This window comes from Nonomuraea sp. LPB2021202275-12-8 (genome assembly GCF_037044575.1).
Classification (GTDB): Bacteria; Actinomycetota; Actinomycetes; order Streptosporangiales; family Streptosporangiaceae; genus Nonomuraea.
In genome coordinates this window covers 55274-111052 of record NZ_JBAHWD010000015.1, presented here as the reverse complement: position 1 = coordinate 111052, position 55779 = coordinate 55274, and the positions used below count along the sequence as shown (strand labels likewise).

Annotated in this window: 58 protein-coding genes (2 of these 58 only partly in view); 41 read left to right on the top strand and 17 right to left on the bottom strand. The window is 71.4% G+C overall.

Going from position 1 to position 55779, the window contains the following annotated elements; all coding sequences use genetic code 11:
* The 3 genes in view from V5E28_RS26295 to V5E28_RS26285 are tightly spaced (each overlapping or abutting the next) and all read left to right on the top strand, a layout consistent with a single transcriptional unit that may run on beyond the window.
* A protein-coding gene (locus V5E28_RS26295) for a (Fe-S)-binding protein (protein ID WP_336210094.1) crosses the window boundary here: on the top strand, positions 1-567 show its 3' portion. It extends 165 nt beyond the left edge of the window; 567 of the gene's 732 nt are visible here — the last part of the coding sequence; the start codon falls outside the window, past its left edge; its stop codon occupies positions 565-567.
* A complete protein-coding gene (locus V5E28_RS26290) occupies positions 564-1955 on the top strand; it encodes a lactate utilization protein B (RefSeq protein WP_336210091.1) in 1392 nt (463 codons plus the stop codon). The genes V5E28_RS26295 and V5E28_RS26290 overlap by 4 nt, the downstream gene beginning before the upstream one ends.
* Positions 1942-2526: a LutC/YkgG family protein gene (locus V5E28_RS26285; protein ID WP_336210090.1), complete on the top strand. Its 585-nt coding sequence runs from the start codon at positions 1942-1944 to the stop codon at positions 2524-2526. Before V5E28_RS26290 ends, V5E28_RS26285 begins: the two co-directional genes overlap by 14 nt.
* On the opposite strand, the gene V5E28_RS26280 is transcribed toward V5E28_RS26285, so the two are convergent.
* Together V5E28_RS26280 and V5E28_RS26275 are read right to left on the bottom strand one after the other, a co-directional pair.
* On the bottom strand, positions 2516-3526 hold the full coding sequence (locus V5E28_RS26280; RefSeq protein WP_336210087.1) for a baeRF2 domain-containing protein: 1011 nt from the start codon (positions 3524-3526) through the stop codon (positions 2516-2518). The two genes, V5E28_RS26285 and V5E28_RS26280, sit on opposite strands and share 11 nt — an antisense overlap.
* A 3-nt stretch (positions 3527-3529) precedes the next feature.
* The gene (locus tag V5E28_RS26275) at positions 3530-3940 is read right to left on the bottom strand and encodes a DUF2795 domain-containing protein (protein ID WP_336210086.1); all 411 of its coding nucleotides are present in this window, start codon (positions 3938-3940) and stop codon (positions 3530-3532) included.
* Between the two features lie 96 nt (positions 3941-4036).
* Here V5E28_RS26275 and V5E28_RS26270 point away from each other — a divergent pair, with 96 nt between their 5' ends.
* The 14 genes from V5E28_RS26270 (at position 4037) to V5E28_RS26205 (ending at position 21164) form a co-directional block, all read left to right on the top strand.
* Positions 4037-5095: a GNAT family N-acetyltransferase gene (locus V5E28_RS26270; RefSeq protein ID WP_442945872.1), complete on the top strand. Its 1059-nt coding sequence runs from the start codon at positions 4037-4039 to the stop codon at positions 5093-5095.
* Positions 5096-5176: 81 nt separating this feature from the next.
* Positions 5177-6352 carry a bifunctional cobalt-precorrin-7 (C(5))-methyltransferase/cobalt-precorrin-6B (C(15))-methyltransferase gene (locus V5E28_RS26265; protein ID WP_336210080.1) on the top strand — a complete coding sequence of 392 codons (1176 nt, stop codon included), beginning with the start codon at positions 5177-5179 and terminating at the stop codon, positions 6350-6352.
* A gap of 66 nt (positions 6353-6418) precedes the next feature.
* On the top strand, positions 6419-7270 hold the full coding sequence (locus V5E28_RS26260) for a sirohydrochlorin chelatase (RefSeq protein WP_336210079.1): 852 nt from the start codon (positions 6419-6421) through the stop codon (positions 7268-7270).
* Positions 7271-7290: 20 nt separating this feature from the next.
* On the top strand, positions 7291-8370 hold the full coding sequence (gene cobT / locus V5E28_RS26255) for a nicotinate-nucleotide--dimethylbenzimidazole phosphoribosyltransferase (protein ID WP_336210077.1): 1080 nt from the start codon (positions 7291-7293) through the stop codon (positions 8368-8370).
* A 36-nt stretch (positions 8371-8406) separates the two neighbouring features.
* Entirely contained in the window at positions 8407-9420 is a 1014-nt protein-coding gene (gene speB / locus V5E28_RS26250; RefSeq protein ID WP_336210074.1) for an agmatinase, read from the top strand.
* 84 nt (positions 9421-9504) lie between these two features.
* Positions 9505-10737, top strand: coding sequence for a uroporphyrinogen-III C-methyltransferase (gene cobA / locus V5E28_RS26245; protein WP_336210071.1), 1233 nt, complete (start codon positions 9505-9507; stop codon positions 10735-10737).
* Between the two features lie 8 nt (positions 10738-10745).
* Positions 10746-12767, top strand: a complete 2022-nt coding sequence (locus V5E28_RS26240) for a dynamin family protein (RefSeq protein ID WP_336210068.1) — start codon at positions 10746-10748, stop codon at positions 12765-12767.
* Entirely contained in the window at positions 12764-14386 is a 1623-nt protein-coding gene (locus V5E28_RS26235; protein WP_336210066.1) for a GTP-binding protein, read from the top strand. Before V5E28_RS26240 ends, V5E28_RS26235 begins: the two co-directional genes overlap by 4 nt.
* Positions 14387-14573: 187 nt before the next feature.
* On the top strand, positions 14574-15191 hold the full coding sequence (locus V5E28_RS26230) for a single-stranded DNA-binding protein (RefSeq protein WP_336210064.1): 618 nt from the start codon (positions 14574-14576) through the stop codon (positions 15189-15191).
* 354 nt (positions 15192-15545) lie between these two features.
* Complete coding sequence (locus tag V5E28_RS26225) at positions 15546-16835, top strand: GGDEF domain-containing protein (protein WP_336210061.1); 1290 nt, start codon at positions 15546-15548, stop codon at positions 16833-16835.
* A gap of 123 nt (positions 16836-16958) precedes the next feature.
* Complete coding sequence (gene ettA / locus V5E28_RS26220) at positions 16959-18623, top strand: energy-dependent translational throttle protein EttA (RefSeq protein ID WP_336210060.1); 1665 nt, start codon at positions 16959-16961, stop codon at positions 18621-18623.
* A 432-nt stretch (positions 18624-19055) separates the two neighbouring features.
* A complete protein-coding gene (locus V5E28_RS26215) occupies positions 19056-19565 on the top strand; it encodes a VOC family protein (protein ID WP_336210058.1) in 510 nt (169 codons plus the stop codon).
* Positions 19566-19623: 58 nt separating this feature from the next.
* Complete coding sequence (locus V5E28_RS26210; RefSeq protein WP_336210053.1) at positions 19624-20040, top strand: Zn-ribbon domain-containing OB-fold protein; 417 nt, start codon at positions 19624-19626, stop codon at positions 20038-20040.
* Positions 20037-21164: a thiolase C-terminal domain-containing protein gene (locus V5E28_RS26205; RefSeq protein ID WP_336210050.1), complete on the top strand. Its 1128-nt coding sequence runs from the start codon at positions 20037-20039 to the stop codon at positions 21162-21164. Before V5E28_RS26210 ends, V5E28_RS26205 begins: the two co-directional genes overlap by 4 nt.
* A 65-nt stretch (positions 21165-21229) precedes the next feature.
* On the opposite strand, the gene V5E28_RS26200 is transcribed toward V5E28_RS26205, so the two are convergent.
* Positions 21230-22384 (bottom strand): acyl-CoA dehydrogenase family protein, encoded by a 1155-nt coding sequence (locus V5E28_RS26200; protein ID WP_336210048.1) that lies wholly within the window; start codon positions 22382-22384, stop codon positions 21230-21232.
* Between the two features lie 105 nt (positions 22385-22489).
* On the opposite strand from V5E28_RS26200, the gene V5E28_RS26195 reads away from it, so the two are divergent.
* Positions 22490-23095 carry a TetR/AcrR family transcriptional regulator gene (locus V5E28_RS26195; protein WP_336210045.1) on the top strand — a complete coding sequence of 202 codons (606 nt, stop codon included), beginning with the start codon at positions 22490-22492 and terminating at the stop codon, positions 23093-23095.
* On the opposite strand, the gene V5E28_RS26190 is transcribed toward V5E28_RS26195, so the two are convergent.
* On the bottom strand, positions 23079-23906 hold the full coding sequence (locus tag V5E28_RS26190) for a MaoC/PaaZ C-terminal domain-containing protein (RefSeq protein ID WP_336210043.1): 828 nt from the start codon (positions 23904-23906) through the stop codon (positions 23079-23081). The two genes, V5E28_RS26195 and V5E28_RS26190, sit on opposite strands and share 17 nt — an antisense overlap.
* Before the next feature lies 1 nt (position 23907).
* Complete coding sequence (locus tag V5E28_RS26185; protein ID WP_336210040.1) at positions 23908-24804, bottom strand: SDR family oxidoreductase; 897 nt, start codon at positions 24802-24804, stop codon at positions 23908-23910.
* 160 nt (positions 24805-24964) lie between these two features.
* On the opposite strand from V5E28_RS26185, the gene V5E28_RS26180 reads away from it, so the two are divergent.
* Together V5E28_RS26180 and V5E28_RS26175 are read left to right on the top strand one after the other, a co-directional pair.
* Positions 24965-25345, top strand: a complete 381-nt coding sequence (locus V5E28_RS26180) for an acyl-CoA thioesterase (RefSeq protein WP_336210038.1) — start codon at positions 24965-24967, stop codon at positions 25343-25345.
* Positions 25346-25381: 36 nt separating this feature from the next.
* The gene (locus tag V5E28_RS26175) at positions 25382-26548 is read left to right on the top strand and encodes an MFS transporter (protein ID WP_336210036.1); all 1167 of its coding nucleotides are present in this window, start codon (positions 25382-25384) and stop codon (positions 26546-26548) included.
* Here V5E28_RS26175 and V5E28_RS26170 read toward each other — a convergent pair.
* From V5E28_RS26170 to V5E28_RS26155, 4 genes are all read right to left on the bottom strand, one after another.
* A complete protein-coding gene (locus V5E28_RS26170; RefSeq protein WP_336210034.1) occupies positions 26541-28052 on the bottom strand; it encodes a glycoside hydrolase family 13 protein in 1512 nt (503 codons plus the stop codon). The genes V5E28_RS26175 and V5E28_RS26170 overlap by 8 nt on opposite strands.
* Positions 28053-28069: 17 nt before the next feature.
* Positions 28070-28450 (bottom strand): globin, encoded by a 381-nt coding sequence (locus V5E28_RS26165; protein ID WP_336210031.1) that lies wholly within the window; start codon positions 28448-28450, stop codon positions 28070-28072.
* A 9-nt stretch (positions 28451-28459) separates the two neighbouring features.
* Positions 28460-29383: a mechanosensitive ion channel family protein gene (locus V5E28_RS26160; RefSeq protein ID WP_336210028.1), complete on the bottom strand. Its 924-nt coding sequence runs from the start codon at positions 29381-29383 to the stop codon at positions 28460-28462.
* Positions 29384-29897: 514 nt separating this feature from the next.
* The gene (locus V5E28_RS26155) at positions 29898-30182 is read right to left on the bottom strand and encodes a hypothetical protein (protein WP_336210025.1); all 285 of its coding nucleotides are present in this window, start codon (positions 30180-30182) and stop codon (positions 29898-29900) included.
* 278 nt (positions 30183-30460) lie between these two features.
* On the opposite strand from V5E28_RS26155, the gene V5E28_RS26150 reads away from it, so the two are divergent.
* From V5E28_RS26150 to V5E28_RS26125, 6 genes are all read left to right on the top strand, one after another.
* Positions 30461-32026 (top strand): XRE family transcriptional regulator, encoded by a 1566-nt coding sequence (locus V5E28_RS26150; protein ID WP_442945868.1) that lies wholly within the window; start codon positions 30461-30463, stop codon positions 32024-32026.
* The gene (locus V5E28_RS26145) at positions 32023-32502 is read left to right on the top strand and encodes a GNAT family N-acetyltransferase (RefSeq protein ID WP_336210021.1); all 480 of its coding nucleotides are present in this window, start codon (positions 32023-32025) and stop codon (positions 32500-32502) included. Before V5E28_RS26150 ends, V5E28_RS26145 begins: the two co-directional genes overlap by 4 nt.
* A 240-nt stretch (positions 32503-32742) precedes the next feature.
* On the top strand, positions 32743-34005 hold the full coding sequence (locus V5E28_RS26140) for a DMT family transporter (RefSeq protein WP_336210020.1): 1263 nt from the start codon (positions 32743-32745) through the stop codon (positions 34003-34005).
* A gap of 341 nt (positions 34006-34346) precedes the next feature.
* Entirely contained in the window at positions 34347-35912 is a 1566-nt protein-coding gene (locus V5E28_RS26135; RefSeq protein ID WP_336210018.1) for a tetratricopeptide repeat protein, read from the top strand.
* Between the two features lie 14 nt (positions 35913-35926).
* Positions 35927-36379: a hypothetical protein gene (locus V5E28_RS26130; RefSeq protein WP_336210017.1), complete on the top strand. Its 453-nt coding sequence runs from the start codon at positions 35927-35929 to the stop codon at positions 36377-36379.
* Between the two features lie 56 nt (positions 36380-36435).
* Positions 36436-37587: a pyridoxal phosphate-dependent aminotransferase gene (locus tag V5E28_RS26125; protein ID WP_336210015.1), complete on the top strand. Its 1152-nt coding sequence runs from the start codon at positions 36436-36438 to the stop codon at positions 37585-37587.
* On the opposite strand, the gene V5E28_RS26120 is transcribed toward V5E28_RS26125, so the two are convergent.
* The gene (locus V5E28_RS26120; protein ID WP_336210012.1) at positions 37588-38523 is read right to left on the bottom strand and encodes a zinc-binding dehydrogenase; all 936 of its coding nucleotides are present in this window, start codon (positions 38521-38523) and stop codon (positions 37588-37590) included. It lies immediately after the preceding gene.
* A gap of 91 nt (positions 38524-38614) precedes the next feature.
* Here V5E28_RS26120 and V5E28_RS26115 point away from each other — a divergent pair, with 91 nt between their 5' ends.
* From V5E28_RS26115 to V5E28_RS26105, 3 genes are read left to right on the top strand one after another with little or no spacing between them, the layout of a single operon-like run.
* Complete coding sequence (locus V5E28_RS26115; RefSeq protein WP_336210011.1) at positions 38615-39247, top strand: TetR/AcrR family transcriptional regulator; 633 nt, start codon at positions 38615-38617, stop codon at positions 39245-39247.
* Positions 39248-39263: 16 nt separating this feature from the next.
* Complete coding sequence (locus V5E28_RS26110) at positions 39264-40043, top strand: hypothetical protein (protein ID WP_336210009.1); 780 nt, start codon at positions 39264-39266, stop codon at positions 40041-40043.
* Positions 40040-40780: an MBL fold metallo-hydrolase gene (locus V5E28_RS26105; RefSeq protein ID WP_336210006.1), complete on the top strand. Its 741-nt coding sequence runs from the start codon at positions 40040-40042 to the stop codon at positions 40778-40780. The genes V5E28_RS26110 and V5E28_RS26105 overlap by 4 nt, the downstream gene beginning before the upstream one ends.
* Before the next feature lie 22 nt (positions 40781-40802).
* Here the strand turns inward: V5E28_RS26105 and V5E28_RS26100 are convergent, their stop codons facing one another.
* Together V5E28_RS26100 and V5E28_RS26095 are read right to left on the bottom strand one after the other, a co-directional pair.
* Positions 40803-41240 (bottom strand): NUDIX hydrolase, encoded by a 438-nt coding sequence (locus V5E28_RS26100; RefSeq protein ID WP_336210004.1) that lies wholly within the window; start codon positions 41238-41240, stop codon positions 40803-40805.
* Positions 41241-41247: 7 nt separating this feature from the next.
* On the bottom strand, positions 41248-41601 hold the full coding sequence (locus V5E28_RS26095) for an ArsR/SmtB family transcription factor (protein WP_336210002.1): 354 nt from the start codon (positions 41599-41601) through the stop codon (positions 41248-41250).
* 33 nt (positions 41602-41634) lie between these two features.
* On the opposite strand from V5E28_RS26095, the gene V5E28_RS26090 reads away from it, so the two are divergent.
* Entirely contained in the window at positions 41635-42522 is an 888-nt protein-coding gene (locus V5E28_RS26090; protein ID WP_336209999.1) for an LLM class F420-dependent oxidoreductase, read from the top strand.
* Positions 42523-42524: 2 nt separating this feature from the next.
* Here the strand turns inward: V5E28_RS26090 and V5E28_RS26085 are convergent, their stop codons facing one another.
* The gene (locus V5E28_RS26085) at positions 42525-43157 is read right to left on the bottom strand and encodes a DUF47 domain-containing protein (protein WP_336209997.1); all 633 of its coding nucleotides are present in this window, start codon (positions 43155-43157) and stop codon (positions 42525-42527) included.
* A gap of 43 nt (positions 43158-43200) precedes the next feature.
* Positions 43201-44145, bottom strand: a complete 945-nt coding sequence (locus tag V5E28_RS26080; protein WP_336209995.1) for an inorganic phosphate transporter — start codon at positions 44143-44145, stop codon at positions 43201-43203.
* Between the two features lie 154 nt (positions 44146-44299).
* Here V5E28_RS26080 and purU point away from each other — a divergent pair, with 154 nt between their 5' ends.
* From purU to V5E28_RS26035, 9 genes are all read left to right on the top strand, one after another.
* The gene (purU, locus tag V5E28_RS26075; RefSeq protein ID WP_336209993.1) at positions 44300-45163 is read left to right on the top strand and encodes a formyltetrahydrofolate deformylase; all 864 of its coding nucleotides are present in this window, start codon (positions 44300-44302) and stop codon (positions 45161-45163) included.
* 49 nt (positions 45164-45212) lie between these two features.
* A complete protein-coding gene (locus V5E28_RS26070; RefSeq protein ID WP_336209991.1) occupies positions 45213-46076 on the top strand; it encodes an SDR family oxidoreductase in 864 nt (287 codons plus the stop codon).
* 70 nt (positions 46077-46146) lie between these two features.
* Complete coding sequence (locus V5E28_RS26065) at positions 46147-46488, top strand: hypothetical protein (RefSeq protein WP_336209990.1); 342 nt, start codon at positions 46147-46149, stop codon at positions 46486-46488.
* 12 nt (positions 46489-46500) lie between these two features.
* Positions 46501-47901 carry a sensor histidine kinase gene (locus tag V5E28_RS26060; RefSeq protein ID WP_336209988.1) on the top strand — a complete coding sequence of 467 codons (1401 nt, stop codon included), beginning with the start codon at positions 46501-46503 and terminating at the stop codon, positions 47899-47901.
* Positions 47898-48560 (top strand): response regulator transcription factor, encoded by a 663-nt coding sequence (locus V5E28_RS26055; protein ID WP_336209987.1) that lies wholly within the window; start codon positions 47898-47900, stop codon positions 48558-48560. The genes V5E28_RS26060 and V5E28_RS26055 overlap by 4 nt, the downstream gene beginning before the upstream one ends.
* A gap of 94 nt (positions 48561-48654) precedes the next feature.
* The gene (locus tag V5E28_RS26050) at positions 48655-48969 is read left to right on the top strand and encodes a hypothetical protein (protein WP_336209984.1); all 315 of its coding nucleotides are present in this window, start codon (positions 48655-48657) and stop codon (positions 48967-48969) included.
* Between the two features lie 2 nt (positions 48970-48971).
* Complete coding sequence (locus tag V5E28_RS26045; protein WP_336209981.1) at positions 48972-49556, top strand: class F sortase; 585 nt, start codon at positions 48972-48974, stop codon at positions 49554-49556.
* A 178-nt stretch (positions 49557-49734) separates the two neighbouring features.
* Entirely contained in the window at positions 49735-50286 is a 552-nt protein-coding gene (locus V5E28_RS26040) for a DUF4956 domain-containing protein (protein ID WP_336210251.1), read from the top strand.
* Entirely contained in the window at positions 50283-51098 is an 816-nt protein-coding gene (locus V5E28_RS26035) for a polyphosphate polymerase domain-containing protein (protein ID WP_336210248.1), read from the top strand. The genes V5E28_RS26040 and V5E28_RS26035 overlap by 4 nt, the downstream gene beginning before the upstream one ends.
* A gap of 258 nt (positions 51099-51356) precedes the next feature.
* Here the strand turns inward: V5E28_RS26035 and V5E28_RS26030 are convergent, their stop codons facing one another.
* From V5E28_RS26030 to V5E28_RS26020, 3 genes are read right to left on the bottom strand one after another with little or no spacing between them, the layout of a single operon-like run.
* Positions 51357-51704 carry a VOC family protein gene (locus V5E28_RS26030; protein WP_336209978.1) on the bottom strand — a complete coding sequence of 116 codons (348 nt, stop codon included), beginning with the start codon at positions 51702-51704 and terminating at the stop codon, positions 51357-51359.
* Between the two features lie 4 nt (positions 51705-51708).
* Complete coding sequence (locus tag V5E28_RS26025; protein ID WP_336209975.1) at positions 51709-52500, bottom strand: helix-turn-helix domain-containing protein; 792 nt, start codon at positions 52498-52500, stop codon at positions 51709-51711.
* A 7-nt stretch (positions 52501-52507) separates the two neighbouring features.
* Positions 52508-54562 (bottom strand): prolyl oligopeptidase family serine peptidase, encoded by a 2055-nt coding sequence (locus tag V5E28_RS26020; RefSeq protein WP_336209972.1) that lies wholly within the window; start codon positions 54560-54562, stop codon positions 52508-52510.
* A gap of 293 nt (positions 54563-54855) precedes the next feature.
* Between V5E28_RS26020 and V5E28_RS26015 the strand changes: the two genes are divergently transcribed.
* Together V5E28_RS26015 and V5E28_RS26010 are read left to right on the top strand one after the other, a co-directional pair.
* The gene (locus V5E28_RS26015; RefSeq protein ID WP_336210246.1) at positions 54856-55362 is read left to right on the top strand and encodes an HNH endonuclease; all 507 of its coding nucleotides are present in this window, start codon (positions 54856-54858) and stop codon (positions 55360-55362) included.
* Between the two features lie 72 nt (positions 55363-55434).
* Positions 55435-55779, top strand: partial view of a GNAT family N-acetyltransferase gene (locus tag V5E28_RS26010; protein WP_336209970.1) — the 5' end (the start) only. It continues 459 nt past the right edge of the window; only the first 345 of its 804 coding nucleotides appear in the window; its start codon is at positions 55435-55437; the stop codon falls past the right edge of the window.

Genomic DNA, 55779 nt, shown 5'->3' with positions numbered 1-55779 from the left:
GTGCGGCTGGCGCGCCACTTCACCGAGGTCTTCGCGGGCTACGACGCGGTGGTGGCCCCCTCCGGGTCGTGCGCCGCCATGGTCCGCGAGCAGTACCCCAAGCTGGTACGGCCGGGCAGCAGGGGAGCGGCGGCCATCGCCGAGGTCGCGCCTCGGGTGTACGAGCTGTCCGAGTTCCTGATCGACGTACTGAAAGTCGACGACGTAGGCGCATATTTCCCACACCGGGTGACATATCACCCGACGTGTCACTCGCTCCGCGGCCTCCGCCTGGGCGACCGGCCCACCAGGCTGCTGAGCAAGGTGCGCGGCCTGGAGCTGGTCCCCCTGCCCGCCGCCGAGGAGTGCTGCGGCTTCGGCGGCACCTTCGCGGTGAAGAATCCCGCGGTCTCCGCCGCCATGGGGGCCGACAAGGCGCACAACGTGCTCGGCACCGGGGCCGAGGTGCTCTGCGCGGCCGACAACTCCTGCCTCATGCACATCGGCGGCACGCTCAACCGGCAGCGGGCCGGCGTGCGGATCATGCATCTGGCGGAGATCCTCGCGACGACGGAGGCGACCCCATGAGCGGGACATTCCTCGGCATGCCTGGAAATTTCCCACAAAATGCTGCGAAGGCCGTACAAAACTCGCAGCTCCGCTACAACCTCCGGAAGGCCACGCACACCATCCGGGGCAAGCGCGCGAGCGTCGTGAGCGAGCTGCCCGACTGGCAGGAGCTCCGCGCGGCCGGCAAGGCGATCAAGGACGAGACCCTCCGCCACCTCGACCGCTACCTGCTCCAGCTGGAGGAGGCCGTGACGGCCGCGGGCGGCACCGTGCACTGGGCCCGTGACGCCGCCGAGGCCAACCGCATCGTCACCGACCTGGTCAAGGCCACCGGCGAGACCGAGGTGGTCAAGGTCAAGTCGATGGCCACCCAGGAGATCGAGCTCAACGAGGCCCTCGCCGAGCAGGGCATCACGGCCTACGAGACCGACCTGGCCGAGCTGATCGTCCAGCTCGGCGACGACTTCCCGAGCCACATCCTGGTCCCCGCGATCCACCGCAACAGGGCCGAGATCCGCGAGATCTTCCTCGACAAGATGGCCGAGACGCCACCCGGCCTGACCGACGAGCCCGCCGCGCTGGCCGAGGCCGCCCGGCTCCACCTGCGCGAACGCTTCCTCAAGAGCAAGGTGGCGATCTCCGGCGCCAACTTCATGATCGCCGAGACCGGCACGCTGGTGGTGCTGGAGTCCGAGGGCAACGGCCGCATGTGCCTGACGCTGCCGCAGACCCTGATCAGCGTGGTGGGCATCGAGAAGCTCCTGCCCGCCTGGCGCGACCTCGAGGTCTTCCTGCAACTGCTGCCGCGCAGCTCGACCGGCGAGCGGATGAACCCCTACACCAGCATGTGGACCGGCGCCGTCGAAGGCCAGGACTTCCACCTGGTGCTGCTCGACAACGGCCGCACCGGCGTGCTCGCCGACGAGGTCGGACGCCAGGCGCTGCGCTGCATCCGCTGCTCCGCCTGCCTGAACGTCTGCCCCGTCTACGAGCGCGCGGGCGGGCACGCCTACGGCTCGGTCTATCCGGGCCCGATCGGCGCCATCCTCACCCCGCAGCTGCGCGGCATGTCGTCGGACCTGGACGCCTCCCTGCCGTACGCCTCCAGCCTGTGCGGGGCCTGCTTCGACGCCTGCCCGGTCGCGATCGACATCCCCGAAGTGCTCGTCCACCTGCGCGCCAAGGCGCCGCACGCACCGGCCGAGCGGGCCGGCATGCGGGTCGCGGGCTGGATACTCAACGACGAGGTACGGCTCGGCAAGGCCCAGCGGCTGGCCATCCGCTTCCGCAAGCTCGTCCCCAAGCGGCTGCCCGGCCCCTTGTCGGCCTGGACCGACACCAGGGACCTGCCCGAGATCCCGGAAGAATCCTTCAGAGACTGGTGGGAGCGTCATGAGCGCCCGTGAGGAGATCCTCGGCAGGATCAGGGCGGCCGTCCGCGGCGCGCCCGAGGTGGACATCCCCCGCGCTTACCGGACCCAGCCGTGGGTGGACGACCTGGTGGGGCTGTTCGCCGAGCGGGTGGACGACTACCGGGCGATCGTGCACGTGCTGCCCGCCGCCGAGGTGCCCGGCAAGATAGCCGAGCTGGTCGGGGGCCGCCGCATGGTCGTGCCCGACGGGCTGCCGCCCGAGTGGGCGGGGCAGGCCGAGCGCGCCGGCGGCTCGCTGGCCGAGCTGGACGCCGCCGACGGCGTCGTCACCGGCTGCGCGGTGGCGATCGCGGAGACCGGCACGATCGTTCTCGACGCGGGCCCCGGCCAGGGCAGCCGGGCGCAGACACTGGTGCCCGACTATCACCTGTGCGTGGTGCGGGCCGGGCAGATCGTGGCGGGCGTCCCCGAGGCCCTCGCCAGGCTCGACCCGGCCCGCCCGCTCACCTGGATCAGCGGACCGTCGGCGACCAGCGACATCGAGCTCAACAGGGTCGAGGGCGTGCACGGTCCGAGGACGCTCGAAGTGGTCGTCAGTATCTGAGCACCGCGGCCACGTCCGACACCTGGCCGGTGAACCAGAGCTCGGCGTCCGTCATGGCCGCCGCCCTGGTCAGCGCGGAGTCCGCGCGCTCCTCGACCGGGTCGTCCACCCCCCAGGCGCGCAACTCCCCGGCATCGGTGGAGACCTGCGTGCCGCGCTCGCCTATCCAGACCGTCCTGGGCATCTCGCCGGGCATGAGCAGCGCGTGCACCCTGCCTTCGCGCAGGGCCTGCGCCACCTGCGCCGGCCCCACCGGGCCGGCCTGCTCGCGGTGCCGGTCGAGCAGCTCGGCCCGCCTGCGGTCGAGCCAGCGGTCGAGCGCCTCCTCCGCGTCGCGCTCGAACCCGCCGTGCTCGCCACGGTGGCCGTGCTCCACCATCAGCACCCGGTCGGCGGACTTGGGGCCGAGGTGCTCGGTGAGCAGCGAGCGCGACTTCGGCTCACCCGCCACCAGGATCAGGTCCGCGTCGATCCGCCGCACCTGCTCGTCGATCTCGTGCGCCACCGCCGCGGCGTTCTTCTCCCAGGTCTCCTCCACGGCGTTCTCGTAGCGCCGCTGCGACCAGCCGCCCTGCGAGGTCTTCCGCAGCGGCCAGTCTTCGGCCTCGACGGTCGTGGTGCGCGGCGAGCCGCCGCCGAACACCGTCACCTCCGCGCCCGCGTGATCGATGATCACACGCAGGTGCGACACGTTCTCGCCGCGCCGCAGCAACATGGGCGTGACGTACGGCAGCGGTGAGACGTTCACGAACGGCGGAGGCGAGTCGGCGAGCGTCTCGGCCAGCACCACGTCCTCCGGCGTGGCGAACACCGCCCGCCCCGGACCGGGCCGGAGCGCCTCCTCCTCCAGCGCGGCCGGCACCCCGGCGCCCGCCCGCTCCAGCTCGTCACGCAGGCTGGTCCACTGCGTCGCCCTGTCTCGCTGGATGAGCGCCCCCATGTAGAGGCTCGTGTAAGGGCCGGGGCGCTCGCAGATCGGCCGGATGAAGTCGAGCCGCACCGGTCACCACCTCCGCTTCTCCACGCCCAGGCCGAGTGCCTGGCCCACCTCGGCCATGTTGATGTAGCGGCCTTCCGGCAGGGACCGGAGGATCTCCGTCACCTCGTCGGGAGCGTCCATCCGCTCCGCGTGCCCCCGCAGATCCCGGGCGCTCGCCGGGAAATCGGCGTCGCTGAGCCACTTGGCCAGATCGCTGCGCAGATCGACCGCTTCGGCGCTGATGCCTTCAGGGGTGCCGGGCTCGTGCCCCGGCGCGTACCGGCGTACCGATGCCTCCTCTCCGGGCGCCGGCATGGGTTCGGTTTCCTTCCATTCCTCCGCGTGCGTCGGCCCCCCACCGCGCACGATGCCCTTGGTCTCGCGTTTCTGTTCCTCATCGAGACGAGGACCGTGCTTCGAGCTTTCGCGTTCCATGGAAAATCACTCCCCTTGAAATCGCCCTACCCCCGCTCTCATGGGCAAACACCGCCACTGTGTAGCCTGCCGAGCGTGTTCGCGTTAGACGTCCGCATCGCCACCGGGCGGCTGGTCCTCAGGCCGTTCGGCACCCAGGACGTGGACCGGATCAGGTCCATCGTGGCGTCGAAGGTCCGGTTCCTGCCGCCGGGGGCGCCCGGCCACGTCTCGGGTGTCAAGCAGTGGCTCGCCCACGGCGTGCACGAGCTGCAGCGCTCCGGGCAGGGCGTGCATCTGGCCATGAACGACGCCGAAGGCCGCATCGTGGGTGCCATCAGCCTTTTCAAGACCTCCTGGGGCGCCGGCACCACCGAGGTCGGTTACGGCGTCCATCCCCTCTACCGGGGACGTGGCTTCGCCACCGAGGCCGTATGCGCGCTGGCGGAGTGGGTGTTCGACACCACCGAGCTGCGCAGGATCGACCTGACGGCCAACCTGGACAATCTCCCGTCCCTGCGCGTGGCACACAAAGCGGGCTTCACCTGGGAAGGCGTGCTGCGCGCGGCCGTACTGGAAGACGACGGGCCGCACGACCTGGTGGTCTTCGGCCTGCTGCGGGACGACGAGCGTACGCCGTCCGACACGCTGCCCCGCGCGGAGCTGCGCACCCCGAGGCTGCTGATCCGGCCGTTCTCGGAGGCGGACGTGCCGGACCTGACGATCACCGGCGCCGACCCGCTCACGCAGGCCAAGACCGGGGTGCCGCGCGGCTACAGCGAGGCGGACGCCAGGGAGTTCATCGTCCTGGCCGAGCGGATGCGGACCCGGGGCCACGGCATCGCCTGGGCCGTGGAGGACCTGGCGACCGGCCGCTTCGCCGCCAATGTGGACCTCAGGGACGTCGACTGGGGCAACAGGAGCTGCGAGGTCGGCTACATGGCCGCGCCCTGGGCCCGCGGCCAGGGCATCACCGCCGAGGCGGTCACCGCCATCGCCCGCTGGCTGTTCGGCGAGCAGGGTTTCCGGCGGCTCAAGCTCCGCGCCGCCGTGACGAACCCGGCCTCGCAGCGCGTGGCGGAGAAGGCGGGTTTCGTCCGCGAAGGGGTGGAACGCAACGCTCTGCGCGGCGAGGATCTCGTCGTCTTCAGCCTCATCCCGTCCGATCTGGCGTGAGGGCACGGGGGACTGGCCCCGGCGACCCCTTGGAGAAACCCAGGTAGAGCCGTCACCCTGGGGGGTGAGGACGGTGAGGCCATGATCACGGTTGTCGGATGGGACGGTTCGGAGCTGTCGGCCAGGGCGATCGACCGGCTGCACGCGGCCAGGCTCGTCGTCGGGCCCGACACCGTCGTCGGGAGGCTCTCCCTGACAGCGTCGACCGTGACCGACGAACGGCTGCTCGAGACCCTCGACGACCACCTCGAACAGGGTGAGGGCCCCGCCGTCGTGGTCGCCGAGGGCGACCCCGGGTTCTTCGGCGTGCTGCGCGTGCTGCGCGCCCACGGGCTCAAGCCCGACGTGCTCCCCGCCACCTCCCTGGTCACCCGCGCCTTCGCCTGCGCCGGGCTCAACTGGGAGGACGCCCTCGTCGTCGCACCGGCGGGCCCCCACCAGCTCAACCGGGTCGTCAACGCCTGCCGGGCGCACCACAAGGTGGCCCTGCTGGTCACCCCCGGCGTCGGCCCCGCCGAGATCGCCAGGGAGCTCGCCCCCACCACGCCGCGCTCGCTCATCGTCTGCGAGGACCTCGGCGGCCCCGACGAGCGCGTCACCCACAGCCGCATGGGCGAGGCCACGACGCGGCCCTGGAAGGACCCCGACGTGGTGCTCGTCGTCGACCCGCTGCACCGGCCCAAGGAGCCGGGCTGGGTGGCGGGCGCGCAGCCCGGGCCGCCAGAGTGGGCGCTGCCGCTGGAATCGCGGCTGCCGCCGGAGGTCAGGGCGTACGTCCTGGCCAAGCTCGGCCCCCGGCTCGGCGACCTGGTGTGGGACGTGGGCGCGGGCAGCGGCGAGATCGCCGTCGAGTGCGCCAGGCTCGGAGCCGCCGTGATGGCCGTCGAGCGCGACGAGGCCGCCTGCGCCCGGCTGCGCGCCAACGTGCTCGAACACGGCGTCAAGGTGGCGCTGACCAGGGGACAGGCGCCACCCGCGCTCGAACCGCTGCCCGACCCCGACGCCGTCTTCGTCGGCGGCGGCGGGACGGATGTGATCGTGGCCTGCGCCGCCCGCCGCCCGCGCTCGCTGGTGTGCGCGCTCAGGGCCGTCGAGCGCGTGCCGGCCGTGCTCGACCGGCTGCGCGAGCACGGCTATCGTGCGCAGGGCAGCCAGATCCTGGCCGCCACCCTGGTCATCGGCCCCGACGGATCACACAGTCTGACGGCTCCCGATCCCGTCTTCGTCGTGCATGCGACTCCCGCGCACACAGCGTGACCTGTCGCCCACCGGCATGCATCGGTTATCCTCGCGTTCTTCCTCTACGCACCGGAGTACCTTCGCATGAAGCCCCCGCTCCTGCTCATCGGGCAGGGCTCGAACGACGACGCCGACTCCGCTGAATTCGGCAGGTTCGTCCATCGGCTCCGCTGCCGACTCGACCAGACCGCCACCGACGTCTCGGGCGGCTATCTCGAGCGCGCCACCCCGCGGCTGAGCGAGTCCGTCGCCTCCCTGGTGGCCAGGGGACACCATCGCCTCGTGGCCCTGCCCCTGAGCCTGAGCCGGGTGGGCGACGACCTGCCCGCGGCCATGGCGCTGGAGCAGCAGCGCCACCCCACCCTGATGTACGACTACGCCCGCCCGCTCGGGCCGGACCCGCGCGTGCTCGCCCTGCTGGCCGAGCGGCTCACCGACGCCGCCGCCGAGATGCCGCTCAGGCCCCGCCCGCTGGAGCTCGTCGGCGCCAGGCCCAGGCTGCGGGCCGTCGACACGCTGCTCGCCGAGGGCCCCCACACGCATGTCGAGCCGGGAGAGACCGCCGTCGTCCTGGTCGGCGAGGGCTCGACGGACGCGGCCGCCAATGCCGAGATCCACCGGGTGTCGCGGCTGTTCTGGGAGACGCACGCCTACGACTTCATGACCGTCGAGACCGCGTTCGTCTCCCTGACCCCGCCCGGCGTGCCCGGCGGGCTGGAGCGCTGCCGCCGCCTCGGCGCCAAGCGTGTCATCGTCGTCCCCTACCTGCTGTTCGCCGGTGGCGCGCTGGAGCGCGTGTGGGCGCAGGCGCTGGCCTACGGCGCGGGCCACCCCGACCTCGACATCCGCTGCGCCGAGGTCATCGGCGACTGCGAGACCCTGGCCGACGTGGTCATCGACCGCTACGAGGAAGCAGCGCTCCAACTGGTCCCGTAAACCGCAACCCGGAGGTTCCCGTGCTCGCCGAGACGCTCGCCGCGATCCGCCCCGCCGACCTTCGCGCGCTCGCCGACGCCCGGGCCCACCAGGACCGCCTCACCAAGCCGCGCGGCTCGCTCGGGGTGCTGGAAGAGATCGCGGTACGGCTCGCGGGCGCCGCGGGCGTCACCCCGCCGCCCATGCCGGCCCCGGCAGCCCTGGCCATCTTCGCCGCCGACCACGGCGTGCACGCCAGAGGCGTCACCCCGTGGCCGCAGGAGGTAACGGTGCAGATGGTGGCCAACTTCCTGGCGGGCGGCGCGGTGGCCAACGCCTTCGCGGCCCAGACCGGAGCCTCGGTGACCGTGGTGGACGTCGGCGTCGCCGCCGACCTGCCCGACGACCCCCGGCTGATCAACCTGAAGATCGCCTACGGCACCGCGGACCTGTCCCAGGGGCCCGCGATGACCGTCGACCAGGCCGTACAGGCTCTCGAAGCGGGGATAACCGTCGCCCGTGACCTGGTCGAAGGGGGCGCCCGCTGCCTGATCACCGGTGACATGGGCATCGCCAACACCACCGCCTCGGCGGCGCTGATCTCGGCCTTCACCGGCAGGGACGCGGCCGAGGTGACGGGCCGGGGGACCGGGATCGACGACGAGACCCACGCCCGCAAGGTGGCGGTGGTCCGCGAGGCGTTGCAGGTCAACGGCCTGTCCCCGGCAGGCTCTGGGACGGTCGCGCCGACCGAGGCGCTGCGCACGCTCGCGGCGGTGGGGGGGTTCGAGCACGCGGCGATCGCCGGCCTCATCCTGGGCGGCGCGGCCGCCCGGGTGCCGGTGATCCTCGACGGGGTCATCGCCGGCGCGGCCGCTCTCGCCGCGGCCGCCCTCGACCCCGCCGCCATCGACCACTGCGTGGCCGGGCACCGCTCGGCCGAGCCCGGCCACTCCGCCGCCCTCGACCATCTCGGCCTGCGCCCGCTGGTGGACCTGGAGCTGCGGCTCGGCGAGGGGAGCGGCGGGCTGCTCGCCCACCCCCTGGTCTGCGCGGCGGTGCGCGTCATGCACGACGTGGCCACGTTCGACTCGGCGGGAGTGACGGAAAAGCCCGTGTGATGATGGGGACACCGCGAGCACTACGTGAGGTGAGCAGTGTCCCGATATGGACCCATGTTCGGCCCGGACATCACGTTCCTCGGTGTCGAACGCTGCGACATCGGTGACCCGGCGGGTTACGAGGGCGCCGACGTCGTGATCATCGGCGCCCCCTTCGACGGTGGCACCTCCAACCGGCCCGGCGCCCGGTTCGGTCCGATGGCCCTGCGCCAGGCCTGCTACCTGCCGCACGACGGTTCCAGGCCCAGCCTGGCCCTGCGGGTCGACGCCCTGCGGGACCTGCGCGTGCTCGACGCGGGTGACGTCGAGTGCTACTCCGGCGACGTCGAGGGCTCCCTGGCCGCCATCGAGGAGGCGGTCCACCGCGTCGCCGCCTCCGGCGCGATCCCGCTGGTGCTCGGCGGCGACCACACGGTCGCGCTGCCCGACGCCCGCGGCACCGCCAGGGCCCACTCGCCCGGCCGTACCTCGATGATCCACTTCGACGCGCACGCCGACACCGGGGACATCGCCTTCGGCCACCTGTACGGCCACGGGCAGCCGATGCGCCGCCTCATCGAGTCAGGAGCCATCCGCGGCGACCGGTTCCTTCAGATCGGACTGCGCGGCTACTGGCCCGGCCCCGAGACGCTGGACTGGATGGCCGCCCAGGAAATGCGCTCCTACGAGATGACCGAGATCGTGGCCCGAGGGCTGGAGGAGTGCCTGACCGAGGCGTTCCGGATCGCGCTCGACGACTGCGACCAGATCTTCCTGTCCGTGGACATCGACGTGTGCGACCCCGGGCACGCGCCCGGCACCGGCACCCCGGAGCCGGGCGGGCTGACGGCCAGGCAACTGCTCGACTCGGTGCGGCGCATCTGCTACGAGCTGCCCGTGGCGGGCATGGAGGTCGTCGAGGTCGCGCCCCCGTACGATCACGCCGACATCACCGCCTTCCTGGGGAACCGCGTTATCCTTGAGGCGCTCTCGGCGATGGCCAGACGCCGCAAGGACGACGGAGGCGGGCCACGCTGGGACCCCAGGCAGCCACTGCTGGACGGCCGTTGACTCGTGCGAAGCAAATGACGCGGTAAGAGCCGGTAGGTTTACCTCCTAGCACTCCAACCTTCGCGAACGGGAGATTCCCCCACTATGGGTCCCTACCTCCTCGGCCTGCGGCTTCACGGCCGCCGGGTGCTAGTCGTAGGCGGCGGACGCGTCGCCCAGCGGCGGGTGCCCGCGCTGCTCGAGGCAGGGGCGGAGGTGACCGTGGTCTCGCCGGGCGTCACCCCCGCTCTCGACGATCTGATAGCCGCCGGCCGGGTCACCTGGCAGGCCCGCCCCTACGAAGTGGGCGACTGCGACGGAGCCTGGCTCGTGCAGGCGTGCACGGACGACAGGTCCGTCAACACCGCGGTCGCCGCCGAGGCCGACGCCAAGCGGATCTGGTGCGTGCGCGCCGACGACAAGGACGCCTCCGCGGCCTGGACCCCCGCCTCCGGGCGGGTCGACGAGATCAGCGTGGCCGTCACCGCGGGCGGCGATCCGCGCAGGGCCGCGGGCATCCGCGACGCCGTGGTCGGCGCGCTGCGCGACGGCACCGTCGACGCCCGGCGCAACCGCACCAAACCCGTCGGCGTGGCCCTGGTCGGCGGCGGCCCCGGCGATCCCGGGCTGATCACCGTGCGCGGGCGGCAGCTTCTCGCGCAGGCCGACGTGGTGGTCGCCGACCGGCTCGCCCCCCGCGGGCTGCTCGACGAGCTCGCCCCCGACGTCGAGCTGATCGACGCCGCCAAGGTCCCCTACGGCAGGTCGCTCTCCCAGGAGGCGATCAACGACGTGCTCGTGGACCGAGCCAGGCAGGGCAAGTTCGTCGTCAGGCTCAAGGGCGGCGACCCGTTCGTGTTCGGCCGTGGCGGCGAAGAGATGATCGCCTGCGCTCGCGCGGGCATCCCCGTGCTGGTCGTGCCCGGCATCACCAGCGCCGTCGCGGTGCCCGCCGCGGCGGGCGTCCCGGTGACGCATCGAGGGGTGAGCCAGGACTTCCACGTCATCTCCGTGCATGTGGCACCGGATGATCCCCGATCCACCGTCGACTGGCCGGGGTTGGCCCGTTCCCGTGGCACCCTGGTGCTCATGATGGCCGTCGAGCGGCTGGCGAAGGTCGCCGAGGCACTCCTTCGAGACGGACGTCCGCCGGAGACTCCCGTAATGGTGGTGCAGGACGGTACCCTTCCGACCCAGCGGGCGGTAGTCGCCTCGCTTGCCACCGTGGCCGACCGCGTGTCCGCGGCTGGGATACGGCCACCGGCGATCGTCGTCGTCGGCGACGTCGTAAGGGTCGGCCAGGAGGTCGAGATGGTTCGAGCGGAGCGCTTGCCGTGAACACGGCCATGGATGACGAGCGTGGGGAGTCGCCGGGGGAGCAGACCCTGAGCTTCCGCGCCCTGACCGACCTGCCCCCGGACGAGGACACCGCGCAGGTGGACGAGACCGGCGACCAGCCTCCGGAGCCCGAGGCCGCGACGGACGAGCCCGAGTCAGAGCCGCCGCCCGAGGAGCCTCAGGCGGAGTCCGCCCCCGAAGAGTCCGAGGCCCCTGAGTCGGCCGAGCCGGAGGCCGCGCCCGAAGAGTCCGAGGCCCCTGAGGCGGCGGCTGAGTCGGCCGTGCCGGAGGCCGCGTCCGAGGAGCCTGAGGCGGAGCCGGCACCTGAGGAGCCTGAGGCGGGGGATGCCGAGCCCGAGGCCGCGGCCGGCGGGGTGCTGGAGGAGGAGCTGCCTCCGGAGGCCGCGGAGGCGCTCATGTCGGCCCTCGGCGCGCTTCGCGAGAGCGTGGCGGGGCTGCGCTTCGGCCTTGACCTGCCCGGCGCCGCCGAAGCCAAGCAGGAGTGCGCCGATCTGCTGGCCCAGCTCGAGGACTACGTGCTGCCGAGAGTGCGGCTGAAGACCGCGCCGGCGCTCATCGTGATCGCCGGCTCGACCGGCGCGGGCAAGTCCACGCTGGTCAACTCGCTCGCCGAGCGCAACGTCTCACGCACCGGCGTCCGGCGGCCCACCACCGGCGTGCCCGTCCTCATCTGCCACCCCGACGACGAGAAGTGGTTCGTCGAGGGGGAGCTGCTCGGCGGGCTGCGGCGGATCGACAAGCCCTCCTCGGCGGCGGGCATGCGCAGCCTCGTGGTGGTCCCCACGGAGAAGCTGCCGCAGGGCGTCGCCCTGCTCGACACCCCCGACATCGACTCGGTCGTCGAGGAGCACCACGAGATCGCGCATCGCATGCTCGACGCCGCCGACCTGTGGATCTTCGTCACCACCGCGGCCCGCTACGCCGACGCCCCCGCCTGGAACCTGCTGCGACTGGCCAAGGAGCGCGGCGCCAGGCTCGCCATCGTGCTGTCGCGGGTGCAGACCAAGGCGCGCGACGTGGTGCTGAAGCACTTCGTCCGGATGCTCACCGAATACGGCATGGGGGAGATCGACCGGTTCGTCATCAGCGAGTCGAAGGTCGCCGACGGCAGGCTGCCCGACAGCGAGGTGACCGACCTCCGGCTCTGGCTCGCCGAGCTCTCCGTGGACGAGGCGCGCCGCGCCCTCGCGGTCAAGGAGACGCTCAACGGTGTGCTCGACAGCTTCCGCACCCGCGTCCCGGCGCTGGCCCGCCACCTGGAGACGCAGGTCGCCGTCAGAGGCGAGCTCCGCAGCGACGTGGACGCCGCCTTCCTCGGCGCGCTGACCGAGATCGACAAGGCGTTCAGGAGCGGGGCGCTGGTCCACGGTGAGGTGCTGGCCCGCTGGCAGGACTTCTCCGGCTCCGGCGACCTCATGCGCTCGCTCCAGCTCCGCAAGCGCGGCGGGGCGGGCAAGCAGGACTCCGAGCGGATCATCGCGTTCCGGGCGGCGTTGCGTGCCGGTCTGGAGTCGGTGATCGTCGCCGCCGCCAACCGCGCCTGCGAGGAGGTCATCGCCCGCTGGCGGCACCGCGCCGAAGCGGGCGCCACCCTGGGCGAGGGGCTGGACCGGCCGTCCGACGAGCTCATGCGGCACGCCAGCCGCGCCATCGCCGCCTGGCAGGAGCACGTAACCGAGCTGGTGCGCACCGAAGGCGTGGCCAAGCGGTCGGTGTCCAAGCTGGTGTCGTTCGACCCCGACTCGCTGTCATTGATCTTCATGGTGGCGATGTTCAGCGGAGGCAGGGCCGAAGGAGTGCCGCACCGGCTGGTCAAGGCGCTCCTCGGCGCCGAGTCGCTGAGAGGCATCGGCGCCAAGGCGCTCAGCGATCTGAGGGCGAGGATCGGGATGCTGTTCGACGAGGAATCCATGCGTTACGTGCAAGCGCTCGACTCCGCCGGGATCCCCGACGAGTCCGCCGCGACCCGCCTCTACCAGGCGACGTACAACCTCGAGGTCGCACGATGACCGTAGTCACCGCCAGGCCGGGGCTCGCCCCGCGGCTGACCGCTCTCACCAAGGTCGTCGAGCTCGGCCCCGGGCGGCTCGACCAGAAACTGCTCTCCGATGCCGAAGGGCTGCTGCTGCTCGCCGGAGACCGGCTCAAGCTGTCGTCCGAGCACACGGTGGTCGCGCTGGCCGGCGGCACCGGCAGCGGCAAGTCGTCGCTCTTCAACGCCATCTCCGGGCTGGAGCTGTCGCCCACCGGCGTGCGCAGGCCCACCACCGCCCGCACGCACGCCTGCGTGTGGGGGCTCGAAGGCGCGGCGCCGCTGCTCGACTGGCTGCAGATCCAGTGGCGTCACCGTTTCGCCCGGGCCAGCGCGCTCGACAAGGGCGAGAGCCAGCTCCACGGGCTGATCCTGCTCGACCTGCCCGACCACGACTCGATCAGGGCGCTCACCGACACTGAGGCCGACCGGCTCATCGGCCTGGCGGACCTGGTGGTGTGGGTGCTCGACCCGCAGAAGTACGCCGACGCCTCCACCCACCGGCGCTACGTCACCGAGCTCGCCGGGCACGACGCGGTCACCGTGTTCGCACTCAACCAGGCCGACCGGCTCTCCGCCGAAGAGCTCGCCGAGCTGGTCATCGACCTCAACGACCTGCTCCGCCGCGAAGGCGTCGAGCACCCCAGCGTGGTGCCCACCTCGGCGGTCAGCGGCCGGGGCGTCGAAAGCCTCAAGAGCGTCATCGCCGGCGCCGTCTCCCGCCGCCGCGCCGCCATCCACAAGCTGGAGGCCGACCTCCACCGGCTGGAGCAGCGCCTGCGGAAGTCCATGCCGGTCGGCGAGGCGCTGAACGCGCCCGCCACGGTCGACGAGGCCCGCAGGATGGGGCTCACCGACGCGCTCTGCGACGCCGTCGGCGTCCCCGCCGTCGGCGAGGCCATGGAGAACGTGTACGCCGAACGGTCCAACCGCTGGGTCGGCTGGCCGTACCCGCGATGGGTCAACAGGTTCCGCCCCGATCCGATCAAGAGCCTGCGCCTCGAAGACGTCGGCGACGAGATCCGCGGCATCGCGACCGGCTCGGTGAGCGCGCAGTCGGCCGAGGTCACCAACGCCGTCCAGGCGCTCGCCGACGGGCTGTCCGTCGGGATGCATCCCGTCTGGCGCACGGCGGTGCATCAGGCGGCCCGCTCCCAGCTGTCGAAACTGCCGCAGACGCTCACCGAGAACCTCACCGAGGTGGCCCCGCGGCTCGACCGGGTGCCCGGATGGTGGCGGGTGCTCAAGGTGTGGCAGTACATCCTGGTGGCGGCGCTGGCCGTCGGCGTGGCCTGGCTGCTGGCCGGGCTGCTGCTGCCCGGCAGCTTGCCCGTGTCGCTGCAGTTGCTGGGTGACACCGCGGCGCTGCCCTGGGTGGGGCTGATGACGGTCTCCGTGCTGGGGCTCGGCGCTCTGTCGGGCATCGCGTCACGCAACTTCGTGGAGCTCGGGGCGTCCCGGGAGCGCGAGCGGCTGGAGCGGGAGATGCGGCGGCGGGTGGCCGGGATCGCCGAGAAGATGGTGGTGGAGCCGGTGGAGCGGGAGCTCGGCCGTCATCACGCCTTCTACACCGCCATGCGAGGGCTGTCGGGCTGAGCCCCGCATGCCGGCCTGAGCACGCACGGCTGTCGTGCGGGCCGTTCGGTCGGGTGTTGTCCACAGGAGTCCGCCCCGCGGGCGACACCATCCACAGAACCCCGTTCGGCGGCCCGCGAGGGCAGGCCGGCGAGGCACCGTATCCCCAGGTCGCGGGCGCCCGGCCCGCCGCATGGGAGGCAACGGGATGAACGACATCTACATCACACTCACCGGCAACGTCGCAGCGGAGCCCCGGCAGCACACCTTCGACGACGGAGCCAAGGTGACCTCGCTCAGGGTGCTCACCTCGCACCGCTACTTCGACAAGAAGACGGGGCAGTGGGTCGACGGGGAGCGGGTCTGCTTCGCGGTCCGCTGCTGGCGCGCCCTGGCCGACAACGTCGCGCACTCGGTCCGGGTCGGGCAGCCCGTCGTGGTCTCGGGCAAGCTGCGCATCCGCGAGTTCGGCCCGGAAGGCGACCGCCGGTTCATGCCGGAGGTGGAGGCCAGCGCCGTCGGCCACGACCTGCGCTGGGGCACGGGCACCTTCGCCAAGCCGGAGCGCGGCGGCGCGGCGGCCGCGGTGAGCAGGGAGATGCGCGAGCGCCTGGACGAGGAGACCCAGGACTGGGCCATGGGCACGGCCCGGGCGGGCGGCCGCAGAGGCGCGCTCGATCCGGTGCCGGACCTGCCGGCCGGAGAGCCCGGGGCGATCGACGGGCCGGTCTCCGAGAGCGCGACGGTCCGCATCCTCGGCGCCGACGACAACGAGAAGGCGAGCGAAGACGCCGAGTGGCCCGCGGAGGAGCGCGCCGCGGCGTAGGGGATCGGCCTCGCGGGCAGGCAGGGTGCCGGCGACGCACGCCTCAGGGCGCAGGCGTCGTCGGCAGAAGGGGAGGAGGGCGGAGGGGGCACCGGCCGGTGACGTGGCGCTCGAGGCGCTCAGGGGAGCGGCCGATGGGGTTGCCCGTCTCGACGGTCAGGGCATCTGTCAGGTCCAGGTTACGCCCCGCACCATGTGTGCTCCTTTCCGAACGGTCCGCTCGCGGAGTGAGCGGTGTCCCCTTTGTCCAACCACATGACGCATGTGGTCGTCCGCCCAACGTATCGTTTCCCATCGCACAACGCACACTCCGCAACTATTGTGTTACACAACGTTAGTCAGGGAGGAGACGGGATGGCGACGACCAGCCACGCCTCGGCCAAACCTCGCAACGGTGTGTCAACACTCGCCGGCCGCTGGCCGTTCCTGGGCCAGCGGCGCTCGCTCGTGGCGTACATCAGCGGCATCGTCCTGCTCGACCTCGCGGCGATCGTGCTGTTCGGGGTCTCCACCGAGGTGCGCTTGTCGGACGTGCTGACGTTCGCCGCCCTGATGAGCTGCGGCGCGGTCTGCATCGAGGCCACCAGGCGGCTCGGCATGCCCGCAGGCGTCTCGCGTGACCTGCTGTCGGCCTGGTGGCTGCCGGTGGCGTTGCTGCTGCCGCCCATCTACGCCCTGTTCGCGCCGATCGTGCTGCAGATGCTGCTGCAGCTGCGCGTCCGCGCGACGGTCCTGCACCGCAGGGTGCTGAGCGCGGCGGCCATCGGCCTGGCCGGCTGCGCGGCCTCCGTGACCTTCCACTGGCTGGTGCCCGCCCCCTGGATGCTGTCACGCGACAGCACGGTCCCGCTCATGTACGCGGTCGCCGCCGCCCTGATCTTCGCGCTCATCAACACGGCGCTCATCGCCATCGCGGCGCACACCGCCAATCCCGACTCTCGCTGGCGAGAGGTGCTGTGGGACAGGGAGAGCATCCTGCTGGACGTCGTGGAGCTGTGCCTCGGCGTCACGGTGGCGATCGGCTGCCATCTCAACCCTGCCCTCCTCGTGCTCGCCCTGCCTCCGGTCGTCCTGCTGCAGCGCAGCCTGCTGCACGCCCAGCTCCAGGCGGCGGCCCGCACCGACCCCAAGACCGGCCTGCTCAACGCCGCCGCCTGGCAGCGGGAGGCCGACACCGAGATCGTCCGCGCCAGGCGCACCGGCGAGACGCTCGCCCTGCTCATCATCGACATCGACCATTTCAAGCGCGTCAACGACGCTCATGGCCACCTCGTCGGCGACCAGGTCCTCATCGGCGTGGCCGGGACGCTCCGCAGCCAGCTCCGCGACTACGACGTGGTGGGCCGCTTCGGCGGCGAGGAGTTCGTCGTCCTGCTGCCCAAGGCGGACCTCCACGAGGCCCGCCGGATCGCCGAGCGCCTGCGCACCCGCATCGGCCGCATGGCCGTCCCCGCCGACGAGGTGCTGATCAACGTCACCGTCTCGGCCGGTGTCGCGCTCATCAATGTGCACGGTGAGGACCTGATCGAGCTCCTGGCCGCGGCCGACCTGGCCCTCTATCGGGCCAAGGAGCTCGGCAGAAACCGCGTCTGCATCCCGGTGGTCCCGTCACCGCCCCGCCTTTCGGGAGAGACCCCGGCCTGAGGCCCAGGCGCCCGAGCCTCAGGCGCCTGAGGCTCGGGCGCTTGAGGCTCGGGCGCCGGCCGCTCACCCGGGGGTCTCGCCGAGCGGCGGAAGCCCGGGTCGAGAGCCCCTAAGCTAGATGACATGCCGGAGTACATCTACACGCTGCAGCGCGTGCGCAAGGCGCATGGCGACAAGGTTGTCCTTGACGACGTCACGCTGTCGTTCCTGCCAGGAGCCAAGATCGGCGTCCTGGGCCCGAACGGCACCGGAAAGTCGACGCTGCTCCGGATGATGGCCGGCCTGGAGCATCCGTCCAATGGCGACGCCAAGCTGATGCCGGGGTTCACCGTGGGCATGCTCCAGCAGGAGCCGCCGCTCAACGAGGAGAAGACCGTCCTCGGCAACGTGCAGGAAGGCGTCGCCGAGACGATGGCGATGCTCCAGCGCTACAACGACATCGCCGAGCAGATGGCCACCGACTACAGCGACGAGTTGCTGGAAGAGATGGGCAAGCTGCAGGAGCAGCTCGAGCACCGCAACGCGTGGGACCTCGACAGCCAGCTCGAGCAGGCGATGGACGCGCTGCGCTGCCCGCCGCCCGACGCCGACGTGACCACGCTGTCCGGTGGCGAGCGCCGTCGCGTCGCGCTGTGCAAGCTGCTGCTGGAGGCCCCCGACCTGCTGCTGCTCGACGAGCCCACCAACCACCTCGACGCCGAGAGCGTGCAGTGGCTGGAGCAGCACCTGGAGAAGTACGCGGGCACCGTCCTGGCCGTCACCCACGACCGCTACTTCCTCGACAACGTCGCGACCTGGATCCTCGAGCTCGACCGCGGCCGCGCCTTCGCCTACGAGGGCAACTACTCCACCTACCTGGAGGCCAAGGCCGCCCGGCTCAGGGTCGAGGGTCAGAAGGACGTCAAGCGCAAGAAGCGGCTCGAGGACGAGCTGGAGTGGGTGCGGTCCAACCCGAAGGCCCGCCAGACCAAGAGCAAGGCCCGCCTCCAGCGCTACGAAGAGATGGCGGCCGAAGCCGACAAGTTCCGCAAGCTGGACTTCGAAGAGATCCAGATCCCGCCGGGCCCGCGCCTGGGCACCACCGTGATCACCGCCGACGGCCTGACCAAGGGCTTCGGCGACCGGCTGCTCATGGAGAACCTGACGCTCGACCTGCCGCGCAACGGCATCGTCGGCGTCATCGGCCCCAACGGCGTCGGCAAGACCACGCTGTTCCGCATGATCACAGGCGGCGAGACACCCGACAGCGGGTCGCTCGTCGTGGGCGACACGGTCAAGATCTCCTACGCCGACCAGAGCCGTGGCGGCATCGAGCCGAACAAGAACGTCTGGGAGGTCGTCTCCGACGGGCTCGACCACATCAAGGTCGGCCACGTGGAGATGCCGTCCCGCGCCTACATCGCCGCGTTCGGCTTCAAGGGGCCCGACCAGCAGAAGAAGGCCGGCGTCCTGTCGGGCGGCGAGCGCAACCGGCTCAACCTGGCGCTCACCCTCAAGCAGGGCGGCAACGTCCTGCTGCTGGACGAGCCCACCAACGACCTCGACACCGAGACGCTGTCGTCGCTGGAGAACGCCCTGCTCGACTTCCCCGGCTGCGCGGTCATCACCTCCCACGACCGGTGGTTCCTCGACCGCATCGCCACCCACATCCTGGCGTGGGAAGAGGGCTCCAACTGGTTCTGGTTCGAGGGCAACTTCGCCGACTACGAGAAGAACAAGATCGAGCGCCTGGGCGCCGACGCCGCCCGTCCCCACCGCGTCACCTACCGGCAGCTCCGCCGCGACTGAGCCGGCAACCTCTCACGATCCCGCCCGGCAGACCTTCACGGTCTGCCGGGCGGTTTCGCGTTTCGGCGTGGGTTGAGCAGGGGGCGTTGGTGCCTGCCTGTGCGTGCGCTGTTCGGAGGGGCAAGCGGTGTACGCCTCGGTGCGCGGCTTGAAGGCTGGGCAGGACGTTACGGGCCCTTCCGTGTGCGCTGCCCGCACGCCAGGCGTACGTTTCGGTGGCTGGTGCTGTGCCGGTCAGAGGGGGGTTTGCCTGGAGGTCCTCAGGTGGGGTGGCGGGCCCTTGGCGTGCCGTGGATGAGTTTGCTCGGGTGGGACCGGCGACGGATCGTAGGTCGCGCACTCGGCTTCGGTGGACGTTCGCGGAGCTGAGGGGTGCGGGCGCGGCCTGGGGTGTCTAGAATTTCATTCTAGGATTAAGTCGAAGGGAGTCCCGTGGATCTGGATCTGGACGGCATCGAGGTCGCCTTCGATCACACGGCCGTGGCCGCGCCCCGCATCAGGGACCTGCTGCCCATCTATCGTGACCTGCTCGGCGGCACGCATCTCGGGGGCGGTGGCGACAACCGGGCCGCCGGTTACCGCACCCTGCAGCTCAGCTATGCCAACGGCAACAAGGTCGAGCTGATGGAGCCGCTGGCTGGCTCCACCTTCTTCGACAGCTTCTTCGAGCTGACCCGCGGCAGGGGTGGCGTCCATCATCTGAACTTCCACGTGAGTGATCTCGACGCGGCCGTGGCCAGGCTGTCGGGGCGCGGCTATCGGCTGCACGGGCTCAACGTGGCCGACGAGCGGTGGCGGGAGGTGTTCCTGCACCCCAAGGAGGCGCATGGCGTGCTGATCCAGCTCGCCCAGCCCGGGCCGCGGGGTGACGAGCCGCGTCCGACGCTGGAGGAGGTGCTCGAAGGACGGGGCAGGCGCGGGAACGGGGTACCCAGCCCTTGAGGTTCGCCAGAACTAAAATCTAGAGTGGAGTTCTAAAAGCAAGCGGTTGGGAGAGCCGATGAAGGCGATACCGAAACCCACTCCGGAGACGCAGCCCTTCTGGGACGGCACGGCGGCGGGGGAGCTCAGGATCCAGCGCTGCCTGGACTGCGAGCGGCACTACTTCTACCCCCGGCCGAGCTGCCCGCACTGCGGCTCGGGCACCGTCGAGTGGGTGCGGGCCAGCGGGAGGGCCACCCTCTACTCGTACGTGATCAACCACCGTCCCGCTCCGGGATTCGAGGGAGAGGGGCCGTACGCGATCGCCGTCGTGGAGTTGGAGGAAGGGGTGCGGATGATGACGAACATCGTGGGCGTCGAGATCGTGCCCGAGAACCTCCCGCTCGACCTCGACCTCCGCGTCGTCTTCGAGCCGCGCGGCGAGATGCACGTCCCGATGTTCGAGCCGGTCGCGGCAGGCGGCGGTGCCCGATGAACATCGTGATCGCCGGCGCCGCCGAGACCGACGAGGTGGGGCGGCTGCCAGGGCACTCGACCCTGGGGCTTCACCTGGAGGCGGCGCGCAACGCGCTCGCGGACGCCGGGATGGGCAAGGACGACATCGACGGCATCGCCACCGTGGGCACGCCCGGCCCCATCCAGGTCGCCCACGCGCTGGGCATCACGCCTTCCTGGCTCGACGGGACGGGGGTCGGCGGATCGTCGTTCCTGTTCCACGTACGGCACGCGGCCGCGGCCATCCGGGCGGGGCTGTGCCGCACGGTGCTGATCACCCATGGGGAGTCGGGCCGCTCCCGGGTGGGGGCCGGACGGTTCGGGCTGTCGGCCGACTCGATGATCGGGCAGTTCGAGCTGCCGTACGGGGTCATGGGGCCGACCACGATGTTCACCCTGACGGCGCTGCGGTACATGAAGGAGACCGGGCTCACCCACGAGCAACTGGCCGAGGTGGCGGTGGCGCAGCGGCGGTGGGCGCACCTGAACCCGCGGGCGATGTACCGGGACCTGATCACCGTGGACGACGTGCTGGCCTCACGGCTCGTCGCCTACCCCTTCCACCTGCTGGAGTGCTGCCTGGTGACGGACGGGGGCGGCGCGCTGATCGTCACCTCGCAGGAGAGGTCGCGACGCGATCCGGTGCACCTGCTCGGCTCGGGCGAGGCCATGGACTCGCCGATGATCTCCCAGATGGAGGACTTCACCACGTCCAAGGGGTTCCGGCTGTCGGGGGAGGCCGCGTTCGCCGAGGCGGGGATCTCGCACGAGGACGTGGACCATGTGATGGTGTACGACGCGTTCGCGCACGTGCCGATCTACGGGCTGGAGGATCTCGGGTTCGTCAAGCGCGGCGAGGCGGGCGCGTTCATCGCCGAGGGGCACACCTCGCCCGGCGGCAGCCTCCCGCTGAACACGAACGGCGGCGGCCTGTCGTACACGCATACCGGGATGTACGGGATGTTCGCCATCCAGGAGGCCGTCCGGCAACTGCGCGGCGAGGCGGCGGCCCAGGTGCCGGACGTGGAGGTCAGCGTGGTGCTGGGCAACGGCGGCATGTTCTCCTCGGCCGCCACTCTGGTGCTGTCCAACCGGTTGCCGTGATCAGATGACGGGGCGGCCGGCGCCGGCCGCCCCGTTCGCGAACCTCAGGCGTCCCGGGAACGGGATCACTCGCCGATGGTGCCGAGACGCGCGTGCCCCTTGATCAGGTTTCGGGCGATCGTGCGCCGCTGGATCTCGTCGGTGCCCTCGAAGATGCGCAGCAGCCGCAGCTCCCGATACCACCGCTCGATCGGCAGCTCCTTGGTGTAGCCCATGCCGCCGTGGATCTGCAGCACCCGGTCCACGACCTGGTTGGCCATGACGGCGCCGTTCAGCTTGGCGATGGAGGAGGCGTGCCGCGCGTCCATGCCCTGCTGCACCTGCCAGGCCGCGTACAACGTCAGCCACTTGGCGGCCTCGATCTCCACCTGGGAGTCGGCGATCATCCACTGGATCGCCTGATACTCCGAGATCGCCTGTCCCATCGACTTGCGGATCTTGGCGTAGTCGACGGCCATGCCCAGCATGCGCTCGGCCGCTCCGATGGCCCTGGCGGGGATCATGTAGCGGCCCTGGCCGATCCACTGCATGGCCAGCTCGAAGCCCTTGCCGAGCTCACCGAGGATGTTCTCCTCGGGCACCCGGACGTCCTGGAAGACCAGCGACGCCGGCCCCCACTGGCCCATGGTGGGGATCGGCTCGGACTTCCAGCCCATGTCGCGGTCCACCAGGAAGCAGGTCACGCCGTACGGCTCGGTGACGGCGAAGACCATGACGAAGTCGGCCTCGCTGCCGCCGGTGATGAACGTCTTCTCGCCGCTGATGAGCCACTCGGAGCCGTCGCGTACGGCGCGGGTGCGGATGTTGCGCGCGTCGGAGCCCGCGCCCGGCTCGGTGATCGCGAAGCAGGAGCGGCGCTCGCCCTCGATGGTCGGGATCAGATAGCGGCGCTTCTGCTCCTCGGTGCCGGCGTAAAGGATGTTGTCGGCGCTGCCGCCGAAGGCGAACGGGACGAATGTCCTGCCCAGCTCCATGGCGATGATCGCCGACATGATCGGGCCCAGTGCGGCCCCGCCGTACTCCTCGGGGGTGTTGATGCCCCAGAAGCCCATCCTCCTGGCCTTCGCCCGCAGGTCGCGCGCGATCTCGGGGTCGAGCCCCGGGCGGCCGTCGCGCTCGTTGCGCAGCACCTCGGGCTCCAGCGGCATGACCTCCTTCTCGACGAAGGCGCGGACGGTGTCCCTGATCTGCCGTTCCTCGGTGCTGAGCGAGAAGTCCACAGCCGCCTCCAGTTTCTAGAACAAGCCTCTAGGATGAGGTTCCAGTGCCAGCGGTCTCGCTGTCAAGAATATGATTCTAGAATTTGTTCGGGCTACGATGTTCCCATGGCACGCAAGTCCTCGTGGGAGTGGAGCCGGACGGCGCAGACCCGTCAGAGCATGCTCCAGGCGGCGCGGGAGGTGTTCGGCGAGCACGGTTTCGCCGAGGCCAACGTCGCCGACGTGGTGGCCCGCGCCGGGTCCAGCGTCGGCAGCCTCTACCACCATTTCGGCGGCAAGACCGAGCTGTTCCTCGCGCTGTACGAGGACCACCAGGCCGCCCATGAGGAGGCGTCGGCCTCCAGCGTGGCCCGGGCCAAGCAGTCGGGGGTCGGCGACCCGGTCGAGCTGCTCATCGCCGGAGCCCGCGCCTACCTCGACGGCGCGTGGGAGCGGCGCGACCTGGTCAGGCTGTTCATCGACGGAGACGGGCCGCCCGGCTTCGAGCTGATCCGCCGCACCCGGGGCAGGGAGTGGGTGCGCCAGAACGCCGTGCTGCTCGGCGCGGGCGGCGACCCGCTCGACCGGTTCACCGTCGCGGTGCTGACCAGCATCATCGGTGAGGCCGCCCGCGAGGTCGCCACCAGCGACACCGAGGAAGAGGCGCGGGAGGTCGCCGAGGCGGCGATGACGCTGATCCGCCGCCTCGACCCGCTCACCGTGCGGGACTGATCTGCGCCCTGCCCCGGTCGATGACCACGGTCCCGTCGTCCTTGGCGGTCCTGAAGAGCACGGCCGAGCCGTCCACCCAGATCGAGACCGTCAGCGGCTCGCCGGGGAGGACCGGGCTGCTGAACCTGCCCGACATCGACCGGAAGCGGGCCGGATCCGAGCCCGCCACCGCGTGCAGCAACGCCCGCCCGGTGACCCCGTAGGTGCACAGGCCGTGCAGGATCGGGCGGGCGAACCCGGCGCGCGCGGCGAACTCCGGGTCGGAGTGCAGCGGGTTGTAGTCGCCGGAGAGCCGGTAGACGAGAGCCTGCTCCGGCCTGGTCGGGTAGGTCACCTTGTGGTCGGGCGCCCGGTCGGGCGCCGCCCATTCCTCACGCGGTCCCCGGTCGCCGCCGAAGCCGCCCTCGCCCCTGATGAAGACGGCGCTGCGGCTGGTGATGACGGGCTCGCCCGACCCGGGGTCGACGGCCCGGGCCTCTGTGGTGACCAGCGCGCCGGAGCCCTTGTCGTAGATCCCGGTCACCTTCGACGTGGTCCGCACGCCGCCCGCGGGCGGCAGCTCGCGGTGCAGCTCGAAGGCCTGCTCGGCGTGGACCAGCATGGCCGGGTCGAAGTCGCCGATCCGCCGCCCCGGCGCCTGGGCCGCCAGCACCGCGAAGGTGGGCAGCACCCGCTGGCCCTTCTCCGTGGCGAACTCCAGCTCGTCCAGGCTCGCGCCGACGCCGAGCGCGTAGAGCATGGTGTCCTTGGCGCTCCAGGTCCGCTCGTGGGGCGGGCTCTCGACACCGATGATCGTGTGGTCGAGCGGCATGTCAGCCCTCCCGTCCGGGGATCTTGCCGTTGGTCAGCGCGTTGGGCGCGGCCTTGTCGACCAGGGCGGGGATGACAGAGCCGAGCTCCGTGGGGTCCCACCGGCCGCCCTTGTCCACGCCCGGGCCCGCGTGCCAGCCCTCGGCCACGCTGATCACCCCGGCCCGGACGTTGAACACCCGTCCGGTGATCGCCCGCGCCTCCGCGCTGGCCAGCCAGACCACCAGCGGCGCGATGTCGTCGGGGTCGGCGGCGGCGCCGCTGGGGATGAGGCCCTCGGTCATGCGGGTGAGCGCGGCGGGGGCGATCGCGTTCACGGTGATGCCGTATCTTTCCAGCTCCTTGGCCGCGATGACGGTCAGCCCCGCGATGCCGGCCTTGGCCGCGCCGTAGTTGCCCTGACCCGGATTGCCGTAGATGCCGGAGGACGAGGTGGTGTTGATGATGCGGGCGTCCACCGGCTCGCCCGCCTTGGCCCTGCCGCGCCAGTAGGCCGCCGCGTGCCGCAGCGGGGCGAACGTGCCGCGCAGGTGCACCCGGATGACCGCGTCCCACTCCTCGGCCGTCATGTTGACCAGCATCCGGTCGCGCAGGATGCCGGCGTTGTTGACCAGCACGTGCAGGTCGCCGAAGCGGTCGACGGCCGCCTTGACCAGCCTGGCCGCGCCGTCGAAGTCGGAGACGTCCTCGCCGTTGACGATCGCCTCCCCGCCCAGCGCCTCGATCTCCTCGACGACCTCAGCCGCGGCCTCCGACGAACCGGTGCCGTCGACCGCCGCGCCGAGGTCGTTGACCACCACCTTCGCGCCCTGCTTGGCGAACTCGAGCGCGTGGCCCCGCCCGATGCCCCTGGCCGCGCCCGTGACGATCACCACGCGGCCTTCGACGATCCCGCTCATCTGGTACCTCGATCCTTGACAGACGATGCGAACAAAATTCTAGTAACGAAATCTAGAAATGGTAGGCCCAGGAAGGCCGGAGCGGAGCAAGGCATGACGGACCGGTACGGTTGCCCCCGTGGTTCAACACTCCCTCGCACAACGTCACGTCTTCCCTCGCATGGTGAGATTCGCGGACATCGACTCACAAGGGCATGTGAACAACGTCCGCTTCTTTGACTACCTCGAAGACGCCCGCCTGGGAATGCTGCACGTCGATCCCTACAAGGCCGGCGACGCGCCGTTCAAGGGGCTGGTGGTGGCCCGGCACGAGATCGACTACAGGCGACCGCTCGGGTTCCGGGCCGAGCCCGTCCGCGTGGAGACGTGGGTGACGGAGCTCAGGCCGGTGCGGTTCACGCTGCAGTACGAGATCCGCGACGACGAGGAGCTGTACGTGACGGCCAAGTCGGTGCTCGTGGCCTACGACGTGGAGCGGGCGGCTCCGCGCAGGCTGGCGGCGGGCGAGCTGTCGTACCTCAGACGCTTCGTCTGCGACTGAGCCCAGCGAACTGCCTCGATCATGAAAAATCGTGACATGAGGCGCTGGGTGATGCTGGCGCTCGGCGTCAACGCGCATGCCGGTGTCACCCTGGGACTGTCCGGCCTGCCCCTCGTCATCCCCGACCTCCAGCGGCACTTCGGCGTGTCCCTGCCGGTCGCCGGGATCATCGGCAACGCGCCCGGCATCGGCATCCTGTTCGCACTCGTGGCCTGGGGCGCCCTGGCCGACAGGCACGGCGAGCGCCTCGTGCTCGGCCTCGGCGTCGGCCTGGCCGCCGTGCTATTCGCCGTGGTGGCGTTCGTCGACCAGATCTGGGCGGTGATCGTGCTGCTCGCCCTCGCCGGGGCCGCGGGCTGCGCCGCGCTGGTCGGCGGCGGCCGCATCGTGCTGCGCTGGTTCCTGCCGCCGGAGCGCGGGGTCGCCATGGGGGTGCGCCAGGTCTCCTACACGCTCGGCATGGCCGCGGCCGCCTTCGTCCTGCCGCCCGTCTCGCGCGCCCACGGCATCTCCGGCGTGCTGGTCGTGTGCGCGGGGACGTGTCTGCTCGCCGCCGTGCTGGCCGCCGCCTTCCTGGCCGAACCGCCGCACACCGCCACCCGGTCCCGCGACGCTCCCACCGTCTCGCCCTACAGGCAGCCGGCGCTGTGGCGGGTGCACGCCACCAGCGCGCTGCACGTGGTGCCGCAGATCGTCGTCGGCACGTACGGCGTGGCCTGCCTGGTCGGCGTCTACGGCTGGGACGGCGTCGAGGCCGGGCGGCTCTTCGGCTTCGCGGCCCTCGGCGGGGCGGCCATCCGTGTCGCCGTGGGCCGCTGGTCCGACGTGACAGGCCTGCGGATGGCGCCCTTACGGCTGCTCACCCTGGCCGCGCTCGGCGTGCTGGCCCTGCTGGTGGTGGGCACCTTCACCCGATCCTGGCTGGGCGCCGCCATGCTGGCGCTGGCCTCGCTGATCACCGTGGCCGGCAACGGGCTGGCCTACCTCGCGGCAGGCGAACTCGCCGGCCCGGCCGCGGCGGGCCGGGTGCTCGGCACCCACAACACCGTCCAGAACGTGGTGGCCCTGGCGGTGGCGCCGCTGGCCGGGCTGCTGATCACCGGCTCCGGCTACTGGGCCGCGTTCGCGGCGGGACTGGTCTGCGCGCTGCTCTCGCTGCCCGTCATCCCCGTCCGCGGCGAGCGCGGCCGGCGGGCTACGTGACCTCGCGGTGCAGCCAGACCGCGTGGTCGGGCGGCAGGCTCCGGCCGTCGAGCGGGCCGCTGGCCATCAGCACCCTGTCGTGCGCCGGCAGCGGCACGGGACCGGTGCCGCAATTGAGCGCGCAGATCAGCGAGCCGCGGGCGAAGAACAGCGTGTCCTCGGGGGAGTCCAGCCACTTCAGGTCGTACGGGACGGTCCGCGTCAGCTCGCCGCGGCAGGCCAGGGCGCGCCGGTAGAACTCCAGCGTGGAGCCGGGATCACCGGCCTGCCTGTCCGCGCTGAGTTCCGCGAACGACTCCGGCTGCGGCAGCCAGGGCCGCACCCCCGGGGGCGAGAACCCGTAGGAGGAGCCGGCGGGGGACCAGGGCAACGGGACCCGGCAGCCGTCACGGCCGGGCAGCTCGCCCTTCGACTGGATGAACACCGGATCCTGTCGAGCCTCCGGGGGAAGGTCTTCTATCTGAGGTAGGCCAAGTTCCTCCCCCTGGTAGAGATATGCCGACCCGGGCAATGCGAGCATGGTGAGCAATGCCGCTTTTGCCCGCGAAAGTCCGGTTCCGGGATCGGCGGTGTCATAACGGGTGCGGTGCCGTACGACATCGTGGTTGGACAGCACCCAGGTGGCGAACGAGACCGTCGTCAGCGTGTCGTCGATCACCTTCCTGAACGCGGTCGCCGACCAGGGCGCCTGCAGCCAGGCGAAGTTGAAGCTCTGGTGCAGCTCGTCCTTCCGCACGTAGCGTGCCAGGTCCTCCGGGCTGTCGGTCCACACCTCGCCGACCGCCATCCGCTCACCCGGATAGCCGTCGAGGAGCCTGCGCCAGTCGCGGTAGACGTCGTGCACCTCCGGCTGGCCCCACACCGGCGAGGCCGCCTTGAAGGACTGGTCCTTGACGTCGGGCAGTCCCTCGGCCTTGAACAACCCCATCGCCACGTCGATGCGGAACCCGTCGACCCCCTTGTCCAGCCAGAACCGGAGGATGTCCAGGAACTCCTCGCTCACCTCGGGGTTGCGCCAGTTGAAGTCCGGCTGGCCGGGGGCGAACAGGTGCAGATACCACGACCCGTCGGGCAGCTTCGTCCACGCCGGGCCGCTGAACGTGGACTGCCAGTTGTTCGGCCTGTCGCGGAAGATGTAGCGGTCGCGGCCCTCGCCCCGCAGCGCGGCCTGGAACCACGGATGCGCGGAGGAGCTGTGGTTGGGCACGATGTCCACGATCACCCTCAGGCCGAGCGCGTGCGCGTCGGCCACCAGCGCGTCGAAGTCGGCCAGCGTCCCGAACAGCGGATCGACGTCGCGGTAGTCCGCCACGTCGTAACCGCCGTCGGCCATGGGGGAGGTGTAGAAGGGCGTCAGCCAGACGGCGTCGACACCCAGCCTCTTCAGGTACGGCAGGCGCTCGCGGACCCCCGCCAGATCGCCGACGCCATCTCCCGAGGCGTCGGCGAAGCTGCGTACGTAGATCTCATAGACGACGGCATCACGCCACCAGGGGATATCCATGTGGCGACTCATGCCCGTTATGTCGGCGAGTTCACCAGGCTCTGCGCGGCGTAGACGAGATAGTCCCAGAGCCTCGTCGCCTGCTCTTCAGGCAGCTCCAGCGACTCGACGGCGTCGTGCATGTGCTTGAGCCAGGCGTCGCGCTCGGCCTCGCCGATCACGAACGGCACGTGCCGCATCCGCAACCTGGGGTGACCGCGCTGCTGGCTGTAGGTATTGGGACCGCCCCAATACTGGATCAGGAAACCGCGCAGCCGCTCCTCGGCCCCGGTGAGGTCCTCCTCGGGGTAGAGCGGGCGCAGCAGCGGGTCGTCGGCCACCCCTTCGTAGAAACGGTGCACGAGACGGTGGAACGTCTCCTCGCCCCCGACGGCATCGTAGAAGGAGGTCTCAGTCACGACCCAAGCCTATGCGCTGGGCACCATGGCGATGCCCGCGGTGTCCAGCGCCGACTTCACCCGCAGCCGCAGCTCGCGCGCCACCCGCGGCTGCTGGGAGGGCAGCGTCCTGGCCGACAGGCGGAAGACCAGCGTGCTGTCGGAGAGCTGCTCCACCCCGTACACCTCGGGCTGCTCCACGATCATCTTCTCGCTGAACTCGGGGTCGGCCCAGATCTCCTCGGCCACCTGCTCCAGCACCAGTCGCACGGCGGTGATGTCGCTGGAGTAGGCGACCGGCACGTCCATGTAGGCGCGCGACCAGCCCTGCGACTCGTTGCCGACCCTGGTTATGGTGCCGTTGCGGATGTACCAGACGCGGCCGTCGGCGTCACGCAGCCGGGTGACGCGCAGGGTGACCGCCTCGACGGTGCCGATCGCGGCGCCCGTGTCGATCACGTCGCCCACGCCGTACTGGTCCTCCATCAGCATGAACATGCCGGCGATGAAGTCCTTGACCAGCTCCTGTGAGCCGAAGCCGACGGCGACACCGAGGATGCCGACGCTGGTGAGCAGGGGGGCGATCGGGATCGTCAGGCGGTCGAGCACGGTCAGCAGGGTCGTGCCGATGATGACGATGGTGGCGATGTGCTTGAGCACCGATCCCATCGTCTCGGCCCGCTGCTTGCGGCGCTCGTGCAGCAGGGCGTCGATGCCGTCGGGCGCCCCGCCCCTGCGGAAACGGGTGGTCAGCGGGCCGGTGGCGGCGCGGGAGACGACCCGGGTGATCAGGCGGTGCACGATGTTGCGGATCAAAAAGCCGATCACCAGGATCAGGATGATCGTGATCGCGCTGGCCACGAGCGGAGCCCAGGCCGCGCCCTGGAACATGTTGGCCAGCGCCGAGCAGAGGAGGGTGTCCTGCTTGCACATCTCCGCCATCTGACTGCTCACCGCGTCAATACTAGGCAGTTCGGCGGGCGGCGGTGTCTTATCGGGCGACGGCGGCGAGGCCAGCAGGAACACGGACGAAGTCTCCTCATGCAAAAGCGGTTCGGTCGGCGGCATTGGGGCGTATCGCCCCAAAAGATACCGCCGACCGAACCGGCCGCCGTCACATCACGCCGGGGAAGACGGGGTCGTCAGACTCCTGGGCCGCGGAGGGCAGAGCCTGACGCTCCGATGACGGACGGCTCGGACGGGACACGCACCCGGAAGCATGTCCCGTGCCGTTTGCGGGGAGGGGGTCCCCGAGGGCTCCGCGGGCGAACCCGGGGAGCGGGGCAAGGTGTACGGGCTCGGCCGTACGAGACTCGTCTGGTGACTCTCTGTAAGTGCCGGAGGCGGCGGGATGGCCAGGGCCCCTGCGAGCAGGAGACCCTCCGCACCGGCCACCCCGCCGGCTCCGTGAAGCCGCCGTGGGTGCGGTGAGCCGTGGTGGCTGCGCTCCACCAGGATCACCGCGTCGTCACTCTCCCACCGCGGCAAGTACGCGAGCGACCTTGGTCGCCGCACCAGCCGGGTCGTCGACCGTGTGCATCCGCTCCCCCCAGGACCAGCAGTACCACCAGTCCGGGAGCTCGGAGACCTTGGTCGGCCGACAGGTGACGTTCTCGGACAGGCTCGTCGCGTTCGGGTTGATCACCCGGACGAACAGCCGGCCGCTCTGGGTCCGGACCACTCGCGCGAGCAACCCGCGGGCGTCGAGCTCCGACACCAGACGCTCCAGATGCCCGAAGTTGTCGTCCCCCACCTTTCGTCCCTCCCTAGGAATCGTTGCTGGTGGGCCAAAGATGACTCAAGTCGGCGGTGGGCGCAATGAGCCCCCCATGCTCACAGGGAGTCGCCTTGTCACTCATGGGATGTAAGAAACAGTCCGCCGGAGGACGATCCTTATCCGTAAGCTTCAAGAAGGCGTTTTCAACCTGTCATGAATGGTCCATAGTCATGGTTAGGCGGACTGCAACCTGGACGCTACGCAGAGTGACTAGGTTGTAAGCCGGTCAGGACACATGTGTGAGAGGGGCCGGGATGTCCGGCAGGCAGCACAGGGAAACGGAGATGGCGCGGCGGATCAGAGCCAAGGGGCTCGCCACCGGCCGCTCCTCTGCGCAGATCGCGGACGAGATCCACGAGGCGTGCGCACCTCAGTTCGGCACGACCAGGATCAAGGGGCACCGCCTCGCTCACGGGATCGCGCTCGCCGATGTCATCGAGCAGGTCAGAGCCCTGTTCGAGCGTGACGCCAAGCCCCAGCCGGGCATCGGCGAGACGCTGCTGTCGGCCTATGAGAGCGGGCTCAAGCGGCCCGGCCCCGAATACCTGCACTACCTGTGCACCGTCTACCGCGTGGAGCCCGCCGCCCTGGGCTACGACGGGCCGTGCATCTGCGGGCACGGCCACCGGATGCCGGGAGTGGTCGGCGGGGAGGCGCCGGGCCTGCACGGAGCGGCCCTGGCCACCCCGCCCGACCTGATGGCGCCGTCGCCGCACCCGGATCAGAACTCGGAGAGCGAGGAGGATGAGAACATCCTCCGGCGCACCCTTTTAGCGCTTCTGTCCAGCAATCCGAACGTGGCCAAGCTCGACGGCCCCGTGCTCGGCGCCTGCGAAGGCATCAGGAGGCGGATGGACCACACGCTCGTGTCGGCCACCGTCTCTCCCGCCATGCTCGACCAGTGGGAGGAGGCGACGCTCAGCTTCGGGCGTCAATACACCACCACGGCCCCGCTCAGACTGGTGTGCGACGTGCTGCTGGAGTTGAGCGCGGTGCGCAACGCCATGTCCCGGCGTCAGCCCATCGACCTGCAGGAAAGGTTGTGCCGGATGGCCGCTCAGCTCTCCGGGCTGAGCGGCATGATCATGATAAATCTGGGTGACCACCGGCTCGCCCGCTCGTTCTTCCGCACCGGGCGCACCGCCGCCGACGAGACCGGCGACCGGGCCCTGCGGGCCTGGGTCACGGCCCGAGAGGCGCTCGTGCCCCTCTACTACGGTGACGCCCGCGAGGCGCTCAACCTGGCGAAGAAGAGCCGCGACCTGGCCGGCCAGACGCCGTGCGCCGCTCAGGCCATGGCGCCGGTCGTCGAGGCTCGCGCGCTCGCCATGCTGTCGGGCACCGAGAGCAAGAAGGAGGTCGTCGACCAGGCCAAACGGGCGCTTGCCCGGGCCCGCAACGCGTTCTCCCACATGAAGGCCAACGACCAGGAAGATGTGGCCTTCGGCTACACCGAGAAGCAGCTCTACTTCTACCAGGGCGACGTGCTGACCAAGCTCGGCCAGACCCTGGAGGCCGAGGTGGTGCTCGACCAGGCCCTGGACAAATACCAGGACCACATCTTCGACCAGACGCTCATCAGACTGGACCGCGCCCAGTGCCGGCTGATCGAGGGCGACCTCGACGACGCGCTCCAGAGCGCCACAGAGGCGCTGCGCATGCTCGGCCCCGAATACCGCACCGACTTCATCATGCGCCCGGCTCTCGCGCTCGAGCAGGCCGTCATGGCGCGCGACGCCAAGCATCCGAAGCTGCCCGCCTATCAGGAGCAACTCCGCTCGCCGCAGCTGGCCCTGGGCGAAGGGAATGGCGGTGCATGAACCTGAGGATTCGCCGCTATCGCTGGTCTGACCTCGACACCATCCTCGCGCTGCACCAGATCTGCCTCGCGGAGGTGGGTCTGGTGCCCGGCGACGGCGTCTACTACGACGACGACTTCCCCCGCATCCAGGAGCTCTACCTGGCCTGCGGCGGCGACTTCCTGGTCGGCGAGGTGAGCTCGCGGGTCGTGGCCATGGGCGGGCTGAAACCCGTCGACACGCAGACGGCCGAGGTGTGCCGGCTGCGCGTCCACCCGCACCACCAGCGGCGCGGGTTCGGCGCCGCCATGCTGTCCGCCCTGGAGGCCCGGGCGGTCGAGCTGGGCTTCCACAGCGTGCGTGGCGACACCACGCTCAACCAGGGGGCGGCGCTGGCCCTCTACGAGCGTCACGGATGGCGGGAGATCTCGCGCAGCCAGGTGGGGGGCCTCACGGTCGTCTACGGCGAGAAGCGCCTGGCCCCAGCGGCCCACTGAGCACCCCCGGGAGCCCCGCGTACGCGGGGCTCCTCTGCGTGTGTCCGCAGGCGGCAGGGGTGACGGCCGGCGGGAAGCGCCGAGCGGGGCCGCGACAGGCGGGCGGCAGCGGCTCGGGAGGGATGAGGGTAAGGATGTCCGGGTCTACGAGTGAGGCTCTTCACTCCGGGTGGTAGAGGAACATCACCACCTGCGCACCGTACTCCAACGGTTGCGAATCGTAGTGGCATGCTTCCTGGCATGGCAGTCGTGCCCGCTCCCCGGCCCCTGACGGGAGTTGTGCTTCTGTTGTTCGTCAGCGCCGCATGGGGGTCGGCCTTCCCGCTGATGAAAGATCTCATCCTCCGGTTACCAGTGGAGGATCTGCTCGCCGAGCGCTACACCATCGCGGCCCTGACGCTGCTTCTGATCCGGCCTGGCTGCCTGCGGGGGCTGTCACGGGGGATGTGGATCAACGGGCTCATCCTGGGGGTCATGTTCGGGGTGGGGCAGGCCGCGCAGGCTGTCGCGCTGGACAGCCTGCCGGCGCCGGTCTCCGGGTTCGCGGTCGGGACCAGCGTGGTGATGACGCCCATCATGGCGCTGGTCCTGTTCCAGGTGCGGGTGCCCGGCCGGGTGTGGGGCGGGGTCCTGCTGGCGCTGGCCGGCATGACCGTGTTCACGCTGCTGCGCGGGGTGGAGGACAACGCCTTCTCGATGCTCGCGCTCGGGGTGACGCTCTCCGCGGCGGCCCTCTACTCGGGGCACACGCTGCTGCTCGCGCGGATGTCGCGCAAGAGCGAGGGGTTCAACGCCTACGCGCTGACCGTCATCCAGCTCGGCGCCATCGGCTTGCTGACCGGCGTGCTGGCCGTGCATGACGGGATCACCCTGCCGGCCAGCGGGCCCGACTGGGCGGTGCTCGCCCACCTGTCCGTCGTGTCGTGCGCGCTGGGCTTCCTGGCCCGCGCGTACGCCCAGATGCACGTGCGGGCCGTGCCCAGTGCGGTGCTCATGTCCACGCAGCCGTTCTGGGTGGCCGCGATCGCGGTGATCTGGTTCGGCGAGCAGGTGGGATGGAGCATGCTGGTCGGCGGCGGGCTGATGGCGGCGGCGATGCTGCTCGCCGTGCCGTCCAGGACTGAGGCGCTCGACGAGCCCGATCCGCGGCGCAGGCAGCTGCTGGTCGTGTCACGCCGGGCCTCCCACGTGCTCGGCGAGCTGAAGATCAAGCGCGAGGACCCGCTGAAGCTGAGCGGCCCCGTGGCGCCCGTGATCCCCAAGACCTCCTGTGCGCCCACCGAGGGCTGCCCCTGGAACGCGCATTCGGTCAAGGGGTCCAGGGAACCCAGTCTCGAGCGGCTGATCGAGCGCGCGTCCCACATCGTGCGCGCCAAGAACACTTCGCCTCCAGACTGGTGCCAGTCGATGACTCTGCTCGGCCGCTGCTTGTGCGACCTGATGGGCGAGTCCGAGAAGACAAGATCGGCGGCGAGATTGCCCTGCTGGTTTCGGTCTCAATAGGCCACATATCACCATGAAATATCAAGCGCTTCTTATTGATTAACATCTCACTTATTTACCGTTAATCTTGATAATCGCTGGAGTGTCCGAATAATGGATAATTAACACCAGTGGAGAGGCGCGCCCATGAAACGCATCGCTGTCCGCAAACCCGGCACCGCGAGGCTCGGCGGGACTTCCAGCGTCATTCACAAGGGGTGATCGAGGGAAGGTCCCACATCAGGGCTCAGGGCGGTCCGCCCGCCCGATCCGGGGACGCGCGGCCGTTGATGCCCATGATCGACGGGCACCGGCGGCCGCGAGGTCCTTACACGGTCGGGGCGGCCTTGGTGGGACACCTCGTGCCCGCGGTTCTGGAACGTTCCGCACATCTGGTCGCGGCCTACGACATCGAGATCCGGGCCGTGGCGCCCGAGCTCGGTGACCTCGTGCCGGCCAGGCGGATGACCGTCGAGGCGGATCTGACCGACGACGAGCGCATCCTGGTGCCCGCGCCTCGCCGCACGCTCCGGCTGGCCAACGGGATCGCGGAGTTCGTCCGCGCCGCAGTGCCGCCGGGCCACACGCTCGCCGTCTGCAACGGAGCCCAGGCCGACCCGACGGACACCGAGCTGCTCGACGTGCTGATGCGCAGGATCCCGGCGTCCGTGCTGGCGATCACCGTCTACTCCGGCGGCCCGGAGCCGCCCCCCGACTCGCGTGACGCGGGCGAGCTGTGGAGGATCGTGGACCGGAGCGTACGAGAGGGGTTCCTGGACACGGTGGCCGAGCTCGGCGAGCGGGGGCTGGCGCTGAGTGAGCCGGGCGGGGAGCCGTGGTGGCGCTTCGCCCAGCGCACCGCCACCGCGCTCGGCGGGCTGGGACGCCAGGAGGAGGCCCGCGCCGTCTGGGAGCAGGCGCGCAGGTGCAGCCAGGACCCCGCCGTGCACGCGGCCAGCGCGTACGGCCTGGCCATGCTCGACGCCCGCCACCCCGACGCCGCGCAGCGCGACCTCGGCCGTGCCAGGGCCTGGATCAACGGGGCCATCGCCATCTCCACCCTGCTGTCCGAGCCCGCGCAGCGGGCGTTCAAGCTCGGCTTCGACCGCAACGGACTCGCGCTGATCGAGCTGCGGCAGGGCCACCTCGGCCAGGCCCTGGCTCTGGTGGAGTCGGCCGTCGAGCTGGCCGGGAAGCTGGGTGAGCGGCATCCGCTGCACCGCATGGTGCTGCTGGCCAACCGCGCGCAGCTGCTGGCCGCCATGGGGCGTGCGAAGGAGTCCCTGGAGGACTGGGCGGCGGCGATCGCGATCGACCCCATGTTCCCCGACTACTACGTGGACCGCGGGAACCTGCTGTTCAAGCTCGGGCGGCACAAGGAGGCGCTGGCCGACTACGAGAGCGCGCTGCGGGTCGGCCCGCCGCTGCCGGAGGCCTACTACAACCGCGCCGAGCTGCGGATCGGCCAGGACGACGTGGACGGCGCACTGACCGATCTGGACCGGGTCATCGACCTCGACCCCTCCTACGTGGACGCCTACATCAACAGGGCGGGTCTGCTCGCCACACTCGAACGCGACGACGACGCCAGAGCCGACGCCACGACCGGGCTGGCCCTGTCGCCCGGCAACCCTCATCTCCTCACCGTGCTCGGCCAGCTGGAGACGGCGGCCGGTCGCTTTCCCGAGGCCAGGCAGGCGCTGGACCTGGCCGTCGACCTCGCCCCCCGCCTGGCCTCCGCCTGGGGCAACCGGGGGGTGCTCCGCTACGCCTGCGGCGATCTGGAGGGGGCGATCACGGACCTGACGCGGGCGGTCGCGCTGGCGCCGCAGCGCGACCTCTACAGCAACCGCGCCGTCGCCCTGCGCGCCCTCGGACGCACGGCCGAGGCCGAGGAGGACGACGTGCGCGCCGCGGGGTTCGCCTGAGGCATCATGGCCCCATGGCTGGGCGGTTGGGGCGTTGCGCGGGCGTGTACACGGCACTCGGCCTGTTGTGGTGGGCCACTGTCCACGTGCTCTGGAGGGCGATGGCCTGCGGAGACTGGGCCTGCCTCGCCCCGAGCACCGCGACGCTCGTCCTGGTCACGGTCGCCGTCCTCGCCGGCGCCGCGTGGGCGCTCGACCGCGTGGGCGTGGGTCCGGCGCGGCGGGTGGCGGCGGTGGCCGCGGGAATGCTGCTGATCCTCAGGCTCGCCGGCGAGGCGCTCCCGTCCTGGCCCGCCACCTGGGCGCACGCGGCGACGGCCGGCGTCGCCTTCGGGGTGGCGGGCGCCTTCGCGGCGCTCGCCACCGCCCCCGGCCTGGCCGGGAAGTGGAGGCTGGCGACGACCCTGGGCGCTCTCGCCCTGATACCGATCGCCCCGACGGTCATCTGGATCCGGGCGCCTCATTGACACCCGCCGTGCGGCGAGGGATCGTTCCGTATACGGAACCCCTGGAGGCAAGTGTCATGCGACCGAACTCCCGCTTCGCACAGGTGCAGCCGTTCGACATCGACAAGGTGGCCGCCGCGGCCGGCGCCGACCCCGACGTCCTGCGGATGGAGAACCTCGACACCGACGTGCCGCCCCCGCCCGCCGCCGTGGCCGCCACCAGGCGCTCGCTCGAGGCCGGCACCGGCAACAGCTGGCTGCCGTTCACCGGTCTGCCCGAGCTGTGCGAGGCCGTGTCCGCGGACCTGCTCACCCGCACGGGCGTCCGCTACGACCCGTCGCGCCAGATCGTCATCACCTCCGGCGGCACGTCCGCTGTCATGCCCGTGCTCCTGGCCACGACCGAGCCCGGCGATCCCGTCGTGCTCACCGATCCCACCTACGCCGGCCTGCTGCAGCGCGTCCGCCTCGCGGGCGCCCGGCCGGCTCTGGTGCCGCTGCGGGTGGTCGACGGCTACTGGCGGCTGGACCGGCAGGCCCTGGCCGAGGTGACGGCCGCGGCGGTGCTGCTGATGATGAGCCCCTCCATGCCGTCGGGCGTGGTGTTCGACGAGCAGGACTGGGCGGCGGTCGCCGAGGCCTGCGAGCGGACCGGGGCCTACCTCGTCTACGACGCGGCCATGGAGCGCATCGTGTTCGACGGTCATCCGCGGGTGAATCCCTGCCGGGTGGACGGCCTGGCCGAGCGCACCATCGTGATCGGCTCGATGTCCAAGGAGTACCGGATGATCGGCTGGCGCATCGGCTGGGTGGCGGGGCCGGCGGACATCATGGCACGCATCAGGGTGGCGGTCATCTACAACACCACGGTGGCCAGCGGCTTCCACCAGCTCGGAGCCGCCGCCGCGCTGACGGACCCGGCCGGGGCCGGGGTCGAGCAGGCGGTGGCGGAGTATGGGCTTCGCCACGACACGGTGATCCAGCAGCTGGCGGGCCTGCCCGTGGTGCGCGCGGCGGGCGGCTGGTCCTGCCTGGTGGACGCCGAGGCGCTGGGCCTCACCGCCCCGGACCTGTCCGCGCGGCTCCTGCGGGCGGGCCGGGTCGCCGCCACCCCGATGACCGCCTGGGGCGAGGCGGTGGCCGCCCGCTACGTACGGCTGGTCTACAGCGCCGAGCCCGTCGGCCGCCTGACCGAGCTGGGCGCACGCTTCGCCGCCGCCCTCCAGTAGTCAGGCGCGGGCGGGGACCAGGAGGGTCTTGCCGGTCACCGCGCGCGCCTCGATGGCGGCGTGCGCCTCGGCGGCCGACTCCAGCGGGAGCACCAGACCGATCGTGGGCCGCAGCCGGCCCGCGGCCGCCTGCTCCAGCGCCTGCCTGGACAGCTCGCGCAGGTCCTCGTGCGGCCAGGGAACGGCCGTCACGCGGGAATCGGGGGTCGTCATGGGGCCGCCCGCCATGCCGTACACGCTGAGCCTGCCCCCGTCGCGCAGCAGCCCCTGGGCCGCCGCGCCGATCTCGCCGCCCACGCCGTCGAAGACCAGGTCGAGCCCGCCCGTCGCGGACCGCACCCGCTCGGTCCAGCCCGGGGCGGTGTAGTCGACGGTCAGCTCGGCGCCCAATTCTTCGGCCAGCCGGCGCTTGTCCTCGCTGCTCGCGGCTCCCACCACGCGGGCTCCCGCGCCGGTGGCGAGCTGCACGAGCAGGCTGCCCACGCCGCCGCCCGCGGCTTCGACCAGGACCCACTCGTCAGGCTTCGGCGCGGCCGCGCTGACGAGCCCGACGGCCGTGCGCCCGTCGGCGAGCAGCGCCACGGCATGCTCCGGTGACAGCCCGCCGGGCACCGGGAGGACGTCCGTGGCGCTCGCGACCGCCAGCTCCGCGTAGCCGCCGTAGCCGCCGAGGGTGCTCACCACCCGAGTGCCGGTCAGCGACGGCGGCACGCCCTCGCCCACGGCCAGCACGGTGCCCGCCACGCCGTTGCCCAGGATCGCGGGCAGCTCCGCGCGGCGCGGCCCCCGGTCGGCCCGCACCTGCGTCTCGACGAACGTGACGCCTGCCACGGCCACCTCGATCAGCACCTGCCCCGGTCCCGCGACGGGATCGGCCACCTCCTCGGCGACCAGCGACTCCGGACCGCCGTACTGCCTCAACACCACCGCGCGCATGACCGACCTCCCCATTTATCGGAGCGGAGCGCTCCGATAGCGAATCTATAACGGAGCGCTCCGCTCCGCAAGGGGGGCTATCCTGTACGCCATGAGCACGCGGGGCAGGCAGGCCGAGGCGGCGCGCAACGACCTGCGGCTGCTGGAGGCCGCCCACGAGGTCTTCACCACGCAGGGTTTCGACGCCCCGGTGTCGGCCATCGCCAAGCGGGCGGGCGTGGGCATGGGCAGCCTCTACCGCCGCTACCGCACCAAGGAGGAGCTGCTCCAGCGCCTGTGCCTGATCGCGATGGAGCGGGTCGTCGCGGCCGTCGAGGAGGGGCTCGCCGATCCGGACCCGTGGCAGGGCCTGGTCCACTACGTGCGCGCCTGCGTCGGCTTCGGGTCGGGCGCCCTCGCCCCCGTCGCCGGCACCATCGAGGTCACCGAGGAGATGTGGCGCACCTCCAGGAAGGCCACCGAGCTGGCCGGCAGTCTCATCGGCCGGGCCGGCGAGGCCGGAGTCCTCAGGAGCGACGCCACGGTGCTGGACGTCTCCCTGCTGATCGAGCAGTTCAGCCGCCCCGCCCCCGGCCCGCCCGGCGACCGGCACGAGCACGAGCACGCCAAGGAGCGGCTGCTGGCCATCGCGCTGGACGGCCTGCGCGCTCCCGGCCGCACCCCGCTGCCCGGCGAGGCGCCCGGCCTCGACTGGTACGAGGGCCGCTGGAAACGGTCCTCCTAAGGGCTACGGTTGAGCGGTGGGGTTCAACGAGCTACTACGTGATCTACAGCGGGGGGCGAGCGCCCAGGCCGCCGGCATCAGCCGGGGGCACGGCGCGCCGGCGCGCACGGTCAGCGCCCGCTCCGGCCTGCACAGGCTGCGCTGCGCATCGCTGCTCAAGCCGCTGTACGCATGGGTGACGGCGAGCCGCATCCCCGACGCCGAGCGCTGGCGGCGGCACGCCGAGCCCGCGGTGGTCATCTCGTCCAACTCCGACACCCGCAGTCTCTGGCTCGCCGTCGGGCCGCTCGTCATCCTCGACGACATCTACCAGCGCACGGGGGTCTCCTGGCCCATGCACAACGCCGACCCCTCGCGGTTCGGCTCGATCGAGGTGGCGGCCGACGAGGTCGCCACCGCCTACGCCGCGCTCGCGCAGGCGGCGCTGGCCGGCGATCCCGTGGCGGGCAGCGTCCTGGACTGGATGCGCCAGGTCGAGGGTGAGCAGACCTACGGCACCCGGCAGGCGCTGGGCGCGCCCGAGGCCGGGATCAAGTGCGGCTGGTTCGGCGAGCCGGACGAGACCTGCCTGCGCACCCACGCCGTGGCCGTGCTGCCGAACGGCGGCACCCGGGCGACGGTCGTGGTGGCGTTGACCGCCCAGCCCTACACCGGCGGCCGCGAGCGGGAGATCTATCAGACCCGGGCGGCGGAGGGGCATCCGGTCGAGGCCGAGCACGAGAAGGTGTCGGGGCCGCTGCTGCGCGGGCTGCTGACGACGACGCTGGCCGAGCTCGGCCATGGGGAGCGGCCGTGAAGCTCACGGTGCTGGGCGGGTGCGGCGCGTGGCCCGCGGCCGGGCAGGCGTGCAGCGGCTATCTGGTCGTCCACGACGGTTTCCGGGTGCTGATCGACCCCGGCTATGCCACGCTGCCCAGGCTGCTGGAGTCCACGCCGGCCGAGCAGGTGGACGCGGTGCTGGTCAGCCACGGGCATCCCGATCACTGCGCCGACCTCAACCCGCTGCTGCGCGCCCGCGTGCTCGGTGACGCGCCGCCGCCCCCGCTGCCGGTGTACGCGCCGCCCGGTGCGCTGGACGCCGTCCTCGCGCTGGACCGGCGGCACATGCTGGCCGGCGGCCTGGAGTCGCGGGAGCTGGCGCCGGGGCGGCCGTTCGAGGTCGGGCCCTTCCGGCTGGACGTCTGGTCGCTGCCCCACCACGTGCCCAACGCCGGGCTGCGGCTGACCGGCGGCGGCCGGGTGATCGCCTACACCGGCGACACCGGGCCGGCCGAGGAGCTGGCCGACCTGGCCAAGGACGCCGACCTGCTGCTGGCAGAGGCGACCTACCCGGAGAGGGTGCCGGAGGAGGACGCGCCCTACCTGTCGACCGCCGCCGCCGCGGGCCGCACCGCGACCTCGGCGGGCGCGGCGCGGCTGCTGCTCACGCACCTGTGGCCGGACAGCCCGCACGAGCCCGCGCTCGAGGCGGCGGCCAGATCCTACGGAGGCGAGCTCGCCGTCGCGACCGGCGGCCACACCGTGCGACTGTGATCGAGTCCGCCACCCGTGGCCCTCATCGGGCGGCCGTGAGGCGCTCGACGACCTTCGCCAGGCCCGGTGGCTCCACGCCGGCGGGCAGCTCCCGCGCCCACAGGCAGCCCAGGTAGGCCTCGCGCTCCTCAGGGGTGAGCGCACCGGGATCGACCGGCGGGCGGCTGTGGTCGAAGCGGGCCAGGAAGAACGACTCCGTCTTGACGTAGCGGACGCCGAGCCAGGTGAAGTCCCGGGCCACCTCGACCGAGCGATCCTGGACCGAGGAGCCCGGCAGGCCGGTCTCCTCGGTCAGCTCCCGCCTCGCCGCCTGCAGCGGCGTCTCGCCGGGGTCGATGCCGCCGCCAGGAGGCTCCCAGACGTCTGCCCCGCTGACCCGGTCGTGCCAGTGCAGCAGCAGCACCCTGTCCTCGCGGTCCAGGCAGATCACGCGGGCGGCGGGACGGTCGCTCGTGCTCAACGGCGGATCACTCCTCGGACTCCGCGAGGACCAGGGGGAGCAGGCCGGGGAAGCGGTCGTCGAACTCGGCCCTGCGCAGGCGGTTGAGGCGGCGGGGGCCCTCGTCGCGCTGCTCCAGGAGGCCGACGCCGCGCAGGACGGCGAAGTGGTGGCTGAGCGTGGACTTGGCCACCGGCAGATGGCTGAAGGTGCCGCAGGGGCGGCTCCAGTCGGGGACCACGGACAGCTCGCGGACGATGCGGCGGCGGATCGGGTCGCCGAGCGCGTCGAGGGCGGCCTGCAGCGAGACCTCGACGGGAGAGGCGTGGGCCAGGGAGCGGGATCTGTTCGACGGGGGTCGAACACTGGTGTAGTGTTCCATCTCAATCGAACAGTTTACCCAGAAGGAGTGGCCGTGGACGCCGGGCACATCGGAGTGTGGCATCCCATGATCGGCAAGTCGCCGGCCGGTGAGGGGCGCCGGGCCGCGGTGGAGATCGAGTCGCTCGGCTACGGCTCCGTCTGGGTCAACGACGGCTGGGGGAGCAAGGACCCGTTCGCCTGCGCCGCGGTCCTGCTGGCCGCCACCCGGCGGCTCGCGGTCGGCACCGGCATCGCCAGCATCTGGTCACGCGACGCGACGGCCATGGCGGCGGGCGAGGTCACGCTGTCCGACGCCTTCCCCGGCAGGTTCCTCATGGGCATCGGGGTCAGCCACGGCCCCCTGGTCGGCCTGCGCGGCCACGACTACGGCAAGCCGTTGAGCGCGATGGACCGCTACCTGGAGGGCATGGACGAGGCCAGGAAGGACCTGCCCGCTCCACAGGCGCAGGCGCCGCGGCTGCTGGCCGCGCTGCGGCCCAGGATGCTGGAGCTGTCCAGGGACCGGGCCGGTGGCGCCCACACCTACTTCGTGCCGCCCGAGCACACCGTCCAGGCCCGCGACATCCTCGGCCCAGACCGGCTGCTCGTGCCGGAGCAGGCCGTGGTCGTCGAGACCGATCCGGCCCGGGCCCGCGAGATCGCCCGAGCCCACATGTCCTACTACCTGACGCTCCCCAACTACCTCAACAACCTGCGTCACCTGGGTTACTCGGACGAGGACTTCGCCGATGGCGGCAGCGACCGGCTGGCCGACGCCATCGTGGCCTGGGGCAGCCCCGAGACGGTCGCCAAGCGGGTCGGCGCCCACCTCGACGCGGGGGCCGACCACGTCGCGATCCAGCCGCTGTCGCCGGCCGGGCCCGACCTTCCGGACGCCCTGGCCCAGCTCCGCGTCCTCGCCCCGGCCCTCGGGCTCTAGCCTCAGCGCTTCATGGCGCCGTCGGCGATGGCGTCGGCGGCTTCACTGATCGCGATGCCCACGATCTCGAGGCGGCGCACCAGCTCGCGCTCCTTCATGGCGTTCGCCGACAGCTCGCCGGAGAAGATGCGGGAGATCTCATACTGATACATCCGCCGGATGGCGCTGCCCGTCTTCTTCGCCTCCAGCGCGTCGTGCACCACCGCCGACGGCCTGGAGACCAGGTCGCGGACCGCGTTCTCCAGCGCGTCGATGCCGACGATCACCTGGTCGAGCAGCGGGGTGAAGCGGATCTGGTCAGGCACCTGATAGAGGTGCGACTCGCGGACGAAGTCACGCAGCGAGTCGAGCACGTCGTCGATCGAGCGGGACAGCCTGAAGAGGTCCTCCCGGTCGATCGGCGTGACCAGGGCCGAGCGGAGTTCCTCGACCAGGCGGCGGCGCTCCTCGTCGCCGAGATGCTCGATGGTGCGCATCTGCTCGTGCGCGCCCGTCCTGCCCACCTCGCCGCCGATCATCGCCATGGCGAGCCAGGCGCCCTCCTTGGTCGCCTCCAGTTGCCCGAGCAGCGCGTCCGAAAGCGCGCTGTCCATGCGCCCGGCCAGCAGGTCACGGATCCGGCGCAACCGCTTCACCGGCGCACCTCCGATGCGGGCGGCCATGCGCCCAGAGGGCCCTTCACGCGCTCACTCCCTTCACCAGGAAGGCCGCCACCGCGGCCAGCGCCGCGCTGGCCGGCAGTGTCAGCAGCCAGGCGGTCACGATCTTCACGGCGGCGTACCAGCGGACCCGGCCGCCGCCCTGGATGACCCCCGCACCGATCAGCCCGCCCGCGATCGCCTGCGTCATGCTCACCGGCATACCCAGCGCCGAACAGCCGAGCACGGCCGTGCCCGCCGAGAGCTCGGCCGCCACGCCGTGCAGAGGCCGGAAAGCGATGATCTCCCGGCTGAGCGTACGCCCCGCCTTCGGCAGGCCGTACAGGGCGCCGAGGCCGAACAGCCCGGCCACCAGCGACGTGTACGACAGCGGCGCGCCCGAGAAACCCAGCGCGATCATGAAGACGGCGAGCATCTTCTGCCCGTCGTTGGCCGCGTAGGCGACGCTCTGCAGCAGGAAGCCGGCCCAGTGCCAGTTCCACAGCCCGCGCGCGGTGGTGAACTTGACCAGCAGCGCGGTCACCACCCAGGCCAGCAGGGCGCCGACGATCGGCGCCGCCAGGCCGAAGGCCAGCACGAGGGCCACGGACGAGCCCGAGACCGGCAGCCCCCAGCCGAGACCCGCCCCGGTCAGGCCGCCGACGATGGCGAGGGTGAGGCTGGTCGGCCGGCCCTTCGCGCTGAGCACCATGACCACGACCAGCGAGCAGATGACGGCGACGGTCGTGGCCGACCTGCCGCCGGGGCCGTCGAAGGTGGCGAGCCTCGTGACGAAGGTCAACGCGACCTGGTTGGTGGCCAGCGGCACCAGGGCCACCAGCGCCACGATGGTGAGGATGCCGGTCGACGGCCGTACGGTGGGTAGCTTGAGCCCGGTCGCGAGCAGTGCCCCGCCGTCGTTCATCCCGGACACGATCGCGAACATGCAGGCGACCCCGACCAGCAGCACGGCGTCCAAGGGCACGTACTCCTCCTGGTTGATGTCGGTAACGCCTGCTACATACCCTTGATCGAGTTCACGAGCCGGTCAGAGATGACGCGGCCGGGACGGTAACCTCGATGGTGCTCGACGACCCAGCCGCACCGCGACCGCGCCGGCATCTTCGCGAGAGAGAACCATGAGCACTGCCGAATACGTCCTCACGTTGTCCTGCCCTGACCGGCCCGGCGTCGTGGCCGCCGTCTCCAGCCTGCTGGCCGGGCACGGCTGCAACATCACCGAGAGCCAGCAGTTCGGCGACCGAGACGGGCCGCGGTTCTTCATGCGGGTGCAGTTCGCCGCACCGCTCGGAAAGCACCTGGGAGAGGACGAGGTCCGTGCCGCCTTCGCGGCCCTGGCACCGGAGTTCGGCATGGAGTTCCAGCTGCGCGACGTGGCGAGCAAGCCGCGCGTGCTCATCATGGTCAGCAAGTTCGACCACTGCCTCAACGACCTGCTCTACCGGGTCCGCTCCGGAGCCCTGGACATCGAGGTCGTCGCGGTCGTCTCCAACCATCCCGACCTGCGCCCCCTCACCCAGTCACACGGCATCGACTATCACCACCTGCCCGTCACCCCCGACACCAAGCCCAGGCAGGAGGCCGAGGTGCTCGCGCTGGTGGAGCACTATCAGGTGGACCTGGTGGTGCTGGCCCGCTACATGCAGGTCCTGTCAGAGGGATTGTGCGAGAAGCTGGCGGGCCGGGCGATCAACATCCACCACTCGTTCCTGCCGTCGTTCAAGGGGGCCAAACCCTACCGGCAGGCCTACGAGCGCGGCGTCAAGCTGATCGGCGCGACCGCCCACTATGTCACCTCCCGCCTGGACGAAGGCCCGATCATCGAGCAGGAGGTGGCGCGCGTCAACCACAGTCACTCGCCCGAGGACCTCGCCGCCATCGGCCGCGACGTCGAGTGCGTGGCGCTGGCCAGAGCGGTCCGATGGCACGCGGAGCAGCGTGTCCTGCTCGACGGGCACAAGACCATCGTCTTCCCCCGCTGAGCCCGAGCTCTGGCGTTAGGCATACCGGAACCTGGGCACGGCGCCGGACATGCCAGAGAATGCGAACTCCACACCACCAGCGCAGAGCCAGCCGTACCCCGGCGACACCGGGCGGATGACGCCCGAGCCGCGTGACGAGATGCGCGGCTACGAGGGCAGAGGCCTGCTGGCCGGTAGGCGGGCACTCGTCACCGGCGGCGACTCCGGCATCGGCAGAGCCGTCTGCGTCGCCTTCGCCAAGGAAGGAGCCGACGTCGCGATCGCGTACCTCGAAGAGCACGAGGACGCCAACCACACCAGGAAGCTCGTCGAGGCGGAGGGGCGGCGATGCCTGCTGATCCCCGGGAACCTGGCCGACCGCGACCACTGCGCGCAGGTGGTGGAGCGGACGGTGGCCGAGCTCGGCGGCCTGGAGATCGTCGTCAACAACGTCGCCTACCAGGCGCCGGTGGACTCGCTGGAGGAGCTGACCGACGAGCAGTGGGAGCACACGTTCGCGGTCAACATCCACAGCTACTACCGGGTGACCAAGGCCGCTCTGCGACACCTGCACGAAGGCGGCGCGATCATCAACACCTCGTCGATCAACGGGCTGCGCGGCAACAAGACCCTCATCGACTACGCCGCCACCAAGGGGGCGATCAACGCCTTCACCTACTCGATGGCCCAGAACCTGGTCGACCGCGGCATCCGGGTCAACGCGGTCGCGCCCGGCCCGGTCTGGACGCCGCTCATCCCCGCTACCTTCCCGCCGGAGAAGGTGGAGCAGTTCGGCAAGCAGGTGCCGATGAAGCGGGCGGCCGACCCCGACGAGATCGCGCCCTCCTACGTCTTCTTCGCCGCCGACCGGCTGTCGTCCTACTACACCGGAGAGGTCCTCGCCCCGATCGGAGGTGAGACCCTGCCCGGCTGACCACGTCAGATGAGAACATTCTCATCCGTGCCTCAGCGTGCTCTCCTCGAAAACCGTCATGCTCGACGTCATGAGACGCCGAGCACCCCTGGCCACACTCCTGATCGGAGCGACCGTGGCCGGGTTCCTGGCGATCGGGCTCGTCCGGGCCGCGGGCAGCGGCCCTGACCTGGGCGAGCCCGTCGTCGTATCGCAGACGCCGATGGGCAGCACACGGTCGCGGCCGGACCGCACCCCCTCCGGCGAGCCGCCCGCCGCCACCTCCACCCCTACCGCCACCTCCGGCCCCAGCAAGCAGCCCGCCGCCTCGCCCAGCGCGCGCAGGACCAAGGCGGAGCCCGTCCCCCCGCCGTCGCCGCGGCCCGGTGGTGACGATGACGATGACGATGACGACGGCGGCGATGACGACTGATCAGGCCCGGCCATGCGAGTGACCGCCCGTGGCCGGATCGTGGGCTGGATGCTCGCGGTCGTCGGCCTCGCCCTGTCCGTCTCCATCTTCGCGACCTGGACCATCCTGCTCACCCGGCTGGACGACCGGATGAACCGCGAATTCAGCAACGAGGCGGAGAAGCTGCGCCGCTATGCCGTGACCGCGCTCGATCCGTCGACCCGGCGCCCGGTGGGAGACGTGGCCGAGCTGCTCAGCGGCTACCTCGCCTACAACCCGCCCGATCGGTGGGAGACCTTCTTCAGCATCGTCGACGGGAAGGCGGACCGGATCACCGCCGTCCCCGCCCCCGCCCGCCTCGACACCGACGACGCGCTGGTCGCCGACCTGTCCACGACCATCAGGCCGGACGACGGCGTGTACGAGAGCGCCGCGGGCACGGTCTGGTACGCCGTCATCCCGGTCAGCGTGGCCGGCGACCCCAGGCAGGGGCACTTCGTGGTGGCGATCTTCTACGACCGGCACAGGGACGACATCGTGGACGCGGTCCGGGTGCTCAGCCTGACCGCGCTGGCGGCGCTGGCACTGGCCGGAGCGGCCGGCTGGTTCGTCGCCGGCCGGGTGCTCGCCCCGATCAGGCTGGTGCGCCAGACCGCGGCGCAGATCAGCGACTCCTCGGACCTGACCAGGCGGCTGGTCGTGCCGGGCGACGACGACGTGGCCGCGCTGGCCGCGACGTTCAACCACATGCTCGACCGGCTGGAGCAGGCCTTCGCCGTGCAGCGGCACTTCGTCGACGACGCCGGGCACGAGCTGCGCACCCCCATCACCGTCATCCGCGGACATCTGGAGCTCATGGGCGACGACCCCGCGGACCGGGCCGAGACCCTCGCCCTGGTCACCGACGAGCTGGAGCGCATGAACCGGATGGTCGACGACCTGCTCACCCTGGCCAAGGCCGAGCAACCCGGCTTCCTCGACATCGAGGAGGTGGAGCTGGCCGACCTCACCGTCAGCGTCGTGGCCAAGGCGCGGGCGCTCGGCGAGCGGCGCTGGCGGGTGGACGAGGTGGCGGAGGCCCGGGTGCCCGCCGACCGGCAGCGGCTCACCCAGGCCCTGATGCAGCTCGCGGCCAACGCCGTCCGGCACACCGCCGACGGCGACCTGATCGCGGTCGGCTCCGCCGTTCGTGACCGGTCGGTGGAGCTGTGGGTGCGTGACAGCGGGCCGGGAGTCGCGCCCGCGGACCGCGAGCGCATCTTCCGGCGCTTCATGCGCGGCTCGGGCCGCACCGGCGCGCACGACGGCGCCGGACTCGGCCTGGCCATCGTCACCACCATCGCCGAAGCGCACGGCGGAACCGTCACCGTGGTCGAGGCCCCCGGAGGCGGGGCCTGCTTCGTCATCGCCATACCGCTCCGGGAGGTGCAGTGAACCGCATCCTGATCGCCGAGGACGAGGCCAGAATCGCCTCCTTCCTGGAGAAGGGGCTGCGCGGCAACGGCTTCGTCACCGCCGTCGTCGAGGACGGTGTCACGGCCTACGACGTCGCCGCCAGCGGCGCCTTCGACCTGCTCATCCTCGACATCGGGCTGCCGCTGAGCGACGGGTTCACCGTGCTGCGGCGGCTGCGCGAGGCCAAGGTGGGCCTGCCCGTCATCATCCTGACCGCGCGTGACAGCGTCACCGACACCGTGGCGGGCCTGGAGGGCGGCGCCGACGACTACATCGCCAAACCCTTCGCCTTCGAAGAGCTCCTCGCACGGGTACGGCTGCGCCTGCGGGCCGACCGGACGCCCGAGGTGACCGTGCTCCGGGTCGCCGACCTGGCCCTCGACCTGCGCACCCGGCGCGCGTACGTGGGGGAGCGGTCCGTGGACCTGTCCACCCGCGAGTTCGCGCTGGCGGAGGTCTTCTGCCGCCACCCCGACCAGGTGCTCACCCGTGAGCAGTTGCTCAGCCACGTGTGGGGGTTCGACTTCGACCCCGGCTCCAACGTGGTGGACGTGTACGTGCGCTACCTGCGCCGCAAGATCGGCGCGGACCGCATCGAGACGGTCCGGGGAACCGGCTACCGGCTGCGGGCCGGGTGAAAGGCTTCTCATCCCACGCTCACGGTGAGCCAACGGCGCCCTCGGAGGCTGGAGTCGTCCGCACGGAGAGTGCGGACGACTCCAGGAGGCAGAGATGGTCCAGGCACTACGGCGGCTGTTGGCCGCCATCGCGGTCGCGTCCGGGCTCGGCATCACGGGCGCGGCCCTCGCGGCTCCCACCGCCCTCGCGGCACCGGCCGTCCACGTGGTCGCCGACGACGACGATGACGACCGTCCCAGGGGCGGTGTGGACACGGGCATGGGCGGCGCGGCCGGGCTGGACGGGGCGCGCGGCGTGGGCGTCGACAGCGCCCTTCAGCCGATGGTCGTGGCGCCGCTCGCGCTGGCCGGCACCGGCATCCTGCTGGCGGGCGGGTACCTGGTGTCGCGCAGGCTCGGCCGGGTCTGACCGTGGTGTCGTCCAGGCGGCTCCGCGCACCGATCCTCCTCGCCGGCTGCGTCCTGGTGGCGGCATGCGCCCCCGCGAGCGGCACCACGGGCGGGACGGGTGACGCCCAGCGGCAGAGCGCGGCGGTCATGCAGGCGGCCGCGCCGAGGGACGTGGCCGATCCCGTGCGGTTGCGCATCCCGTCGATCGGCGTCTCCACCAAGGTGATCGGGCTGCGGCTCGACGCGACCGGACGGCTGATCGCTCCCAAGAGGTTCGACCAGGCCGGCTGGCACCGCGGCGGGCCGGAGCCGGGGGAGAGCGGCGTCGCCGTCATCGCGGGCCACGTCGACTCCACGACGGGCCCGGCGGTGTTCTACCGGCTGCGCGAGCTGAGGAAAGGCGCCGCCGTCCACGTCGACAGGGCCGACGGCACCACGGTGACGTTCCGGGTCCAGCGCCTGGCTCGCTACCCCAAGGATCGGGTGCCCGACGGCGAGGTCTACGGCTCGGGCCGGGGCAGCCGGCTGCGCCTGATCACCTGCGGCGGCGACTTCGACCGCAAGCGCCGCAGCTACCGCGACAACGTGGTCGTGTACGCGGGCTGAACCCACCAGATGCCTGTGCCGCCGGGGCCCGTCCTCGGCGGCACAGGCGCCTTCGCACGATGAGAACGCCCTCATCATCGCCTCACCGGGACTTCACCGCCGATCGTCACGCTGTTCATGAGAAAGCGACCAGCATGGGAGGCACATCTTGCGAGCGACCACGATTCTCGGGTTCGCGATGGACCTGGCGGCGATCATCACGCTCGCCTACGGCCTGTACTTCCGGCGCCATCACCGGCGCGACCTGCTGTTCGCCTACGTGGCACTGAACGTGGGCATCTTCGCGGTGGTGTCGTTGCTGCTCGTGCAGCGGGTGGACCTGGCGGTGGGGTTCGGCCTGTTCGGGGTGCTGGCCATCATCCGGCTCAGGTCCGATGAGATCACCCAGGAGGAGATCGCCTACTACTTCGTCGCGATCGCCCTCGGTCTGGTGAACGCCATCGCGGCGACCTGGCCGCTGACCGCGCTCTTCCTGGACGTGGTGCTGCTGGCGGTGATGTACGTGGCCGACCATCCGGGGCTGCTCGGCCGTACCCGCCACCAGGTGGTGACCCTCGACGTGGTCCACTCCGACCCCGGCCTGCTCCGCGCCGACCTGGAGAGCAGGCTGGGCGGGCGGGTGCTCCAGTGCGCCGTCACCCAGATCGACTACGTCAGGGACAGCTGCGTGGTCGACGTCCGATTCGAGGCCCCACGGGCCGGCAAGGCGCAGGTGGGGGCGTGGCGATGACGGCCCGCGGCGCGGAGTGGCCCGATGCGGGCGTTCTGCTCGCCGGGGTGGCCGCGGGACTGCCGCCGATCACCCTGGAGGAGGTGACGGCCGCCTCGAAGCTGATGACCAGGGTGGACCGCAAATACCTGGTGAGCGCCTCGACGATGACCCGCCTCGCCGCCGAGCTGGGCGGCGGGTTCGCGGTGCTGCGGATCGGCGGCTGGCGGCAGTTCCGCTACACCTCCACCTACTTCGACACCCCCGACCTGCTCACCTTCCGCCAGCATCGCCAGGACCGGCGGCGCAGGTTCAAGATCCGTACCCGCACGTACCTGGACGGCGGCGGGCGCTGGCTGGAGGTCAAGCTCAACGGCGCGGGTGGCAGCACCGACAAACACCGCATCCCGTACGACGCGTCTCCGTCCGACACCCTCACCCGCGAGGCGCTGGAGTACGTCACCGAAACCCTGGCGGGCAACCTGCGGCTGGCCCGGCCCGAGTCGCTCGGCCCGGTCCTGTCCACCGACTACGGCCGGGTGACGCTCGTGGACAGGGCGGGCGCGGCCCGGCTCACCTGCGACACCGGCCTGGTCTGCGGCGACGGCCGGCGCACGCTTGCCGCCCGCCGCGACCGCGTCCTGCTGGAGTCCAAGTCCGCGAACGGGCACGCCGCGGCGGACCGCATCCTGCGCGACCTGGGAGTGCGCCCCATCAGCGTCAGCAAGTACTGCCTCGGGGTGGCGGCACTGCACGGCGTGGCCGCCAACCGCTGGCATCCGGTGCTGCGCCGCTACTTCCCGGGCTCCAGGCCGGCGACCACCCCGAAGTGACCGCTCGCCCGAACGCCGCCGACCGGCCGGCCGAAGACGCTCCTGCCACCGGCCGGCCGCAGCGTCGCCCGTTGCCGCTGCACCGGACGAGGATGTGGTCGACGCGCCGGCTCCCGTGGCGGCCAGGGCAGGGCATGAGGTCTCCTGCCCTGCCCTGCCCTGCCCTGGACGCATGCGAGCACGGCGTCAGCGCGGCTCGCACCCGTGACGGCCCGGCGGGCGGGCCCCAGCGCCGCCGCTCCGGCCATCCGGGCACGTTCACGGCCGGTAGGTGCCGAAGAACCAGGCGTTGCCCTCGGGGTCCTCGCAGGCGTACTCGCGCGAGCCGTAGGGCTGGTCGACGAGGGCCATCGTGATCCGGGCGCCGGCCGCCGCGGCGCGGTCGTGGTGGGCGTCGGGGTCGTCGACCGCGATGTAGACGCCGGGCCCGCCCGGGCTGCCGGCACCGATCATGATCATGTCGTTCCCGACGAGCAGCTCGGCGTGGTTGACCACGCCCTCGTCGTTCTTGGACAGCTCGTGCACCTGAAACTCGAAGGCGCCGGTCAGGAACTCGACGGCCGCCGGGCAGTCCGCATAGCGGACCAGGGCGTAAATGGTTCTCATGTGTTCAGTGTGCGCCGCCGGAGGAGCCGGGTCTTGGAAGAATCTGACCGGGCGTCGTGCCGCCCAGCGCCCTGAACTCGCGGTTCATGTGCGCCTGGTCGTAGAAGCCGCACTCGGCGGCCACCTGCGCGATCGCTCCGCCCGTCCGGAGCCGGTGAGCGGCCCGGCCGAACCGGATGACCCTGGCCGCGGCCTTGGGGGTGAGCCCGATCTGGTCGTGGAAGCGGGCCACCAGGTGCCGATGGCTCCAGCCGAGCGAGCCGGCCAGCGACGACACGCCGAGGTCGCCGCCGGTCCGGAGCAGGCGCGCCCACGCCCACGGCACCTCGGGGCCCAGCTCGGGAGCGGCCAGGATGCGCTCGGTGAGCAGGCGGTCGGCCAGGGCCAGCCGCTCGGGCCACGACGGCGTCTCGGCGAGCCTGGCGACCGCCGCGCGTGCCCACGGCCCGAGCACATCCTCGACCGGCAGCACCGTGTTGGTCACGTGCCGCATCGGCACCCCGTACAGTCGCCTGGCTCCGAACGGGGTGAGGAAGACCTGCACGCCCTCAGTGGGCTCGGCCGTGCGCGTCACGGTGAAGCGGTCGGCGAGGCCGCCCGCGAACGAGGTCAGCCGCTCGCCGTCCACCTCCATGGCCGAGCCGAAGCCCAGGATGAGCACCGCGCCGGGCATCGCCGCCTCCGCGCGCGTCACCGGCTCGCCGTAACGCTCGTGGTAGGCCGTCAGCCGGGTCACGTAAGGCCGCAGCGCAGCGCTGGGGGCGGCCTCGACCATGACCGGCCCCAGCTCGCTCATGCTCCGACTATAGGCCGAGGTGCTTGGCCATGAAGGTCAGCGTGTCGGCCGACAGATCGACCGTGCGGCTGATCGAGCGCGCGCCGTGGCCCACCTCGGTCTCGTTGCGCAGCAGGATCGGCGCGTCGCCGCTCGTGGCGTGCTGCAGCGCCGCGCACATCTTCCACGCGTGCAGCGGGTGCACCCGCGTGTCGGACTGGAAGACGGTGAACAGCGTCGCGGGATAGCGGACGGACTCCGTGACGTGGTGGTAGGGCGAGTAGGCGTGCAGCCAGCCGAACTGCTCGGCGTCCTCGGCCGTGCCGTACTCGACGTTCCAGGTGGCGCCGAGCCCGAACTTCTCGTAGCGCACCATGTCGAGCAGCGGCGCCGAGCACACCACGGCGGAGTAGAGCTCGGGGCGCTGGGTCAGCGCCGCCCCCACCAGGAGTCCGCCGTTGGAGCCGCCGGAGATGCCGAGCTGCCCGGTCGTGGTCACCCCCGTCTCGACGAGGTGGACGGCGGCGGCGTGGAAGTCGTCGAAGACGTTCTGCTTGTTGCCGAGCATGCCCGCGCGGTGCCAGTCCTCGCCCTCCTCGCCGCCGCCGCGCAGGTTGGCGATCGCGTACGCGCCGCCCGCCTCCACCCAGGCCAGGATCGAAGCCGAGTAGCCGGGGGTCATCGACAGGCCGAAGCCGCCGTAGCCGTACAGGATCGTCGGGCGCGGGCCGTCGCCGTCGACCGGCGAGATGATCAGCATGCGGACGTCGGTGCCGTCAACCGACTGATAGACGACCTGCGTGGTGCGGACCGGCGGGACCTCCACTGCGCCGGGCGAGGCCGCCCAGAGCGTGGTCTCTCCGGTCCTGGCGTCGTAGCGCTGGATGGACGGCGGGGTGGTGTTGTCGGTGTAGCCGAACCAGGCCTCGTGGCCGCCCTCCGGCCGCTCGGCGATCCCGCCGATCGTGCCCAGGCCCGGCGTCGGCACCTCGCTCAGCCGCTCGCCCGTCTCCAGGTCGTGGACGGTGATCTCGCTGATCGCGTGGCGGGTCCAGCCCACCAGCATGACCGGGCGGTCCAGATCGTCGAGGATGGCGAAGTCAGACAGCACCGCCTCCTCGTCCTGCGGGATCAGGTCACGCCAGGCGTCGTGGCCCGGCTCCGAAGGGTCGGTGACGCACACCCTGGCACGCGGCGCGTCCCGGTCGGTGTGCACGTAGAGCCTGCCGTCGCGGCCGAACACCAGGCCGGTCTGGGCGTCCACGCCCTCCTGCACGACGCGCAGCTCCGGCCGCTCGGGCGTCGACGTGGTCAGGTCCGCGACCCACAGGTCGTTGCGCGGAGCCGTGCCCTCGCTGGCGGAGATCTGCAGCCAGCGGCCGTCACGCGAGACCGAGACGCCGTAGTAGTTGGTCATCTTCAGGCCGTCACCGAAGATCATCGCATCGTCCTCGGTGGAGGAGCCGACGCGGTGCAGGTAGACGCGGCGGTGGAACTGCCTCTCGTTCTCCGGCACCTCGGTGCCCGGCAGCCGCCGCACATAGTAGAAGGCCTCGCCGCCGGGCAGCCACGCGATGGGGGAGTAGCGGCAGCGGTCGATCGGCCCCTCGACGCGGGCGCCGGTCGCCACGTCCATGATGTAGAGGACCGACTCCTCGTCGCCGCCCACCGAGATCTGGTAGGCCAGCAGGCGCCCTTCCTTGTCGGGCTGCACCGCGTCGAGCGTGGTCAGCCCCGTGGGGTCGATCCCCATCGGGTCGACCAGCACCCGCTCGGTGCCGTCCTCGTCCACCACGTAGTAGACGGCGTGCTCCTGCTCCGGCGTGCGCCGGCTGAAGAACTGCCTTCCGCCGCGCCAGGCGGGCGTGCCGACCGAGCCGGACATCAGCAACTCGGCGATCCGCGACTTGAAGCGCTGCGGCTCGCTCTCCCGCTTGAACAGCTCGCCCTGCCCCAGCAGCCACCTGTCCGTCTCCGGACTGTCCGGATCCTCCAGCCAGCGGTAGGGGTCGGGAACAGGCGTACCGTGCAGGATTTCGGTGATCTCCTCGCGCGGCGCGGCAGGGTAGGGCTCTCGCGTCATGCCTCGAACCCTACGGCAACGGCGAGGCGCGGTGGATGGCGTAAAGCCCAGGTGATGCGGGCATAAAACGTATCGTGTGTCCCTCTGGTCATTCCGGCTGGAGGTTAAGGGGTGGCGGGGACCATGCGGTAAACGCCAGACTTGCTGACAGGACGGTGCCGTGGTGTCCATCCGCTGGGCCGTCCGGCGGAGGTCCACGTGACGGATGCGTCGATGCCCCAGGAGGGGCGAATAGCCGGGACATGCCGCGGCATGTCCCCCTTGATACGCGCGCAGCAGGGAGAGGCCCGATGATGCGCCAAGTCCTGCTGCTGAATGCCACCTACGAGCCACTCACCACGCTCTCGCTGCACCGCGCCATCGTGCTGGTGCTGCGGGAGAAGGCCGACGTCGTGCACCGCGACGGCCGGGGCGCCGTGCTGCGCTCCGCCAGCTGCACGCTCGACGTCCCGTCGGTGATCCGGCTGCGAAGATACGTGCGCATCCCCTACCGGTCGCGCATCCCCCTCACCAGGGCCGCTCTCATGCGGCGCGACGACTACCGGTGCGCCTACTGCGGCCAGCGGGCCGAGACCATCGACCACGTCATCCCCAGGTCCAGGGGTGGCACGCACACGTGGGAGAACTGCGTCGCCTCGTGCACGCAGTGCAACCACCGCAAGGCCGACAAGTACCTGGAGGAGCTGGGGTGGTCGCTGCGCGTCGCCCCGGCCGTGCCACGGGGCGCCCACTGGCGGCTCATCGGAGCATCGCTGGTCGGTGACCCCCAATGGGCTCCCTACCTGGAAGCCGCGGCCTGACTCCGGGCCCGGCCCCCTCTTCCGGGGGCCGGGCCCCATCACCTTGTGCCACGGCATGGCAGGATCGCACGCATGTGGACCTTCACCACGGACGTCCAGGAGTTCGCCCGAGCCGCCGAGGCATTCCTGCTGACGGATCCGGTGAGCAACACGGTGCCGCTCACCGTCCTGACCAATCTGCGCTCGGGCCGACCGGCTCCCGACGCGTACTTCGGCTGGTGGACCGACGGCGGGCAGGTGCGCGGCGCGGCGTTCCGCACCCCGCCGCGCCCCATCGGGCTCGCCCGCATGCCCGTCGAGGCCGCAGCCGGGCTCGTGGAGGCGCTGAAGGGCGACATCCCGGAGGTGGTGGGGCCCCGCGACCTGACCGAAGTGGTCGCCGGCGTCCTGGGCCAGCCGGGTGAGGTGATCGCCGAG

Excerpts from the sequence above, each read along its gene's own strand:
- V5E28_RS26290 (WP_336210091.1), top strand. The coding sequence starts at position 564 with ATGAGCGGGACATTCCTCGGCATGCCTGGAAATTTCCCACAAAATGCT.
- V5E28_RS26285 (WP_336210090.1), top strand. The coding sequence starts at position 1,942 with ATGAGCGCCCGTGAGGAGATCCTCGGCAGGATCAGGGCGGCCGTCCGC.
- V5E28_RS26275 (WP_336210086.1), bottom strand. The coding sequence starts at position 3,940 with ATGGAACGCGAAAGCTCGAAGCACGGTCCTCGTCTCGATGAGGAACAG.
- V5E28_RS26265 (WP_336210080.1), top strand. The coding sequence starts at position 5,177 with ATGATCACGGTTGTCGGATGGGACGGTTCGGAGCTGTCGGCCAGGGCG.
- V5E28_RS26260 (WP_336210079.1), top strand. The coding sequence starts at position 6,419 with ATGAAGCCCCCGCTCCTGCTCATCGGGCAGGGCTCGAACGACGACGCC.
- cobA (WP_336210071.1), top strand. The coding sequence starts at position 9,505 with ATGGGTCCCTACCTCCTCGGCCTGCGGCTTCACGGCCGCCGGGTGCTA.
- V5E28_RS26240 (WP_336210068.1), top strand. The coding sequence starts at position 10,746 with ATGGATGACGAGCGTGGGGAGTCGCCGGGGGAGCAGACCCTGAGCTTC.
- V5E28_RS26235 (WP_336210066.1), top strand. The coding sequence starts at position 12,764 with ATGACCGTAGTCACCGCCAGGCCGGGGCTCGCCCCGCGGCTGACCGCT.
- V5E28_RS26230 (WP_336210064.1), top strand. The coding sequence starts at position 14,574 with ATGAACGACATCTACATCACACTCACCGGCAACGTCGCAGCGGAGCCC.
- V5E28_RS26225 (WP_336210061.1), top strand. The coding sequence starts at position 15,546 with ATGGCGACGACCAGCCACGCCTCGGCCAAACCTCGCAACGGTGTGTCA.
- ettA (WP_336210060.1), top strand. The coding sequence starts at position 16,959 with ATGCCGGAGTACATCTACACGCTGCAGCGCGTGCGCAAGGCGCATGGC.
- V5E28_RS26210 (WP_336210053.1), top strand. The coding sequence starts at position 19,624 with ATGAAGGCGATACCGAAACCCACTCCGGAGACGCAGCCCTTCTGGGAC.
- V5E28_RS26205 (WP_336210050.1), top strand. The coding sequence starts at position 20,037 with ATGAACATCGTGATCGCCGGCGCCGCCGAGACCGACGAGGTGGGGCGG.
- V5E28_RS26195 (WP_336210045.1), top strand. The coding sequence starts at position 22,490 with ATGGCACGCAAGTCCTCGTGGGAGTGGAGCCGGACGGCGCAGACCCGT.
- V5E28_RS26190 (WP_336210043.1), bottom strand. The coding sequence starts at position 23,906 with ATGCCGCTCGACCACACGATCATCGGTGTCGAGAGCCCGCCCCACGAG.
- V5E28_RS26185 (WP_336210040.1), bottom strand. The coding sequence starts at position 24,804 with ATGAGCGGGATCGTCGAAGGCCGCGTGGTGATCGTCACGGGCGCGGCC.
- V5E28_RS26180 (WP_336210038.1), top strand. The coding sequence starts at position 24,965 with ATGGTGAGATTCGCGGACATCGACTCACAAGGGCATGTGAACAACGTC.
- V5E28_RS26175 (WP_336210036.1), top strand. The coding sequence starts at position 25,382 with ATGAGGCGCTGGGTGATGCTGGCGCTCGGCGTCAACGCGCATGCCGGT.
- V5E28_RS26170 (WP_336210034.1), bottom strand. The coding sequence starts at position 28,052 with ATGGATATCCCCTGGTGGCGTGATGCCGTCGTCTATGAGATCTACGTA.
- V5E28_RS26150 (WP_442945868.1), top strand. The coding sequence starts at position 30,461 with ATGTCCGGCAGGCAGCACAGGGAAACGGAGATGGCGCGGCGGATCAGA.
- V5E28_RS26145 (WP_336210021.1), top strand. The coding sequence starts at position 32,023 with ATGAACCTGAGGATTCGCCGCTATCGCTGGTCTGACCTCGACACCATC.
- V5E28_RS26140 (WP_336210020.1), top strand. The coding sequence starts at position 32,743 with ATGGCAGTCGTGCCCGCTCCCCGGCCCCTGACGGGAGTTGTGCTTCTG.
- V5E28_RS26130 (WP_336210017.1), top strand. The coding sequence starts at position 35,927 with ATGGCTGGGCGGTTGGGGCGTTGCGCGGGCGTGTACACGGCACTCGGC.
- V5E28_RS26125 (WP_336210015.1), top strand. The coding sequence starts at position 36,436 with ATGCGACCGAACTCCCGCTTCGCACAGGTGCAGCCGTTCGACATCGAC.
- V5E28_RS26120 (WP_336210012.1), bottom strand. The coding sequence starts at position 38,523 with ATGCGCGCGGTGGTGTTGAGGCAGTACGGCGGTCCGGAGTCGCTGGTC.
- V5E28_RS26115 (WP_336210011.1), top strand. The coding sequence starts at position 38,615 with ATGAGCACGCGGGGCAGGCAGGCCGAGGCGGCGCGCAACGACCTGCGG.
- V5E28_RS26095 (WP_336210002.1), bottom strand. The coding sequence starts at position 41,601 with ATGGAACACTACACCAGTGTTCGACCCCCGTCGAACAGATCCCGCTCC.
- purU (WP_336209993.1), top strand. The coding sequence starts at position 44,300 with ATGAGCACTGCCGAATACGTCCTCACGTTGTCCTGCCCTGACCGGCCC.
- V5E28_RS26070 (WP_336209991.1), top strand. The coding sequence starts at position 45,213 with ATGCCAGAGAATGCGAACTCCACACCACCAGCGCAGAGCCAGCCGTAC.
- V5E28_RS26065 (WP_336209990.1), top strand. The coding sequence starts at position 46,147 with ATGAGACGCCGAGCACCCCTGGCCACACTCCTGATCGGAGCGACCGTG.
- V5E28_RS26060 (WP_336209988.1), top strand. The coding sequence starts at position 46,501 with ATGCGAGTGACCGCCCGTGGCCGGATCGTGGGCTGGATGCTCGCGGTC.
- V5E28_RS26050 (WP_336209984.1), top strand. The coding sequence starts at position 48,655 with ATGGTCCAGGCACTACGGCGGCTGTTGGCCGCCATCGCGGTCGCGTCC.
- V5E28_RS26040 (WP_336210251.1), top strand. The coding sequence starts at position 49,735 with ATGGACCTGGCGGCGATCATCACGCTCGCCTACGGCCTGTACTTCCGG.
- V5E28_RS26035 (WP_336210248.1), top strand. The coding sequence starts at position 50,283 with ATGACGGCCCGCGGCGCGGAGTGGCCCGATGCGGGCGTTCTGCTCGCC.
- V5E28_RS26030 (WP_336209978.1), bottom strand. The coding sequence starts at position 51,704 with ATGAGAACCATTTACGCCCTGGTCCGCTATGCGGACTGCCCGGCGGCC.
- V5E28_RS26025 (WP_336209975.1), bottom strand. The coding sequence starts at position 52,500 with ATGAGCGAGCTGGGGCCGGTCATGGTCGAGGCCGCCCCCAGCGCTGCG.
- V5E28_RS26020 (WP_336209972.1), bottom strand. The coding sequence starts at position 54,562 with ATGACGCGAGAGCCCTACCCTGCCGCGCCGCGCGAGGAGATCACCGAA.
- V5E28_RS26015 (WP_336210246.1), top strand. The coding sequence starts at position 54,856 with ATGCGCCAAGTCCTGCTGCTGAATGCCACCTACGAGCCACTCACCACG.